This window comes from Nonomuraea sp. NPDC048882 (genome assembly GCF_040649755.1).
Classification (GTDB): Bacteria; Actinomycetota; Actinomycetes; order Streptosporangiales; family Streptosporangiaceae; genus Nonomuraea; species Nonomuraea maheshkhaliensis.
The window spans coordinates 292,769-350,042 of record NZ_JBEZGB010000009.1; the positions used below are offsets into that span (position 1 = coordinate 292,769).

53 protein-coding genes (2 of these 53 cut by a window edge) are annotated in these 57,274 nt (G+C 71.0%); 35 read left to right on the plus strand and 18 right to left on the minus strand.

What is annotated here, in order from left to right; translation table 11 throughout:
• A protein-coding gene (locus AB0C27_RS31280; protein ID WP_357851042.1) for an oxygenase MpaB family protein crosses the window boundary here: on the minus strand, window positions 1–980 show its 5' portion. It extends 304 nt beyond the left edge of the window; 980 of the gene's 1,284 nt are visible here — the first part of the coding sequence; it begins with the start codon at window positions 978–980; its stop codon lies off the left edge, out of view.
• Window positions 981–1,002: 22 nt separating this feature from the next.
• Entirely contained in the window at window positions 1,003–1,713 is a 711-nt protein-coding gene (locus AB0C27_RS31285) for a Crp/Fnr family transcriptional regulator (RefSeq protein WP_346112694.1), read from the minus strand.
• Between the two features lie 179 nt (window positions 1,714–1,892).
• On the opposite strand from AB0C27_RS31285, the gene AB0C27_RS31290 reads away from it, so the two are divergent.
• On the plus strand, window positions 1,893–2,465 hold the full coding sequence (locus tag AB0C27_RS31290) for a sigma-70 family RNA polymerase sigma factor (protein ID WP_346112695.1): 573 nt from the start codon (window positions 1,893–1,895) through the stop codon (window positions 2,463–2,465).
• Window positions 2,466–2,504: 39 nt separating this feature from the next.
• Here AB0C27_RS31290 and AB0C27_RS31295 read toward each other — a convergent pair whose 3' ends face one another.
• The 6 genes from AB0C27_RS31295 to AB0C27_RS31320 form a co-directional block, all read right to left on the minus strand.
• Window positions 2,505–3,782 carry a hypothetical protein gene (locus AB0C27_RS31295; protein WP_357851045.1) on the minus strand — a complete coding sequence of 426 codons (1,278 nt, stop codon included), beginning with the start codon at window positions 3,780–3,782 and terminating at the stop codon, window positions 2,505–2,507.
• A gap of 189 nt (window positions 3,783–3,971) precedes the next feature.
• Window positions 3,972–4,391: a hypothetical protein gene (locus AB0C27_RS31300; RefSeq protein ID WP_346112697.1), complete on the minus strand. Its 420-nt coding sequence runs from the start codon at window positions 4,389–4,391 to the stop codon at window positions 3,972–3,974.
• A 107-nt stretch (window positions 4,392–4,498) separates the two neighbouring features.
• A complete protein-coding gene (locus AB0C27_RS31305; protein WP_357851048.1) occupies window positions 4,499–6,484 on the minus strand; it encodes a beta-galactosidase in 1,986 nt (661 codons plus the stop codon).
• A 26-nt stretch (window positions 6,485–6,510) separates the two neighbouring features.
• Window positions 6,511–7,344, minus strand: coding sequence for a carbohydrate ABC transporter permease (locus AB0C27_RS31310; RefSeq protein ID WP_357851051.1), 834 nt, complete (start codon window positions 7,342–7,344; stop codon window positions 6,511–6,513).
• Window positions 7,341–8,303, minus strand: a complete 963-nt coding sequence (locus tag AB0C27_RS31315; RefSeq protein ID WP_357851054.1) for a sugar ABC transporter permease — start codon at window positions 8,301–8,303, stop codon at window positions 7,341–7,343. The genes AB0C27_RS31310 and AB0C27_RS31315 overlap by 4 nt, the downstream gene beginning before the upstream one ends.
• Window position 8,304: 1 nt before the next feature.
• Window positions 8,305–9,519, minus strand: coding sequence for an ABC transporter substrate-binding protein (locus tag AB0C27_RS31320; RefSeq protein ID WP_357851057.1), 1,215 nt, complete (start codon window positions 9,517–9,519; stop codon window positions 8,305–8,307).
• A gap of 161 nt (window positions 9,520–9,680) precedes the next feature.
• Between AB0C27_RS31320 and AB0C27_RS31325 the strand changes: the two genes are divergently transcribed.
• Window positions 9,681–10,883 carry an ROK family protein gene (locus tag AB0C27_RS31325; RefSeq protein ID WP_357851059.1) on the plus strand — a complete coding sequence of 401 codons (1,203 nt, stop codon included), beginning with the start codon at window positions 9,681–9,683 and terminating at the stop codon, window positions 10,881–10,883.
• 99 nt (window positions 10,884–10,982) lie between these two features.
• A complete protein-coding gene (locus AB0C27_RS31330; protein ID WP_357851062.1) occupies window positions 10,983–13,208 on the plus strand; it encodes a discoidin domain-containing protein in 2,226 nt (741 codons plus the stop codon).
• Here AB0C27_RS31330 and AB0C27_RS31335 read toward each other — a convergent pair.
• Complete coding sequence (locus AB0C27_RS31335; protein WP_357851065.1) at window positions 13,195–14,361, minus strand: alpha-hydroxy acid oxidase; 1,167 nt, start codon at window positions 14,359–14,361, stop codon at window positions 13,195–13,197. The two genes, AB0C27_RS31330 and AB0C27_RS31335, sit on opposite strands and share 14 nt — an antisense overlap.
• A gap of 98 nt (window positions 14,362–14,459) precedes the next feature.
• Here AB0C27_RS31335 and AB0C27_RS31340 point away from each other — a divergent pair, with 98 nt between their 5' ends.
• Entirely contained in the window at window positions 14,460–15,188 is a 729-nt protein-coding gene (locus tag AB0C27_RS31340; RefSeq protein WP_357851067.1) for a metal-dependent phosphohydrolase, read from the plus strand.
• 85 nt (window positions 15,189–15,273) lie between these two features.
• On the opposite strand, the gene AB0C27_RS31345 is transcribed toward AB0C27_RS31340, so the two are convergent.
• From AB0C27_RS31345 to AB0C27_RS31360, 4 genes are all read right to left on the minus strand, one after another.
• Complete coding sequence (locus tag AB0C27_RS31345; protein ID WP_346107973.1) at window positions 15,274–15,561, minus strand: DUF4031 domain-containing protein; 288 nt, start codon at window positions 15,559–15,561, stop codon at window positions 15,274–15,276.
• Window positions 15,558–16,340 carry an HAD family hydrolase gene (locus tag AB0C27_RS31350; RefSeq protein ID WP_357851070.1) on the minus strand — a complete coding sequence of 261 codons (783 nt, stop codon included), beginning with the start codon at window positions 16,338–16,340 and terminating at the stop codon, window positions 15,558–15,560. Before AB0C27_RS31350 ends, AB0C27_RS31345 begins: the two co-directional genes overlap by 4 nt.
• A gap of 18 nt (window positions 16,341–16,358) precedes the next feature.
• Window positions 16,359–17,543, minus strand: coding sequence for a cytochrome P450 (locus AB0C27_RS31355; RefSeq protein ID WP_357851073.1), 1,185 nt, complete (start codon window positions 17,541–17,543; stop codon window positions 16,359–16,361).
• Between the two features lie 129 nt (window positions 17,544–17,672).
• Window positions 17,673–17,933 carry a hypothetical protein gene (locus AB0C27_RS31360; RefSeq protein WP_357851076.1) on the minus strand — a complete coding sequence of 87 codons (261 nt, stop codon included), beginning with the start codon at window positions 17,931–17,933 and terminating at the stop codon, window positions 17,673–17,675.
• Window positions 17,934–18,296: 363 nt separating this feature from the next.
• On the opposite strand from AB0C27_RS31360, the gene AB0C27_RS31365 reads away from it, so the two are divergent.
• From AB0C27_RS31365 to AB0C27_RS31385, 5 genes are all read left to right on the plus strand, one after another.
• Window positions 18,297–19,538: a hypothetical protein gene (locus AB0C27_RS31365; protein ID WP_357851078.1), complete on the plus strand. Its 1,242-nt coding sequence runs from the start codon at window positions 18,297–18,299 to the stop codon at window positions 19,536–19,538.
• A gap of 22 nt (window positions 19,539–19,560) precedes the next feature.
• Complete coding sequence (locus AB0C27_RS31370) at window positions 19,561–20,253, plus strand: DUF2786 domain-containing protein (protein WP_357851081.1); 693 nt, start codon at window positions 19,561–19,563, stop codon at window positions 20,251–20,253.
• An 83-nt stretch (window positions 20,254–20,336) separates the two neighbouring features.
• Window positions 20,337–21,449, plus strand: coding sequence for an Ldh family oxidoreductase (locus AB0C27_RS31375; protein ID WP_357851084.1), 1,113 nt, complete (start codon window positions 20,337–20,339; stop codon window positions 21,447–21,449).
• A 31-nt stretch (window positions 21,450–21,480) separates the two neighbouring features.
• Window positions 21,481–22,800 (plus strand): MFS transporter, encoded by a 1,320-nt coding sequence (locus tag AB0C27_RS31380; RefSeq protein ID WP_357851087.1) that lies wholly within the window; start codon window positions 21,481–21,483, stop codon window positions 22,798–22,800.
• Window positions 22,801–22,804: 4 nt separating this feature from the next.
• Window positions 22,805–23,569, plus strand: a complete 765-nt coding sequence (locus AB0C27_RS31385) for an SDR family oxidoreductase (RefSeq protein ID WP_357851090.1) — start codon at window positions 22,805–22,807, stop codon at window positions 23,567–23,569.
• Window positions 23,570–23,662: 93 nt separating this feature from the next.
• On the opposite strand, the gene pgm is transcribed toward AB0C27_RS31385, so the two are convergent.
• Window positions 23,663–25,294, minus strand: a complete 1,632-nt coding sequence (pgm, locus tag AB0C27_RS31390) for a phosphoglucomutase (alpha-D-glucose-1,6-bisphosphate-dependent) (RefSeq protein ID WP_357851093.1) — start codon at window positions 25,292–25,294, stop codon at window positions 23,663–23,665.
• A gap of 97 nt (window positions 25,295–25,391) precedes the next feature.
• Here pgm and AB0C27_RS31395 point away from each other — a divergent pair, with 97 nt between their 5' ends.
• From AB0C27_RS31395 to thrS, 3 genes are read left to right on the plus strand one after another with little or no spacing between them, the layout of a single operon-like run.
• Complete coding sequence (locus tag AB0C27_RS31395; protein ID WP_357851096.1) at window positions 25,392–26,291, plus strand: TIGR03564 family F420-dependent LLM class oxidoreductase; 900 nt, start codon at window positions 25,392–25,394, stop codon at window positions 26,289–26,291.
• A gap of 30 nt (window positions 26,292–26,321) precedes the next feature.
• Window positions 26,322–26,927 (plus strand): GH25 family lysozyme, encoded by a 606-nt coding sequence (locus AB0C27_RS31400; RefSeq protein WP_357851099.1) that lies wholly within the window; start codon window positions 26,322–26,324, stop codon window positions 26,925–26,927.
• Between the two features lie 38 nt (window positions 26,928–26,965).
• On the plus strand, window positions 26,966–28,957 hold the full coding sequence (thrS, locus tag AB0C27_RS31405) for a threonine--tRNA ligase (RefSeq protein ID WP_357851410.1): 1,992 nt from the start codon (window positions 26,966–26,968) through the stop codon (window positions 28,955–28,957).
• A 196-nt stretch (window positions 28,958–29,153) separates the two neighbouring features.
• Here thrS and AB0C27_RS31410 read toward each other — a convergent pair whose 3' ends face one another.
• Entirely contained in the window at window positions 29,154–29,876 is a 723-nt protein-coding gene (locus tag AB0C27_RS31410; RefSeq protein ID WP_357851102.1) for a PIG-L family deacetylase, read from the minus strand.
• Between the two features lie 54 nt (window positions 29,877–29,930).
• Between AB0C27_RS31410 and AB0C27_RS31415 the strand changes: the two genes are divergently transcribed.
• Window positions 29,931–31,001: an RNA polymerase subunit sigma-70 gene (locus AB0C27_RS31415; protein WP_357851105.1), complete on the plus strand. Its 1,071-nt coding sequence runs from the start codon at window positions 29,931–29,933 to the stop codon at window positions 30,999–31,001.
• Window positions 31,002–31,094: 93 nt separating this feature from the next.
• Window positions 31,095–31,520 carry a hypothetical protein gene (locus tag AB0C27_RS31420; protein WP_357851107.1) on the plus strand — a complete coding sequence of 142 codons (426 nt, stop codon included), beginning with the start codon at window positions 31,095–31,097 and terminating at the stop codon, window positions 31,518–31,520.
• Window positions 31,521–31,540: 20 nt separating this feature from the next.
• On the opposite strand, the gene AB0C27_RS31425 is transcribed toward AB0C27_RS31420, so the two are convergent.
• Window positions 31,541–32,065 carry an Asp23/Gls24 family envelope stress response protein gene (locus AB0C27_RS31425; protein ID WP_357851110.1) on the minus strand — a complete coding sequence of 175 codons (525 nt, stop codon included), beginning with the start codon at window positions 32,063–32,065 and terminating at the stop codon, window positions 31,541–31,543.
• Window positions 32,066–32,141: 76 nt separating this feature from the next.
• Between AB0C27_RS31425 and AB0C27_RS31430 the strand changes: the two genes are divergently transcribed.
• The gene (locus AB0C27_RS31430) at window positions 32,142–32,672 is read left to right on the plus strand and encodes an HIT domain-containing protein (RefSeq protein ID WP_357851113.1); all 531 of its coding nucleotides are present in this window, start codon (window positions 32,142–32,144) and stop codon (window positions 32,670–32,672) included.
• A 63-nt stretch (window positions 32,673–32,735) separates the two neighbouring features.
• On the opposite strand, the gene AB0C27_RS31435 is transcribed toward AB0C27_RS31430, so the two are convergent.
• A complete protein-coding gene (locus tag AB0C27_RS31435; protein WP_357851116.1) occupies window positions 32,736–34,250 on the minus strand; it encodes a family 10 glycosylhydrolase in 1,515 nt (504 codons plus the stop codon).
• Between the two features lie 176 nt (window positions 34,251–34,426).
• Window positions 34,427–36,565, minus strand: a complete 2,139-nt coding sequence (locus AB0C27_RS31440; protein WP_357851119.1) for an elongation factor G-like protein EF-G2 — start codon at window positions 36,563–36,565, stop codon at window positions 34,427–34,429.
• A 146-nt stretch (window positions 36,566–36,711) separates the two neighbouring features.
• On the opposite strand from AB0C27_RS31440, the gene pgsA reads away from it, so the two are divergent.
• The 20 genes from pgsA to AB0C27_RS31540 all read left to right on the plus strand — a co-directional run.
• Window positions 36,712–37,395: a phosphatidylinositol phosphate synthase gene (gene pgsA / locus AB0C27_RS31445; RefSeq protein ID WP_357851121.1), complete on the plus strand. Its 684-nt coding sequence runs from the start codon at window positions 36,712–36,714 to the stop codon at window positions 37,393–37,395.
• Window positions 37,392–38,315 carry a phosphatidylinositol mannoside acyltransferase gene (locus tag AB0C27_RS31450; RefSeq protein WP_357851124.1) on the plus strand — a complete coding sequence of 308 codons (924 nt, stop codon included), beginning with the start codon at window positions 37,392–37,394 and terminating at the stop codon, window positions 38,313–38,315. Before pgsA ends, AB0C27_RS31450 begins: the two co-directional genes overlap by 4 nt.
• Window positions 38,312–39,442, plus strand: a complete 1,131-nt coding sequence (locus tag AB0C27_RS31455) for a glycosyltransferase family 4 protein (RefSeq protein WP_357851127.1) — start codon at window positions 38,312–38,314, stop codon at window positions 39,440–39,442. The genes AB0C27_RS31450 and AB0C27_RS31455 overlap by 4 nt, the downstream gene beginning before the upstream one ends.
• Window positions 39,439–39,981, plus strand: coding sequence for a hypothetical protein (locus AB0C27_RS31460; protein WP_346108004.1), 543 nt, complete (start codon window positions 39,439–39,441; stop codon window positions 39,979–39,981). Before AB0C27_RS31455 ends, AB0C27_RS31460 begins: the two co-directional genes overlap by 4 nt.
• A 62-nt stretch (window positions 39,982–40,043) precedes the next feature.
• Entirely contained in the window at window positions 40,044–41,060 is a 1,017-nt protein-coding gene (locus AB0C27_RS31465; protein ID WP_357851130.1) for a DUF3048 domain-containing protein, read from the plus strand.
• 117 nt (window positions 41,061–41,177) lie between these two features.
• Entirely contained in the window at window positions 41,178–42,116 is a 939-nt protein-coding gene (pdxS, locus tag AB0C27_RS31470) for a pyridoxal 5'-phosphate synthase lyase subunit PdxS (protein ID WP_357851414.1), read from the plus strand.
• Between the two features lie 241 nt (window positions 42,117–42,357).
• Window positions 42,358–44,037, plus strand: coding sequence for an alkaline phosphatase D family protein (locus tag AB0C27_RS31475; protein ID WP_357851133.1), 1,680 nt, complete (start codon window positions 42,358–42,360; stop codon window positions 44,035–44,037).
• Between the two features lie 73 nt (window positions 44,038–44,110).
• Window positions 44,111–44,548: a MarR family transcriptional regulator gene (locus AB0C27_RS31480; RefSeq protein ID WP_357851136.1), complete on the plus strand. Its 438-nt coding sequence runs from the start codon at window positions 44,111–44,113 to the stop codon at window positions 44,546–44,548.
• A 124-nt stretch (window positions 44,549–44,672) separates the two neighbouring features.
• Window positions 44,673–45,251: a pyridoxal 5'-phosphate synthase glutaminase subunit PdxT gene (gene pdxT / locus AB0C27_RS31485; protein ID WP_346108012.1), complete on the plus strand. Its 579-nt coding sequence runs from the start codon at window positions 44,673–44,675 to the stop codon at window positions 45,249–45,251.
• Between the two features lie 3 nt (window positions 45,252–45,254).
• On the plus strand, window positions 45,255–46,007 hold the full coding sequence (locus AB0C27_RS31490) for a YebC/PmpR family DNA-binding transcriptional regulator (protein ID WP_357851139.1): 753 nt from the start codon (window positions 45,255–45,257) through the stop codon (window positions 46,005–46,007).
• A 148-nt stretch (window positions 46,008–46,155) separates the two neighbouring features.
• On the plus strand, window positions 46,156–48,027 hold the full coding sequence (locus AB0C27_RS31495; RefSeq protein WP_357851142.1) for a hypothetical protein: 1,872 nt from the start codon (window positions 46,156–46,158) through the stop codon (window positions 48,025–48,027).
• A gap of 11 nt (window positions 48,028–48,038) precedes the next feature.
• Window positions 48,039–49,181, plus strand: a complete 1,143-nt coding sequence (locus AB0C27_RS31500) for a GNAT family N-acetyltransferase (RefSeq protein WP_357851145.1) — start codon at window positions 48,039–48,041, stop codon at window positions 49,179–49,181.
• 84 nt (window positions 49,182–49,265) lie between these two features.
• Entirely contained in the window at window positions 49,266–49,796 is a 531-nt protein-coding gene (gene ruvC / locus AB0C27_RS31505; RefSeq protein WP_357851417.1) for a crossover junction endodeoxyribonuclease RuvC, read from the plus strand.
• A 645-nt stretch (window positions 49,797–50,441) separates the two neighbouring features.
• Complete coding sequence (gene ruvA, locus AB0C27_RS31510; protein ID WP_346108019.1) at window positions 50,442–51,062, plus strand: Holliday junction branch migration protein RuvA; 621 nt, start codon at window positions 50,442–50,444, stop codon at window positions 51,060–51,062.
• Window positions 51,063–51,320: 258 nt separating this feature from the next.
• On the plus strand, window positions 51,321–52,352 hold the full coding sequence (gene ruvB, locus AB0C27_RS31515) for a Holliday junction branch migration DNA helicase RuvB (protein WP_357851149.1): 1,032 nt from the start codon (window positions 51,321–51,323) through the stop codon (window positions 52,350–52,352).
• A 211-nt stretch (window positions 52,353–52,563) separates the two neighbouring features.
• On the plus strand, window positions 52,564–52,956 hold the full coding sequence (gene yajC / locus AB0C27_RS31520; protein WP_357851152.1) for a preprotein translocase subunit YajC: 393 nt from the start codon (window positions 52,564–52,566) through the stop codon (window positions 52,954–52,956).
• Window positions 52,957–52,999: 43 nt separating this feature from the next.
• Window positions 53,000–54,847, plus strand: coding sequence for a protein translocase subunit SecD (gene secD, locus AB0C27_RS31525; RefSeq protein ID WP_357851155.1), 1,848 nt, complete (start codon window positions 53,000–53,002; stop codon window positions 54,845–54,847).
• Window position 54,848: 1 nt separating this feature from the next.
• A complete protein-coding gene (gene secF, locus AB0C27_RS31530) occupies window positions 54,849–55,844 on the plus strand; it encodes a protein translocase subunit SecF (protein ID WP_357851158.1) in 996 nt (331 codons plus the stop codon).
• Between the two features lie 334 nt (window positions 55,845–56,178).
• Complete coding sequence (locus AB0C27_RS31535) at window positions 56,179–56,697, plus strand: adenine phosphoribosyltransferase (protein WP_357851160.1); 519 nt, start codon at window positions 56,179–56,181, stop codon at window positions 56,695–56,697.
• Between the two features lie 188 nt (window positions 56,698–56,885).
• Window positions 56,886–57,274, plus strand: partial view of a bifunctional (p)ppGpp synthetase/guanosine-3',5'-bis(diphosphate) 3'-pyrophosphohydrolase gene (locus AB0C27_RS31540; protein WP_357851420.1) — the 5' end (the start) only. 1,804 nt of this gene lie beyond the right edge of the window; 389 of the gene's 2,193 nt are visible here — the first part of the coding sequence; its start codon is at window positions 56,886–56,888; its stop codon lies off the right edge, out of view.

Sequence of the window (57,274 nt, forward strand, 5' to 3'; positions counted from 1 at the left end):
ACGTCGAGCAGCTCGGGCACCCGGTCGGCGCCGTGGGCGGCGTCGCGGAAGATCCAGTGCACCAGGCTGCGCGGCAGCTTGCGCCAGCCCAGTGGCATGAACGCCTCCATCTCCTTCAGCAGCACGGTCATCAGCCTGACGCCCTCGTCGCTGGGTTCGAGCAGCCGGCCCAGGCGCGCGCTGATCGGCTCGACGTCGTCGAGCGTGAGGGGGCCGTCGCGGCAGACCTCGATGCCCATGAGGTGGCCGAAGACGCTCCAGGTGTAGAGGTTGGCGGCGCGCTCCTCGTCGCTGAGCGTCACCCCCATGGTCTCCATCGCCTTCCACGTCACCACGGAGAAGTCGAACAGTGTGGCCAGCAGGAGCTCCTGGTTCACCGGCGGGCCGTGCCGCTCGATGTCCCACCGGTCGGCGTAGCGCTCCTCGACCAGAGCCCGGACGAACGAGTGCAGGATGCGCAGCCCGATCGCCGTCGTGTGGCCGGGCCGGCCCGGTTGCAGGCTGTCGGTGGACTTCAGCCCCATCACGTCCACCAGCATCTGGCCGGTCTCCGCCACCCGGCGGGTCATGTGGTGCGTGGCCAGGTTGGAGACGCCGGCCAGCACCCTGGCGCTGGACGTCTCCGCGTACGCCATCGGCAGGCAGGCGAAGAACAGCGCGGCCGACTGGTAGAGCCCGTAGTCGGAGAACACGGCCTGCCCCTTGGCCAGCGACTCCCGGTCGTCCCCCCACTCCGGCAGGTCCCTGGCGAAGCCGAGCGCGTCGAAGATCTCGTGGGCGGGCGACTCGCCGGACGGCTCCCTGGCCTCCCGCTTGGCCTCGGCCAGCTCGGCGACGACGGCTTTCACCAGGTCGAGCGCGCTCTTCCCGGCCGGCTGCGCCGCCAGGTATTCGGCCACGACCTTGTCGATGTCAGGGTCGGCCTGCCGGCGAAGCTGCCGGAACCTCTCCTCGGGCCAGCGCTCGTCGTGATCGTTCATGTGCCCCGTACTCCAGATTCGGTCAGAGGCCGCCCCGTTTCCGCAGGGCGGCGACATTCAGCAGCGTGATCGTCCGCCCCTTGACGGCGATGAGGTTGCGCGACACGAGCGACTGCAGGGCCCGGTTGACCGCGGGCCGCGAGGCGCCGATCAGGGCGGCGAGGTCGGACTGGGTCAGGCCGGGCAGGTCGACCACCCCGTCGGACTGGCCGTGCTTGTCGGCCAGTTGCAGCAGCAGCTTGGCCAGCCGCCCGCCCAGATCGAGGAAGGCGAGGTCGGCCGCCTGGTCGGTGAGCCGGCGGACCATGCGGCCGAGCAGCCGCAGGAACTCGTCGGCCAGCCCGGGATGCTCGCGCATCAGCTCCAGCAGCCGGGCCCGCGGCAGCGCGAACACCCAGGCGGGCCGCACGGTCGTGATCGAGGCCGACCGCGGCGAGCCGTCGAGCAGCGCCATCTCGCCGAAGGTGTCGCCCCGGCTGAGCATGTTGAGCACGATCTCGTCGCCGTGCTCGGTGGTGAACACCACCTTCACCAGCCCGTCCAGCAGGACGAAGAGCGACTCTCCAGGATCGCCCTGGTGGAAGATGATCTGCCCCGCCCGGTAGCGCCGCGACACCCCCGCCTGGGCCGTGCTCCGGATGCCCTTCTCCCCCAGAACGCGGAACAACGGGATCTCCGCCAGCACGGCGGCGACCGGCTCGACGTCGTGGGGAAGCCCGCTGCGCGCGTTCATGCAAGAACTTTAGGACGCATTCCACGGGCGAACAGCCTCCCGTTGCCGATCTCCGGAATGTGACGAGGACCACACGCGCACTGTCACTTCCGAGACAGTCTTTTCGGATCATCCGGCGCACGGTGAGGTAGCCGGCCGGAATTGGCCCCCCGAGAAACCGGACCGGCGGGGAGAAAGTCATGCAGTTGGACACCATCGAACGCCTCGACACCGCCGCCCTCGTGTCCGCCGCCCAGGAGGGCGACACCGTGGCCTGGGAACGGCTGGTCGAGGAGTTCAGCCCGATGCTGCGCGCGCGCATCCGCCGCTTCCGGCTCAGCCACGAGGACGCCCAGGACGTGCTGCAGACCACGTGGCTGCTGGCCTGGCAGAACCTGCGCAGCGTCGAGGACGGCCAGCGGATGGCCGGCTGGCTGGCCACGATCGCCTTCCGCGAGTGCCTCAAGCTCACCAGGCGGACAAAGGAGATCTGCACACCCGACCTCGACTCGCTCGGCAGCACCGACGACGTCGACAGGGAGCTGGCCAGGATCTGGCTGGCCGGCACGCTGGCCGAGCTGGTCGAGGAGCTGCCGGCGGCGCAGCGGGTGCTGTTCAGGGCGCTCACGGAAACCTCCGAGCCGCACTACGTGGACGTGGCGCGCAGGCTGGGCAGGCCGGTCGGGAGCATCGGGCCCACCCGTGCCCGCTGTTTCGCGAAGCTGCGCGGGCTGCTCCAGGCCCGCGAGATCACGCGCGACTTCCTGGACTGATCTCTTCTCGGTCGGTCATGTCTGGTTGATCGGGTCGGGTCAGGCCTCTTCGGTGACGGCGTCGAGCGGGATCGCCTCAAGGAACGGCTCGAAGTCGAAGTGGGCCATCTCGTGCGCGTCCGGGTCGGTGGTCTCCGCCGGATAGGCGTAGAACCGGCGCCGGCGCCGCAGACCGGGCAAGCTGTCGAACATCACGCTGACGGCCTCGGGCACGAGCCCCCGCGTCATCTCCTCGGCCAGCCCCTCGGCGATCTTCCCGTCGAACGGCACCCGGTAGAGGGCCTCCACGTTCTGGTAGACGCGGAAGTAGCTGACGATGAAGCGCATCCGGTCGGGGTAGGACACCCAGTCGCGCACCCCGGCCGTGGCGGCCTCGCGGTCCTCGGTGATGAACTCCTCGGCCAGCTTGCGTACCTTCTCGTTCTGGATCGGCGCCCACGCCCGGTCGATGTCCACACCGGCCGGCGCCGTCAGCGGCTTGCCGACCTTGATGTCGCTGAGCGGCGTGGCGACGGCGAACAGGTGGCGGGTGTAGAGCGAGGACCACAGGTCCTCCAGCTTGCGGGTCGGCCAGGGCTGGTCGGCGTGGCTCGCCGCGTACAGCTTGAACCGCTGGAACGGCTTGCGGGTGACCAGTGAACGCAGCGAACGCCACGACACCCGGGTCAGCCAGCGGACCGGCCGGTAGAGCACCAGCTCCAGCGCCGCCTGCGCGCGAGCCTGCTCGTACGCCGACAGCGCGATGTTGGCGCCGAACAGCAGCTCGCCCCTGGCCGCCGGATCCTCGGTCCGCGCGGCCTCGACCATGAGCTGCGCCGCGTCCTTCAGATAACGCGGGTCGGCGGGCGACAGCAGGCCGGTCAGGAACTCGGGCGGCTCGGGCGTCAGCTCGGATTCCGGGCTGACCTTGAGGTAGCGGTCGGGGGTGTCGTTCCACAGGTTGACCGCGAGGCTGGCCGTCTCCAGGAAGATGGCCCGGTTGGCCAGCGCCAGCCCGAGCTGGTAGCTGGGCCCGAGCAAGGTGAGCAGCGTGGCCCGGAACAGCCGCTTGAAGCGCTGCGGCACGCGCAGGCGGCGGCCGAAGTCCTCGATGAACGGCGAGTCAGGACCCAGATCGAGGCTCTCCCCGATGGCCTTCGAGGTCCAGGTGGCGTAGCAGTACCAGTTGTTGGCCGCGCGGCCCAGGCGTACGGCGAGGTCGGTGGCCACACGGTGATAGCTGTAGGCGATGACCATCGCTTCGAGTGCCGCGTCGCGGTCCTTGTAGGCCGCGATGCGCAGTACGTCGTCCGCGGTCACCGCGGTCGGCTCGGACATGAGGTCTCCCAATCGGCTGGTCCCGTCGCCCCCGTGGCGCGCTCATGGGGATAAGAGCGCCTTCGGGTGGCGTCAGATACAGTCCGGCGGCCTCGAAGCCCCGTGACCGCCGGGCAGGAGCGTAGGAGCGCCCGCTTGCGACAAGCTTGCAGCGCGCCGCCCCGGGCGCCCGGCCCGGAGCGGCGCCGCTCATTCCTTAACCATGATCTTGCTGATCACCACGAATCCGCCGAGCGCCCCCGCGGTGCCGGCGGCCGTCGTCGTGGTGAGGTTGACCACCAGGTCGTACGTGCCCGGGGCGAGCTGGCCGCGCATGGGGATCGAAGCGGTGTAGCGGCCCGAGCCAGGGGTGAAGGTCATCTCCACGGGAGGCGACGGATGCCGCGACTCACCACCGCCCAGCAGATCCGCGATGATCTCCAACTGCCAGCGTCCCGTCAGCCAGTCCACCAGCTCACCGGTGACCTCCCAGCTCACGTCCACGGTCCAGCCCTCGCCCCGGTGAACGACGTTCGTGGGTTGAGCTCCGGGATCGACAACCTGGCCGTGAAGAATGCCGGCCAGTTGCTCGGCCGGCACTTTCATCACCTGGAACTCTCCGGTCGCCATTTTTTCCGATCTCCTCTCCGTGCGGGACGGGTCCCCCGCGTGAGGAGCAGAGCGACGACGGCGGCGGCGAAATACGCGTCGTTTCCCCGGGATATGACGGACTTTCGTCAGCCGGTGAAACCACCGATCCTGACCAGATCGCCGGGGCCGGCGGCGCCGGTGCGTACGCCGTCCAGCCGCACGCTGGCCTCGACGGCGCAGTCCAGGTAGGCGTTGACGCCCTTGACCACCACGTCGCCGATCTCGCCGCCGGCCAGGCGCAGCACCGCGCCGCCGCCCTCGGCGGCGACGACCTCCACGGTCCCGTACGGGGTGCGCAGGCCGATCGGCCCCTCGTTGCCCGTCTGGACGAGCACGACGAGGTAGTGCACGTCCCCGTCGGGGTGGCTGCGCAGGTACGCGTCCGCCTCCCCGTACAGGACGAGGCTCTCCCCATCCGGCGGTGCGGGGGCGGCGGGCAGGGGAGTGACGAAGGGGGCGAGCAGCGCGTACGGCTCCAGCCGCTCGTCCAGCTCCGGCACCGGCCCGTCCACCAGCACCACGCCGCCCGCCTTCGCGTACCCGGCCAGCAGCTCCTGCACCCGCCGGTGCAGGAAAGGACCGCCCGGCACGGTGAGCGACCGGTAGGCGGCCAGCTCCTCCTGCGTCGCGCTCTCCAGCTCGACCAGCCCGTAGTCCAGCCCCCGCGCCCGCATCCGCTCGTGGAAGGCCAGCAGCGCCCGCCCACACCCGGGCCCCTCGGAGCCTCCCGAGAGCGCGGCGATCCCGGCATAGGGGAGGTACAGCCCGAACGCCTCACTCCGCTGCGGGACGCACTCCAGGAACTCGGCCCCGTGCGCGGCGAAGAAGTCCGCCAGCGCCCGCACCACCGGCGCCTTCCCGGTCGCCGCGCCGCCCGCGTCCACGGGCGCGCAGTCCGGGTAGGCCCCCGTGTGCGCCGCGTCGAGCTCAGGCCCCCACCCCGACGTGGCCACCCCCGTGTAGACGTTGAACCCGGTCGCCCCCGCCGCCAGCGCCAGCAGCGACTGGTGGAAGCTGGTGGCGCCGTCGATGTAGGCGGGGTCGTACAGCTCGGCGAAGCCCCAGTTCTCCTCCAGGTTCGGCCCGGGGGCGCGCTTGGCCGCGATCACGTAGCGGGCCTGCGCGGCGGGGTCGGCGGACACGACGCCCATCCAGTTGGTGAAGCCGTAGGAGATCTCGCCCCACAGCTCCGGCCTGACCCTGGCCAGCCAGTCGTCCAGCTCGGGCATGGTCGGCGGGTTCAGATTGACCAGGACCGGCAGGTCCGAGCCGACCGCCCGCGCCCAGACGCGGTAGACGCGCGCCAGGTACTCGGCGTGCGCGCGCCCCCAGTCGGCCTGGGCGAGCGGGCCGGCGGCCGGTCCCGGCGGCTCGATCTCCGCCCAGTCGGCGTGGCCGGTGCCGTGCAGTGCGTTGTACTCCTCGGGCGTGCCGTACCAGGACCGCAGCCGGTCCCGGTAGAACGCGATCCCGGAGGGGCTGTAGTCGTAGGCCGTCAGCGGCAGCGCCCCGCTGGTGTAGACGCCCTCGTTCGCGATCTGCAGCGCCACCACCGCGTCGGCGCCGGGCAGCACCTCCTTGCCCACGCTCGCCAGCCAGCGCGTCGTCATGGCCAGGAACGCCGTCCCGAACGGCGCAGGCAGCGGGCGCTTGGCCGCGCCGTCGTCCCAGCATGCGGGCACGCCGCCCGCGTCGAGCAGCGGCTCGATCGACGGGTCGGCGTCCGGGCAGACCCAGTCGGGCAGCCCGCCGTAGCTCAGCTCGGCGTGCACGAACGGACCCGGCTTGGCGATCACCCGCAGCCCCAGCTCGTGGCAGAGCGCCAGGAAGCCGACGACGTTCCTGGCCGGATGGGTGCGGCCGGTGAAGTCGGGGGCCGCGCCCGCCTCCGGCTGATGGTGCCGCCAGGGCAGGTAACAGGTGATCACCTCGATCCCGAGCTCGTCCCGTACCGCACGCAGCCGATCGGCCCACACGGCCGGATCGTCGCGATAGTACGGATAGTCGGCGGTGACGAGCACCCGCGGCACGCCGTCGACGACGGCGACCCCGTCGCGGACCTCGATGACCACAGTGATTTCCTCCTGGTTCCTGAGATTCAGCCCTTGAGGCCGGTGAAGGCGATGCCCTGAAGGATGCGGCGCTGGAAGACCAGCAGCACGCCGATCACGGGCAGGACGGCGAGCGTGGCGCCCGCCATGATGTAGTACGCGCGACCGCCGTCAGGACTGGCCACGAGCTGCTGCAACGCCAGCGGCAGCGTGTAGAGCTCGGGGTCGTTGGTGACCAGCAGCGGCCAGACGAGGTCGTTCCAGTGGTAGAGGAAGCTCGTGATGGTCACGACCGCCAGCACGGGCTTCGACAGCGGCAGCACGATCGTCCAGAAGATCCGCATCCGGCCCGCGCCGTCGATCAGCGCGGCCTCCTCCAGCTCCGCAGGCAGCGACAGGAAGAACTGCCGCATCAGGAAGATGTCCAGCACCGAGGCGATGTTCGGGACGATCAGCCCCCATCCGGTGTCGAACATGCCCAGCGACTGGGTGACGTGGATGCGCGGCACCAGCAGCGTGATCGCGGGCACCATCATGCCGCCCAGCATGATCACGAACAGCCGGTCGCGGCCTGGAAAGGGGATCCGCGCGAACGCGTACGCGGCCAGCGCGTCGATCAGCAGTTTGGCCGGCACCAGCACCGCGCACACCCAGACGCTGTTGACGAAGGCGCCGCCCAGCCCGCCGACGTTGAGCACGTAGTCGTAGTTGCCCAGCGTGGCCGCCCACTCGCCGGTCTTCCTGTCCAGCGGCAGCAGGTTGGGCACCTTGGTGTAGATGTCCTGCCCGTGCTTGAACGAGGTGGCCAGCATCCACAGGAACGGCACCACCGACACGGCCGCGAGCAGCACCAGCGCCGCGTACATGGACGCCTTCCTCACGACGCCTCCTGCCTGACGAACCGGAACTGCAGCGCCGTCACGATCACGATGAAGACCAGCAGGATGAACGACATCGCGCAGGCCGCCCCCATCGCGTCGTAGCGGAAGGCGAACAGGTAGAGGTGCAGCACGTAGGTCAGGCCCGACTGCTCGGGGCCGCCGGTGACGCTGCGCCCGTTGCCGGAGAAGATCACGTACACCAGCCCGAACACCTGCAGCGCCGCGATCACCCCCGTCACCAGCAGGTAGAACGTGGTCGGCCTGAGCATCGGGAACGTCACCCGCCAGAACCGCTGCCACGGCCCGGCCCCGTCGATGACCGCCGCCTCCTGGATCGTGCCGGGGATGCCCTTGAGCCCCGCCAGATAGATGATCATCGAGATGCCGCACTGCCAGGCCGCGATGAACGCCAGCGCCGGGATGACCAGCTCGGGGGTGTTGAGCCAGTTCTGCCCGGGGATGCCGACCAGGCCGAGCAGCGTGTTGATCAGCCCGTACTGGGGGTCGTACAGCCAGCGCCAGATCGCGCCCACCGCCGCCTCGGCCGTGACGACCGGCAGGAACAGCAGCAGCCGGAACAGGTTGGCGCCGCGCCTGATCGCGTTCAGCAGCAGCGCCTGCGCCAGCGCGGCCACCAGCGTCAGCGGCACCGCGATCAGCGTGTACTGCAGCGTGACCCGCACCGATGTCCAGAAGTGCGGATACTTCACGTCGTCGAAGAGCAGGTCCGCGTAGTTCGCCAGGCCGACCCAGTTCGCGTCGGAGCGCAGGTTCCAGTCGGTGAAGCTGTAGTAGAGCGCCGACAGGGCCGGATAGAGCAGGAAGACCACGAAGTAGACGAGCGCGGGCGTCACCAGCAGCACGCCCACGAGATGGTCGCGGCGGCGGCCGGGCCCGCGGCGGGCCCGCCCGCCGGAGCCCGCCGCCACCCGCTCGTCCGCCAGGGCGGGTGCGGCCACGTCAGCCGTTCCAGCCGAGCAGGGAGCGCGTCTTGCCCGCCGCGTCACTCAGCGCCTGCTGCGCGGTGGCCTTGCCGGTCAGCGCCGACTCGATCGCCGGGGCGATGATCTCGTCGTTGACCTGGATCCACTGCGGCACCGCCGGCCGCGCGTGCGCCACCTTGAGCTGGTCGAGGAAGGCCGCCTGCTCGGGCCCGCCCGCGACCACCTGCGCCTTGAGGTGGACCGGGAAGCCGCCGAACGCGTCGGCGACCGCGCCGTTGTGCTCCGCGCTCGCCAGGAACGCCAGCCACTTCCAGGCCAGGTCGGCGTTCGGGCTGGCGGAGAAGACGACGGAGTCCTCGCCGCCGATGTTGCCGGCCGGCTCGCTCTTGTACGGCAGCGGCGCCACGCCGAAGTCCAGGTCGGGGAACTGCTCGCGGATCGTCGGCACGTCCCACGGCCCCGAGATCGTCATGGCGGCCAGGCCGTTCTCGAAGGGCTTGTCGGAGTCGGTGATCTTGCGGGGCGACGACTGCTGCAGGTCCACCCACAGTTGCAGCGCCTCCACGGCGGGCTGCTGGTCGAACAGCACCTTCTTGCCGGCGTCGTCCACCATCTCGCCGCCCGCGCCGTGCACGATGCCGGGGAACATCCAGGCGCCGTAGCCGTCGCCCTTCGGGACGTTCATGCCGGCCACGTTCGCGTCGGCGGCGTGCACCTGGGCGGCGATCCGCTTGAGCTCGTCCCACGTCTTGGGCGGCGCCGGCACCAGCTTCTTGTTGTAGAACAGCGCCACGGTCGTCTGGTCCTGCGGCAGGCCGTAGAGCTTGCCGCCCGCCCGGTTGGTGTCGAGGGCGCCCTTGTAGTAGTCGGCCTCGTTGACGAGCCCGGCCGGGACCTCCTTGATCGTGCCGTCGAGGGCGTACTTGGAGACCAGCGGCTGGTCGAGGATGCCGGCGTCGGGGGTGCTCTTGGCGGCCACGGCGCTGCCGAGCTTGGTGTTGTAGTCGTCCTTCGGAATCTTGACGATCTTGACCGTGACGCCCGGGTTGGCCTTCTCGAAGTCCTGGCGCACCTTCTCGATGACCTGCCCCGCCTGCGGGGTGCGGTCCTGGTACATCCAGAACGTCAGCTCTTTACCATCGCCCTGCCCGCCGCCGCCACCGCCGCCACATGCCGCCACCGCGGTCGCGAGCATCGCCACGACGGCGCCACGCACAAGTCCTCGGCCCATTGTCGTACTCCTCATCGGGGGGATGGTCGGACCATAATCTAAGACTCGAAGAAAGTCAGGAAACGAATCGGTAACATCCATCCGGCCTCGCCGCCCCCTGCGAGGACGTTTGAACCGTGAACTAACATGGCGGCGGGTTCGCCGGAGAGGACGGGACGAGGATGGGCACGTCAGGGCGCAGGACCGTACGCGATCTCCGCCGGGGCAACCGGGCGATGCTGCTGCGCGCGCTCTATTTCGGCGGGCCCGCCAGCCGCAACGAACTGTCGGCCGCGACCGGCCTCAGCGCGGCGACCGTCAGCACCATGACGGCCGGCCTGTTGGAGTCGGGGGTCGTCGTGGAGGCCGGCCAGGTCGACTCCGACGGCGGGCGGCCCCGGGTGCTGCTGAAGGTGAATCCCGGCTACGGCTACGCGGTCGGCGTGGACGTGGGCGAGACCCAGGTCAAGGTGGAGCTGTTCGACCTGGAGATGAACGTACGGGCCGGGGCCCACTACGCCGTCCGCTCGGCCAAGCACGACCCCGAACTGGTCGCCCGCCACATCCTGACCGGCGTGGACGCGGTCATCGCCGAGAGCGAGGTGCCGCCCGAGCGGGTGCTCGGGGTGGGCGTCGGCGTGCCGGGCATCGTCGAGCCGGGCCCCGACGCGCTGGTGCGGGCCAAGACGTTCGGCTGGGAGGCGGTGCCGCTCGGCACGCTGCTGCGGGCCGGCACCGGGCTCGGCACTGGGCTGCCGCTGTACGTGGACAACGGCGCCAAGACGATGGGGCAGGCCGAGCTCTGGTTCGGCTCGGGCCAGGGCACCCGCGACGCGATCATCCTCCTGGTCGGCTCGGGCGTCGGCGGCACGGTGGTCACGGACGGCCGGATCTACCGGGGCGCGGGCATGGCCGCCGGCGAGGTCGGCCATCTGAAGATCGTCGCCGGTGGGCGGGCCTGCCGGTGCGGGGCGCGCGGCTGCCTGGAGGCGTACCTGGGGGCCGAGGCGATCCTCGACCGCGCGGGCGTCGTGGCCGACTCGGCCGACGAGGAGAGCGCGCTGGCCCGGCTGCTGGAGGAGGGCTCCCCGGTGATCGGCGAGAGCGTCGAGCTGCTCGGCGTGGGCCTGTCGAGCCTGGTCCACCTGTTCAACCCCGAGCGCGTCGTGATCGGCGGCTGGGCGGGCCTGATGCTGGGCGGGCGGCTGCTGGCCGAGATCCGCGCGGCCACCGCCGCGAACACGCAGGCGCAGCCGTTCCAGCCGGAGACGGTGGTGCTCGGGCGGCTCGGGCCCGACGCGGTGGCGCTGGGGGCGGCCACGCTGGTCGTCGAGCCGTTCCTGGGCGGGGCGGCGTATCCCGAGTCCGTCCCGACTATTGCCTAGAAGTTAAATCAAGGCTTGACAGAAGTCCGGGCCGCGGTCACTCTCGGCCGAGAGAGCGCTCTCCCACTACCCCCTGCTTGTTCCCGTGAGGAGTCCGCAGTGCACCCCCGCCGCCGTACCTCCCTCGTCGTGGCCGCACTGGCCGCCCTGCTGCTGCCCTTACCGGTCGCGGCCCCCGCCCACGCGGCCGGCCCGCTCATGTCCCAGAGCGGGGCGGCGACTGCCGCGACCGCCGCCTCTAGTGCGAGTGCCGGCGGGTCCGGCGCCATGGCCGCGCCGAGCTGCGGCAGCGCCAACGCCGCGCTCGGCCGCCCCGCCACCGCCTCCTCCGTCGAGAACGCCGGCCTGCCCGCCTCGGCCGCCGTGGACGGCGACGCGGGAACCCGCTGGTCCAGCACGTTCAGCGACCCGCAGTGGCTCCAGGTCGATCTGGGCGCGTCCCGCCAGATCTGCCAGGTGGTGCTCCAGTGGGAGGCCGCGTACGCCTCCGCGTTCCGCGTCCAGGTCTCCGGCGACGGCTCCGCCTGGACCGACGTCCACTCGACGACCACCGGCACGGGTGGCACGCAGACGCTCGACGTGTCCGGGACCGGCCGCTACGTCCGCGTGCACGGCACCGCCCGCGCCACCCCGTACGGCTACTCGCTGTGGGAGCTCACCGTGCGGACCATCACCGACACGCCGGGCGGCGGCGGAGACCTCGGACCCAACGTGCACGTCTTCGACCCGTCCATGCCGGCGGCGAGCATCCAGTCCACCCTCGACTCGATCTTCACCCAGATGGAGTCGAACCAGTTCGGCCTCCAGCGCCACGCCCTGCTGTTCAAGCCCGGCAGCTACAACGTCAACGCCGACATCGGCTTCTACACCTCGATCATGGGCCTGGGGCGCAACCCCGACGACGTCACGATCAACGGCCAGGTGCGGGTGGACGCGGGCTGGTTCGGCGGCAACGCCACCCAGAACTTCTGGCGCTCGGCCGAGAACCTGTCCATCACGCCCAGCGGCGGCACCAACCAGTGGGCGGTCTCGCAGGCGGCACCGTTCCGGCGGATGCACGTCAGGGGCAACCTCAACCTCGCGCCCTCCGGCTACGGCTGGGCCAGCGGCGGCTACATCGCCGACAGCAGGATCGACGGGACCGTGCAGCCGTACTCGCAGCAGCAGTGGTTCACCCGTGACAGCAACATCGGCGGCTGGCTCAACGGCGTGTGGAACATGGTCTTCTCCGGCGTCGCGGGCGCGCCCGCCCAGTCGTTCCCAGAACCGCCGTACACGACGCTCGACACCAGCCCCGTGACCAGGGAGAAGCCCTTCCTGTACGTGGACGGCGCGGGCGCCTACCAGGTCTTCGTGCCGGCCCTGCGGCGTAACTCGCGCGGCGCGAACTGGCCGGGAACCGGCTCCTCGATCCCGCTCAGCCAGTTCTACGTGGCCAAGCCCGGCGACACCGCGGCCACCATCAACGCCGCCCTCGCCTCCGGCCTCAACCTGCTCTTCACGCCCGGCATCTACCACGTGAGCCAGAGCATCAACGTCACCAGGCCGGGCACCGTCGTGCTCGGGCTCGGCTACGCCACCGTCATCCCCGACAACGGCGCCGTGCCCATGCGGATCGCCGACGTGGACGGCGTCAAGGTGGCCGGCCTGCTCTTCGACGCCGGCCCGGTCAACTCGCCCATCCTGATGGAGGTCGGCCCGTCCGGCTCCTCCGCCACGCACGCGGCCGACCCGATCTCCATCCAGGACGTCTTCTTCCGCATCGGCGGCGCTCACGCGGGCAAGGCCACGACCAGCCTCGTCGTCAACAGCGACCACACGATCATCGACCACATCTGGGCCTGGCGCGGCGACCACGGCACCGGCATCGGCTGGACCGTCAACACCGCCGACACCGGGCTGATCGTCAACGGCGACGACGTCACCGCGTACGGACTGTTCGTCGAGCACTACCAGAAGTACCAGGTCATCTGGAACGGGCAGCGCGGCAAGACGATCTTCTTCCAGAACGAGATGCCGTACGACCCGCCCAACCAGGCCGCCTGGATGAACGGCTCCACCCGCGGCTACGCCGCCTACAAGGTGGCCGACTCGGTCACCTCGCACGAGGCGTGGGGGCTGGGGGCGTACTGCTACTTCAACGTGAACCCGAGCGTCGTGGCCGAGCGCGGCTTCGAGACACCCGTCACCCCCGGCGTGCGCTTCCACGACCTGCTCACCGTCTCCCTGGGAGGCAACGGCACCATCGCCCACGTCGTCAACGACACGGGAGGCCCCGCCCAGGGCACCGACACCATCCCGGTGAAGGTCGTCACCTTCCCCTGAGCCGCGCGACGCCGGGGCCCAGGCCCTGGACGCCGCCCACCCCCAGCAGTTGCAGCGTACGGACGAGCTCGGCGCGCAGCAGGTCAAGCACCCGCGTGACGCCGGGCTCGCCCCCCGCCATCAGGCCGTAGAGGTAGGCGCGGCCGACGAAGCAGGCCCTGGCGCCCAGCGCGACCGCGGCGGCGACGTCGGCCCCGCTGCGCACGCCGCCGTCGAGGAACACCTCCGTGCGCTCGCCCACCGCCTGCGCGACCTCGGGCAGCAGCTCCAGCGGCGTGGGGGAGCGGTCGAGCTGACGCCCGCCGTGGTTGGACACCACGATCCCGTCCACGCCCACCTCGGCCAGCTCCTTGGCGTCGTCGACCCGCTGCACCCCCTTGACCAGCAGCTTGCCCTGCCACATCGACCGGATCCACTCCAGGTCGGCGATCGTCACCGACGGGTCGAACAGCAGGTTCGTCAGGCCCGCGAGATCGTCGGGCGCGCCCTCCGCGGTGGCGAACCGCAGCGGCTCGCTGGTCAGGAAGTCGAACCACCACGCCGGATGCCGCAGCGTCTCCAGCGCCCCGCTCCAGCGCAGCGAGGGCGGCACCGTCAGCCCGCGCCGCACGTCACGCAGCCGCGCCCCCGCCACCGGCACGTCCACGGTCACCACCAGCACGTCCATCCCGGCGTCCGCGGCCAGAGCCAGCGTCTCGGCGTTGCGGCCGCGGTCACGGACCACGTACAGCTGGAACCAGTTCCAGCCGCCGGGCGCGGCGGCGGCCACGTCACCGGCCGTCGTGGTGCCCATCGTGGACAGTGTGTAGGGGACGCCCGCCTTCTCCGCGGCCCGCGCCACGGCCCGCTCACCCGCTCGGTGCATCATCCGGGTGAACCCGGTCGGAGCGAGCACGACCGGCATCGCGATCCGCCGGCCCAGGATCTCGACCTCGGTGGGTGCCTCGGAGACGTCACGCAGCACGCGCGGGCTGAACTCCACCCGGTCGAACGCCTCCACCGCCCTGGCCATCGACCGCTCGCCCTCGGCCGCGCCGTCCACGTAGTCGAACACCATGCGCGGGGCCCGCTTCCTGGCCAGCCGCCGCAGGTCGGCCACGTCGGCCGCCGCCTGCACCCTGGCCGCCCTGGACAGCCGGGGCCGGCGGGGCATGACACCGCGCAGCTCCCGCCAGCGGGGCAGGCGCCGTGGGTCGTCCGATGAGGTGCCGATGCTCAGGACGTTACCTCGCGACGGCGTACGGTGAGAAGATGATCGACGATCGAACCCCGCCCGACGACCCTCCCGACGACCGGACCGCCGGGGAGACGGCGGTGGGGGAGACGGCGGTGGGGGAGACGGCGGCGGTCGGTGACTGGACCGGGTGCGGGCGGTGGGTGGCGCTCGCGGGCGGTTCCGCCGCCTCGCTCGCCGTGCGCGCCGAGCTGCTCGCCCGCTGGGCCGAGCCGCACCGCCGCTACCACACCCGCACCCACCTGGCCGCCGTCCTCGCCGCCGTCGAGCCGCTGGCCGCCGAGGCGCGGGACGCGGCGGCGGTACGGCTGGCGGCCTGGTTCCACGACGCGGTCTACGACGGCCGGCCCGGCTGGGACGAGGAACGCAGCGCCCAGCTCGCCCAGTCGCGCCTGCCCCGGTGCGGCGTGCCCGCCGGCCGCGTCGCCGAGACCGCCCGTCTGGTCCGTCTCACGGCCGCGCACGACACCGTCGAACCGGGCGACAGCAACGGGGCCGTCCTGTGCGACGCCGACCTCGCCGTGCTCGCCGGGCCCGGCTACGCGGCCTACGCGCGGGCGATCCGCGAGGAGTACGCCCACGTCCCCGGCCCGCTGTTCGCCCACGGCCGCGCGGAGGTGCTGCGCCGCCTGCTCGCCACGCCCTCCCTCTACCGCACGGCCAGGGCCCGCGACCTGTGGGAGGAACGCGCCCGCGCCAACATGACGGCCGAACTGACCGCCCTCCTGGGACAGGACACCCGGTAGCCGGGAGTGCCGGACGTGTCGCCCTGACCCGCGAGGAACGGGACGTGGCGTTTTGCGCCGTTCTGGCCGGGTGGTGCGGCTGGCGTCAGCCCTGGGCGGGAGGTGCGGGGTGGTGCTTCTTGCGACGGCGCAGGCCGGAGGCGATCAGCCGGCGCAGCAGCTCCCGCGAGCTGACCGCCTCGGCCCCCAGCGCGACGGCCCGCGCGTGCACGGTCTCGGGGACGTCGTAGTGGTCCCGGTCGAACGCCCGTACCGGCACCCCCAGCCGCGCCGCGAAGTCGTGCAGTTCGTCCAGCGAGCGGTCGCTGACGAGATGCGACCACATCAGGCCCCGCGGCCCCGGCCAGTCGGGCGGATCGATCAGAACAGTCACGACGTCAAGGGTAGAACCCTCCCAGTGACCCCGAGCTCCCCCAGATCGGGCACCACGACGTGGGCCCCGGCCCCGTCGCCGCCGGTCGTCAGCGCGTCGGTCGTCATCGGGCCGGTCGTCACCGCGTCGGTTCTCACTGCGGCCACCAGCCCGAAGCCGCCCTTCCTGCCCGCCTCGATCCCCGGCAGCGCGGACACCACCACCGCCACCTTGACGGCGGGCAGGTCGAGGCGGCGCGCGGCCTCCAGGTAGCGGGCGGGGTCGGGCGGCCCGGGCAGGTTCATCAGGGCCGCGTCGTTGCCGTCCACCATGAGGTCGAACAGGTGCGTGACGCCCGCCGACCCGATCAGCTTGCGCGCGTGCAGGCTCGCCGAGACCGCCGCCGTGCGGGCGCCGCGCCGGCGCAGCTCGTGCAGCAGCGCCACCGTGGACGGGAACGCCGCCACCCCGTACTTGTCCACCTGCTCCATGAAGAGCCGGTCCTTGGCCAGGCCGAGCCCGTGCACGGTCGGCGCCCCCGGCTCGTCGTCAGGCGACCCCTCGGGCAGCTCGATGCCGCGCGAAGCCAGGAAGGTGCGGATGCCGTCGAGCCGCGGGCGCCCGTCCACGTGGCGCAGGTAGTCGTCGCGGATGTCGAACGGCGTCGAGCGGCCGCGCAGGAAGGCGTCGAAGACGTGTTTCCAGGCGGCCGCGTGTCCCCGAGCGGTGTCGGTGACCACGCCGTCGGTGTCGAACACGACGGCGCCGATCACGGTCAGATCGATGACGGGCTCGTTCACACAGCGAACGTAACCGCTCTACCAGGCGACGGGTAGCTCTTTGACGCCGTAGACGATGGCGAGTTCCCTGAACGGCACCTCACCGGCGACGTGCAGCCCGGGGAAGCGGCGCAGCAGCGCGGGGAAGGCGATGCGCATCTCCATCTGCGCCAGCGGCGCGCCGATGCAGCGGTGGATGCCGTGGCCGAACGCCAGGTGCGAGCCCGCCGTCTCGCGGCCGGGCCTGACCTCGTTCATGTCGTCGCCGAGGAAGGGGTCGCGGTTGGCGCCGGTCAGCGAGCACAGCACCATCTCGCCCTTCTTGATCGGCACCCCGTGCAGCTCCAGGTCGTCGCGGGCGAAGCGCGGGAAGGCGACCTGGACGACCGTCATGTAACGCAGCAGCTCCTCGACCACGTCCACGACGTAGCCGCCCACCTCGCGCACCTTGGCCGCCTGCTCGGGGTTGCGCAGCAGCCACAGGGTGCCGAGCGCGAGCATGCTGGTGCTGGTGTCGTGGCCGCCGGTCAGCAGCCCGTCGGCCATGCTGGCCAAGGTGCGGTCGTCGAGCTCGTCGCCGTGCTCGCGCAGCAGCTGCCCGAGCAGCCCGTCGCCCGGATCCAGCCGCTCCCTGGCCACCAGGTCCGTCAGGTACGTCATCGCGTCGTTGATGGCCTGCAGCGACGCCTCGGGCCCCGCGGTGAAGTCGAAGCGGTCCTTGCTGATCTTCACGAAGTCGGCCTGCTCGTCGTACGGGACGCCGAGCAGCTCGCACACGACCAGGGACGGGATCGGCAGCGCGAACTCCTCGACCAGGTCCACCGGCATCCCGTCGGCGGCGCCCTTGGCCTCGATGCGGTCGAGGTGCTCCTCGACCATGGCCTCGATCCGTGGCTCCAGCCTGCGCAGGCGGCGCATCGTGAACTCGGGCGTCAGGTACTTGCGCAGCCGGGTGTGCTCGGGCGGGTCGCGGAAGCCGAGCCCGCCCGGGTCCTCCTGGCTGGAGCCGAGCCCGATGACGCCGGCGAAGTCGTTGCTGAAGCGCTCATGGTCGCCGAGCACCCCGCGTACGTCCTCCCAGCGGGTGACGAGGTAGACGGTCTGGCCGCCCGGGATCTCCATCGGGAAGACCGGCTGCTCCGCCCGGATACGAGCGAGCTCGCCCACGGGGTCGAACCCGTCACGCATGAACTGGACGAGCGGGAACTCTTCTGTTGCTGACATCGATATCCGTCCTGCTGGGATACATCACACCATGTTGGGATAAATCCCTGCATAGATGGTCCCATCCGGAACGGCGGATGTTGCCCTCCGAAAGGACGATTTGCATCTCACCCCAGGCCCCATGGCGCCTCAGCCGCCGCCGCTCTCCAGGAGGAGTTCGCTGCGGTCACGGGTGTGCACGGGCGGCTCGGGCGGCGGCGCCTCGACCGACAGCGCGGGCGGTGCGGGCTTGGGCCTGCGCGGCTCGCGCACGCCGTCCTGACCGCCCCGCGGCCCGTCGGGCGGGGAGTCGTCGTCTCCACCCCAGTGGGGCTCGCCGGGGCCGAAGCCGGGTAACCAGGCGGGCGCGCCGCTGGGCAGGGCGCGGCGTCTGCGTGATCGCTTGCTCACGATCCCTCCTCCCGTCCTGTTCCGTCTCATTGTGCGCCCGCCCCCGGATCCCGGCCACCCCGAAATCCCGGCCGTCATCAGGAGCCCGCCCCGGTCGTGATCGAAGGGTCGCACCGGCTGTGATCGGGCGGCCGCCCCGGGGTGTGATCGGCGAGGTGCGTCCCCGGCCGTTCGCGGGCCGGAACCCCGTCACCACCGGGCTTGTGCGGGCGCGAGTGATGACACGCTCCGTCAAGAACCCTGAACTGCAGTGAAACCTGGGCAAAGTGGGGCAGCCGATGCCGTTTGGCGTACAAGATGGCGACATTCTGCGATGATCTCGTCGCATAGAGCCGGAGTTTGAGCCATCACGGATAGTGACTGATGCCGACATTTGAGGAAATAACAGCCTTCGTAACCGAGAAGCCGCTCGCCACCGCCGTCATCGCGCTGCTGAGCCTCGCCGGGCTGGTCCTGGCCTTCCTGGTGCTCAGGATCGCCTGGCGCGTCGTCTCCTGGTTGTTCACCAGGTACATCGCCCCCCGCCCCATCGAGGACGTGCTGACCGTCGTCGCCGCCTCCATCGCCACGGGCGTGTCCGCGCAGGGCATGTGGCGCTTCTCCGGCGACGTGCTGGGCCTCGACGGGCCGCTGCGGTTACTGCTGTTCGCGTTCATCGAGGTCGCGATCATCACCTCCGCCGTACGCGCCCGCCGCAACATGCGCGAGAACTTCTCGGCCGGCATCGACGGCATCGCCGTGTGGGCCCTGACCTGCCTGACCGCCGTGCTGTCCAGCATGGACGCGCGCAGCCTGCCCGAGGCGGTGTTCCGCCTGGCCGCCCCGCTGGTGGCCGCCTGGCTGTGGGAGCGCGGCATGGCCATCGAACGCCACCGCATCCGCGGCACCGGCCGGATCAACTGGCGCCTGACGCCCGAGCGGCTGATGGTCAGGATGGGCCTGGCCGAGGTCAGCGACCGTACGGCCAGCGAGGTCGACGCCCACCGCAGGCTGACCAGGGTCGCGCTGGCGGCCAAGAAGGCCAAGGCGCTGCGCGAGGGTGGCGCGCCCGAGCGCAAGATGCGCGCCGCGCTGGCCAAGCTCGACAAGGCGATGGACCAGGCCGTCGAGCACACCGGCCTGGCCGTGGACGCCTCGCGCCAGGAGGCGCTGCTGGCCCAGATCGCCGCCCTCTACAACACCTCCGCGCTCATCGACGCCGACCCGCGCGTGCCCTGGGAGCCCACGGCCGACCACCACCCCGTCCCCGCCCGCCCGGCGCTGCCGCCCGCGCTGGCCGAGCTCGTCTCCGACGAGGACGAGGACATCGAGGTGTTCGACACCACCCCGCAGGTCCTCAGCACGGCCGAGCGGGCCGCGCGCATGCGCTCCGCCCGTGAGTACTGGGACCGGCAGATCGCCAAGGGCATCGTGCCGCGCACGGTGGACATCGCCCAGGAGATCGGCATCTCGCTGGCCACGGCACGCGAGTATCGTGCTCTGTGGAAGCTGGAGCCGCAGGCCCACGCCCTCATCGAGGCGCTGTACCAGCAGCACGGCATCGTCGACACCGGCGCGTTCCCGGCCATCGACGACCAGGGGCGGGTGCTGTCCGGCAAGTCCTGAGCGAGTCCTGGGGGTCACACGGTTGCGCGAACGCACGCTCGAACGGGTCAGGAAACTGCTGGCCAAGGCCGAGCGCACCGACAACGAGCACGAGCGGGCCACGTTCATGGCCGCCGCGTCGGCGCTCATGGCCAAGTACGGCATCGACTCGCTGCCGCCCGCGGGCACCCGCCAGACCCCCGGCGACCGCGTCGTCACCCTGCCGGCCCCCTGGGCCAGGGAGAAGGCCCGCCTCGTCAGCCTGGTCGCCCAGGCCGTGCGGTGCCGGCCGCTGCTGATCGGGCGGGGCGAGGGCGGGCAGCGGGTGCACGTGTTCGGGTTCGCGGCCGACCTGGAGCGGGCCGACCTGCTGGCCACCTCGCTGCTGTTGCAGATGGCCTCGGGCCTGGCCCGGGTGGAGCCGCCGAGCGACGTCCGCGCCGTGCGGGCCTACCGCAGGTCGTGGCTGCTGGGCTTCACCGACGAGGTCTACCGGCTGCTGTGCGCGGCCGAGTCACGCGCCGAGGGCGAGCCGGCGGCCATGGGGGCCGCGCTCGTCCTGGCCGACCGGCGGGCCGAGGTCGAGCGGGCGGTCGCCGCTCACTATCCCGACATCCGCAGGAGCGTGCCGAGGACCAGCGGCACCGGCTACCGCGACGGGGTCGCCGCAGGCCGCAGGGCCGATCTCGGGCGGACCGGGATGAGCACCGCCACGGCCGCCGAACTCGAAGGGTAAGCCCTTTCCGGACAGCCGTTTGACGGGGCGGGAAATGGGCATGGGGGCACTCGCGGAACGTAGTCCTGCTCGAAGCGAGACAGATGACCGTGAACGCCTCCGTACACGTCCTCGCCGCCGGCCGCATCCGAGACCTCGCCCATGACCTGCTGACCGCCGCCGGTGTGCCCGGCGACACGGCGGCCGTCGTCGCCGAGTCCCTGGTGGAGGCCGACCTGGCCGGGCACGGCTCCCACGGCGTGCGGCGGATCAAGCCCTACCTCGACCGGATCGCCGAGGGCGCCATCGTGCCGGGAGCCCGGCCCGAGGTCGTCTCACGCCGTGGCGCGAGCGCGGTCGTGTCGGGACGGCGCGGTTTCGGCCAGGCCGCCGCGCGCCTGGCCGCGGCCGAGGCCGCAGACCTGGCCGAAGCGCACGGGGTCGGCGTCGTCGCCGTCCGCGAGTGCAACCACGTCGGCAGGCTCGGCGAGTACGCGCAGACGCTCGCGGGCCGGGGACTGATCGCGCAGGTCGTCGGCAACGCCGACCCGACCGTGGCCCCGTACGGCGGCCGGCGCAGGATGCTCGGCACCAACCCCATGGCCTGGGCCGTGCCTCGGGCCGGTGGCGCCGCCGTGGTCATGGACTGGGCCACCGCCGCCATGGCCGAGGGCAAGCTGGGCCTGCTCCGCGCCGCCGGCTCGCCCGCCCCCGAAGGGGTGCTGGTCGATCCCGAGGGCCGCCCGTCCACCGATCCGGCCGACTTCTACCGGGGCGGGGCGCTGCTGCCGTTCGGCGGCCACAAGGGATATGGGCTGAGCGTCCTCATCGAGTTGGTCGGCGGCCTGCTCACGGGCACGGGCACCGCCTGCTCGCCGGGCTACGACGGCACGTTCGGCACGGTGATCACCGCGGTGGACATCACCGCGTTCGTCCCCCTCGACGATTACGTCGCCGAGGTCGAATCCTTCTGCGAGGCCCTGCGCGCGTCCGGCCCCGGCGTGGTGGTGCCCGGCGAGCCCGAGGCCGCGGCGCGCGCGGAGCGGCTGAGGGACGGGATCCCGGTGCCCTTACCGGTCTGGGAGGAGCTCTGCGGTCTCGCCGCACGGCTCGGCGTACCCACAGGGAAGACCACAGAGAAGATCACAGAGAAGGCCCCTGAACACGACACAGCGCACGACCCGGAGCACACCGCACGGCCGCCGACAGGCCGCTGAAAGGCGGCCGGACACGCCCTCTGGAGGTCAGATGCCCGCCAACCCGCCCGCCACCCCCGAGTTACGGCGCGTCGTCCTGGGCGCCCTCGTCGGCACCGCCCTGGAGTGGTACGACTTCTTCATCTACGGCACCGCCGCCGCCCTCGTCTTCAACCGCCTGTTCTTCACCCAGGCCGACCCGGCCACCGGCACCATCGTCGCCTTCGCCACGTTCGGCGTGGGGTTCGTGGTCCGGCCGTTCGGCGGCATCCTGTTCGGCCACCTGGGCGACAGGATCGGCCGCCGCTCCACCCTGATCATCACCACCATGATCATGGGCGTGTCGACCGGCCTGATCGGCCTGCTGCCCACCTACCCCTCCATCGGCGTGTGGGCGCCCATCCTGCTCACGGTGCTGCGCGTCTGCCAGGGCCTCGGCGCGGGCGCCGAGTTCGGCGGCGCGGCGACCCTGCTGGCCGAGCACGCCCCGCCGGGCCGGCGCGGCTACTACGCCTCCTTCGCCCAGACCGGCGTGCAGATCGGGCTCGTGCTGGGCACGTCGGCGTTCCTGCTGGTCCAGCTCCTGCCGGCGCAGGACGTGCTCGCGTGGGGCTGGCGGGTGCCGTTCCTGGTGAGCTTCGCGCTCATCGGCGTGGCCCTGTACGTACGGCTGCGCGTCGCCGAGTCGCCGGTCTTCCAGGAGATGGCGCGCACGCGCGGGATCGTCAAGCTGCCGATCAGGGACGCGCTGGCCCGCCACCCGCGCAACTTCCTCGTCGGCGTCGGCGCGCACATCTGCGACACCGCCGTGGTCTACACGCTGGCCACCTTCAGCGTCGCCTACGCCACCACTCAGCTCGGCCTGACCAGCCAGACGGCCCTGCTCGGGGTGATCCTCTTCGGGCTGACCGTCATCGCGCTCCAGCCGTTCTACGGGGACCTGTCGGACCGGATCGGGCGGCGCCCGCTCAACCTGTTCAGCGTGGTGTTCGTGGCGGTCTACGTCTTTCCGTACTTCCTGCTGGTCGGCACCGGCGTCCCCTGGGTGGTGTGGCTGGCCATGATGCTCATGGGCGCCTTCGGCTTCGCGCCGCAGGTGGCCGTGCAGCCGGTCTTCTATGCCGAGTTGTTCGGGGCCCGCGTGCGCTACACCGGCTTCGCCGCCTCACGCGAGCTCGGGGCCGCGCTGGCCGGCTTCTCCCCGCTGATCGGCGCGGCGCTGGCGGCCCGGCTGGGCGGGGCGCCGTGGCTGGTCGCGGCGTTCCTGATCGGCACGGCGGTGATCTCGTTCGCGGCCTTCTACGCCGCCCGCGAGAACAAGGACATCGACATCGCGGCCATGGACACGCTGCGCGACCCCATGAAGGAGTGAGCTTATGGACCTCGACGGCGCGGTGGCCGTGATCACCGGCGGCGGCACCGGCATCGGCGCCGCCGTCGCGGAGAGCCTGGCCAGGAAGGGGGCGGCCGCCGTGATCGTGAACTACTCACGCTCGGCCGACGAGGCCAGGGCCACGGTCGAGCGGCTGGAGGACCTGGGCTGCAAGGCCGAGGCGATGGCCGCCGACGTGTCCGACGACGCCGCCGTACGCAGGATGGCCGAACGGGTGCGGGCCGCCCACGGCCGGGTGGACGCGCTCGTGTGCAACGCGGGCACGACCAGGTGGGTGCCGTTCCCCGACCTGGAGGGGCTCACCGACGAGGTGTGGCGGCAGCTCATGGGCGTCAACCTCATGGGCCCGTTCTACTGCGCCCGTGCCTTCGCGCCCGACCTGCGCGCGGCACGCGGCGCGATCGTCAACGTGGCCTCCATCGCGGGGCTGCAGGCCACGGGCTCCTCCATCGCGTACGGGGTCAGCAAGGCCGCCCTGCTCCACCTCACCCGCGACCTGGCGGTGGCCCTCGCGCCCGAGGTCAGGGTGAACGCGGTCGCGCCCGGCATCGTGGCCACCCGCTGGCACATCGACCGGGTGGGGGAGCAGGTGTTCTCCGAGATGGCGGCGAAGGAGGAGCTGAAGGCGCCGCTGCGGCGTACGGCGCGGCCCGAGCACGTGGCGCAGCTGGTCACCTCGCTGCTGGAGTCGGACCTGGTCACGGGCGAGACGCTGATCGGCGACGGCGGCCGCCACCTCGGCTACTGACCCGGCCCCGGCCAGACCCGCCGACTCGTGGCGCAGCGGTCGGCGTGTGCTGACGCGACGCCGGCCCGCGGCGAGCGGGCCGGGCGCCGTCGTTCAGCTCAGGGCCGCCGACACCAGGGAGCGGGCCTCCTCCTGCACCTTGGCCAGGTGGTCAGGCCCCTTGAAGGACTCGGCGTAGATCTTGTACACGTCCTCGGTCCCCGACGGCCTGGCCGCGAACCAGGCACTGGCGGTCGAGACCTTCACCCCGCCCAGCGCGGCCCCGTTGCCGGGCGCCGCCGTCTGGACCGACGTGATCGGCTCGCCGGCCAGCGAGGAGGCCGTCACCTGCTCGGCCGACAGCTTGCCCAGCACGGCCTTCTCCTCGCGGGTGGCGGGCGCGTCGACCCGCGCGTAGGCCGGCTCGCCGAACCGCTCGACCAGCCCGCGGTAGCGCGCGCTCGGCGACTCGCCGGTCACGGCCAGGATCTCGGAGGCGAGCAGGGCCAGGATGAGGCCGTCCTTGTCGGTGGACCAGACAGACCCGTCACGCCGCAGGAACGACGCCCCCGCGCTCTCCTCGCCGCCGAACCCGAGCGACCCCTCCAGCAGCCCCGGCACGAACCACTTGAACCCCACGGGCACCTCGTACAGCGGCCGGCCCAGCGACTCGGCCACCTTGTCGATGATCGTGCTGCTGACCATCGTCTTGCCCACCCCGGCCCCGGCGGGCCAGCCGGTGCGGTGACCGTAGAGGTAGTCGATCGCCACCGCGAGGTAGTGGTTGGGGTTCATCAGCCCGCCGTCGGGCGTGACGATGCCGTGCCGGTCGGCGTCGGCGTCGTTTCCGGTGGAGACGTCGTACGTGTCGCGCCCGGCGATCAGCGAGGCCATCGCGTACGGTGACGAGCAGTCCATCCGGATCTTGCCGTCCCAGTCGAGCGTCATGAACCGCCACGTCGGATCGACCAGCGGATTGACCACGGTCAGGTCCAGCCGGTGCCGCTCGGCGATCTCGCCCCAGTAGGCCACGCTCGCCCCGCCGAGCGGGTCGGCCCCGATCCGCACCCCGGCCGACCTGATCGCGTCGAGGTCCACCACCGAGGGCAGGTCGTCGGCGTAGGCGCCGAGGAAGTCGTAGCGCCCGGCCCGCCCCAGCGCCGCCGGGTACGGCACCCGGCGCACGCCCTTGAGCCCGTCGCGCAGCAACTGGTTGGCGCGGTCCTGGATCCACGTGGTGGCCTCGGTATCGGCCGGGCCGCCGTGCGGCGGGTTGTACTTGAACCCGCCGTCGGACGGCGGGTTGTGCGACGGCGTGACCACGATGCCGTCGGCCAGTCCGGTCGTGCGGCCGCGGTTGTGGCGCAGGATCGCGTGGGAGACGGCGGGCGTGGGCGTGTAGCCGTCACGGGTGTCGACGAGCACCTCGACGTCGTTGGCCGCCAGCACCTCCAGCGCCGAGACCCGGGCCGGCTCCGACAGCGCGTGCGTGTCGATGCCCAGGAACAGCGGCCCGTCGGTGCCCTGCGCGCGCCGGTATTCGCAGATGGCCTGGCTCGTGGCCAGGATGTGGTCCTCGTTGAACGCGGTCTTCAGCGACGATCCGCGATGCCCCGAGGTGCCGAACGCGACCCGCTGGCCGACCTCGTCGGGGTCGGGGTGCAGGGCGTAGTAGGACGTCACCAGCCTGGCGACGTCGACCAGGTCGGAAGGCCCGGCGGGCTGTCCCGCGCGTTCGTGCGTCATGAAGGCCACTTTACAAATCACGACCGGCCCGGCGGGTGAGCGCGGGGCGGCGCGGGGGGATACATTCGCCTCAGTCACCAGAATGGAGTTCTGTTTCATGCGTTACGGATACTTCCTGTCCGAGCCCCGGGGCGACGACGCCATCGGCGGCCTGCGCGACCAGATCGCCCAGGCGGCCGGCATGGGCTTCAGCTCGGCCTGGCTCTCCCACATCTTCGGCCTCGACGCCATCACCGCCCTGACCGCGGCCGGCGTGCAGGCGCCGCCGATCGAGCTCGGCACCGCCGTGGTGCCCACCTACCCGCGCCACCCGGCCGCGCTGGCGCAGCAGGCCATGACCGCCAACGCCGCGCTCGGCGGCCGGTTCGCGCTGGGCGTCGGGCTGTCGCACAAGATGGTCATCGAGGACATGTTCGGCTACAGCTTCGAGCGCCCCGGCCGGCACATGAAGGAATACCTCGACATCCTCATCCCGGCCTCGCGCGGCGAGAAGGTGGCGTACGCCGGCGAGACGCTCAAGGCCGACATCAAGCTCACCACGCCGGGCGCGGGCTTCCCCGTGCTGGTGGCCGCCCTGGGCCCGCGCCTGCTCAAGCTGGCCGGCACCGTCGCCGACGGCACCGTGCTCTGGATGACCGGCCCGAAGACCATCGCCGGCCACATCGCCCCGACGATCACGGCGGCCGCCGCCGAGGCGGGCCGCCCCGCGCCCAGGATCGTCTGCGCGCTGCCCGTCAGCGTCACCGACGACCCCGCCGGCGCCGTCGCCCGCGCCAACGAGATCTTCTCCGTGTACGGGCGGCTGCCCTCCTACCGTGCCATGCTCGACAGGGAAGGCGCGGACAGCCCCGGCGACGTCGCGATCGTCGGCGACGAGGACACCGTGCTGGCCAAGCTCGACGAGCTGAGGAGGGCGGGCGTGACCGACTTCGTCGGCTCGGCGTTCGCCAACCGCGACCGTACGCTCAGCCTGCTGGTCGGCGCGGCGAAGGGCTGAACAGGGGACACCTCCATAGACTCCGACAGGGTGAAACGCGTGCTACATGGCATCGATGTGTCGAACTGGCAGGGCACGGTCGACTGGGCCGGCCATGCCGAGGCCGGCGTCGCCTTCGCCTTCGCCAAGGCCACCGAGGGCGGCGACTACACCGACAAGTGGTTCGCGCGCAACTGGAACGGCATGCGCGAGAGCTGGATCGTCTGCGGCGCGTACCACTTCGCCAGGCCGAAGGGCGACCCCGTCGAGCAGGCACGCCACTTCCTGAACGTGATCAGGTCGGCCGGCGGGCTGCGCCGCGGCGACCTGATCGCGCTCGACCTGGAGGACGACGACGGCCTGCGCCCGGAACGGGTGGCCCGGCACGCCCGCCGCTGGTGCCACCACGTCGAGCGGCACACCGGCGTGCGGCCGTTCATCTACACCTTCCAGTCGTTCGCGCACGGCGGCAACTGCGCCGGCCTGGCCGAATACCCGCTCTGGATCGCCAGCCCGCACAGCCCGCGCGGCCGTCCGCCCGTGCCCAGGCCCTGGAGCGACTGGACCATTCACCAGTACGCCGGCAGCCCCATCGACCGCAACGTCTTCCACGGGACGCGGCAGGAGCTGACCAGGCTGGGGTTCGACCCGCGATAGCATCGGGATTCACCATCGAACCAGCCTCGGTGCCGGGCATCGAGCGCGATCCACGAGGAGTCACCGTGTCAGCCGAGCTACGCATCACCCTCGCCGGAGCCGAGCGTGTGGTCGCGGCCGGCACGACGGCCGGAGAGGCACTGGAGGCTGACGGCCGCACCGTCGTCGCCGCCAGGGTCGGCGGCGAGCCGCGCGACCTGGCCCACGTGCTGGCCGACGGCGACGTGGTCGAGCCGATCGAGGTCTCCAGCGAAGAGGGCCGCGCGATCGTGCGCCACTCCACCGCCCACGTCATGGCGCAGGCGGTGCAGGAGCTGTTCCCCGAGGCCAAGCTGGGCATCGGGCCGCCGGTCGACAACGGGTTCTACTACGACTTCGACGTCGAGCAGGCGTTCAACCCCGACGACCTCAAGCGCATCGAGAAGCGCATGCGCGAGATCGTCAAGCAGGGGCAGCTGTTCTCGCGTCGGCCCGTCAGCGACGACGAGGCGCGCGAAGAGCTGGCGGCGGAGCCGTACAAGCTGGAGCTGATCGGGCTCAAGGGCGGCGCGGCCGACGAGGAGTCGGTCGAGGTGGGCGCAGGACAGCTCACCATCTACGACAACCTCGACCCCAAGACCGGCGAGCTGTGCTGGAAGGACCTGTGCCGGGGGCCGCACGTGCCCTCCACCCGGTCCATCCCCGCGTTCAAGATTATGCGCTCCGGCGGCGCCTACTGGCGAGGCAGCGAGAAGAACCCGCAGCTCCAGCGCATCTACGGCACCGCGTGGGAGTCCCGCGACAAGCAGGACGAATACCTCAAGCTGCTGGAGGAGGCCGAGAAGCGCGACCACCGCAAGCTCGGCGCCGAGCTCGACCTGTTCAGCTTCCCACCTGAGCTGGGCAGCGGCCTGCCGATCTTCCATCCCAAGGGCGGGATCATCCGCAAGGAGATGGAAGACTACATGCGCAGGCGGCAGGCGGAGGCGGGCTACGAGTTCGTCAACACGCCCCACATCACCAAGTCCTCGCTCTTCGAGACCTCCGGCCACCTGCCCTGGTATGCCGACGACATGTTCCCGGCCTTCGAGCTGGAGGGCATCGAATACCGCGTCAAGCCGATGAACTGCCCGATGCACAACCTGATCTACCGGGCGCGCGGGCGCTCCTACCGCGAGCTGCCGCTGCGGCTGTGCGAGTTCGGCTCGGTCTACCGCTACGAGAAGTCGGGCGTGGTCCACGGGCTGACCCGGGTGCGCGGCATGACGCAGGACGACGCGCACATCTACACCACCCGCGAGCAGATGGCCGACGAGATCAAGTCGCTGCTGCGGTTCGTGCTCAGCGTGCTGCGCGACTTCGGCCTTGAAGACTTCTACCTGGAGCTGTCCACCCGCGACGACTCCGAGAAGTTCATCGGCGACCCGGCCGAGTGGGAGGAGGCCACCGAGGCCCTGCGCCAGGTGGCCACCGAGTCGGGGCTGGAGCTCGTCGACGACCCGGGCGGCGCGGCCTTCTACGGGCCGAAGATCTCGGTGCAGGCCAAGGACGCCATCGGCCGCACCTGGCAGCTGTCCACCATCCAGCTCGACCTCAACCAGCCCAAGCGCTTCGGGCTCGAATACCAGGCGGCCGACGGCTCACGCCAGACGCCCGTCATGATCCACCGGGCCCTGTTCGGCTCCGTCGAGCGCTTCCTCGGCGTGCTCACCGAGCACTACGCGGGCGCCTTCCCGCCCTGGCTGGCGCCGGTGCAGGTGGTGGGCATCCCGATCGCCGAGGCGCACGTGCCCTACCTCCAGGACGTGGCCAAGAAGCTGCGCGCCGGCGGCGTCCGGGTCGAGGTCGACGCGGCCGACGACCGCATGCAGAAGAAGATCCGCAACGCGCAGAAGGCCAAGGTGCCCTTCATGCTGCTGGCCGGTGACGACGACATCGCCAACGGCGCGGTCTCCTTCCGCTACCGCAGCGGGGAGCAGCGAAACGGTATCCCGGTCGAGGAGGCCATCGCCGAGATCGTCAACGCGGTCGAGCGGCGCGTCCAGGTCTGAGCCGCGCCCATCAGCAGGGCCCATCAGCAGGGCCCATCAGCAGGGCCCATCAGGTGTGCCCATCCGGCGGAGCGGCCCCGCGCCGTTCCGCCGGATGCGTCACTTCGCCGGCGGCCGGCCTTGCTCGCCGGTGGCCAGCCCTGCTCGTCGGTGAACTGCCGGCCAGAGTCATGATGAGGTCGATCGGCGCCCTGGCTCAACGGGGATAAAGGCGGAAGGTCACCGCGGGGCGGCCACCGAAGCGGGCCGCCTCCTGGCGGGCGAAGCCTTCGATCTGGTCGCGGGCGTACTTCTCCGGGTCCTCGTCGGTGAGGGCGCCGATGTAGGCGCGGTGCTCCATGAGGGAGCGCACGCCGCGTTCAAGGCCGCTGGTGACGTCCACCGCGTGGGTAGGGTTGTCGACGCCGGCGACGGCGATCCAGCGGACGCCGTTCCAGGGCGCGGCCACAGTGTCCGGAAATATCCATCGATTTCCGGCGTCACCGGCGGCGTCCAGCACCGCCCGCCCCACCGCGCGATGGTCGGGCGTGTTCCAGTGGGTGCCGCCCCAGGTGTCGTCGAAGTTCAGCGTGATCAGCAGCTCGGGGCGGTGCCGCCGGATCGCCGCGGCCAGGTCGCGGCGCAGTGCGGTCCCGTACTCGATCACCCCGTCGGCGTGGTCGAGGAACTCCACGCTCGTGACCCCGACCAGGGCCGCGCTGGCTAGTTCCTCGCGCTCGCGCACCGGCCCCGCCGTACTCGGATCGAGCGTGTCGATGCCCGCCTCGCCCCGGGTGGCCATCAGGTAGACGACCTCACGGCCCGCGTCCGTCCAGGTGGCGACGGCGGAGGCGCACCCGTACTCCAGATCGTCGGGATGAGCGACGATGGCCAGCGCGCGCTGCCAGTCGTCCGGCATGGGCTCAAGCTGAAGGGTCATGGCTATCATCCTGACAGGCCCCGCCGGGACGATTCGAGAGGAATGGTGCGGCTCATGCGCCAAGCCGGCGACCCCACGGAAGACACCCGCCCCAGCAGCGGGGATGGCGGCGGGGATGGCGGCGGTTTCACCGGGGACGGTTTCGCCGGGGACGGTTTCGCCGGGGACGGGTTCGGCGAGGCGGTCGAGGTGTACCGGCACGAGTTGCAGGTGCACTGCTACCGGATGCTGGGCTCGTTCACCGATGCCGAGGACATGGTGCAGGAGACGCTGCTGCGGGCCTGGCGGCGGCGGGAGACGTTCGAAGGGCGGTCGACGCTGCGGGCCTGGCTCTACCGCATCGCCACCAACGCCTGCCTCGATCTGCTGGCCGGCCCGGCGCGCAAGCGCGAGGTGACGGCCGGCGTGGGCGAGGAGCCGCGCTCGCCGTTCACCGAGGTGGCCTGGCTGCAGCCGTACCCCGACCGTCTGCTCGACCTGGCCGGCGCCGGGCAGGGGCGGCCCGACGCGGTGGCGGTCGAGCGCGAGACGATCGAGCTGGCCTACCTGGCCGCCATCCAGCACCTGCCGCCCCGCCAGCGCGCGGTGCTGATCCTGCGCGACGTGGCGGGCTGGCCGGCCGAGGAGACCGCCGCGGCGCTGGAACTGAGCGTGCCTGCCGTCAAGAGCGCGTTGCAGCGGGCCCGCGCCACGCTGCGCCTGCACCTGCCCGCCCGCCGCTCGCAATGGGGCCCCGTCACGGCCCCCACCGAGGAGGAGCGCGCGGTGCTGCGCCGTTACATGGACGCCTCCGTGGCGGGCGACCTGTCCGCACTCGCCGCGCTGCTGCGGGAGGACGCGCGGCAGACGATGCCACCTGCGTCCCTGCTGTACGACGGGCGGACGGCCATCCTGGAGATGTGGCGGCCGGTCATGACCGGGCCCGAGGCGTGGGGCGAGTGGAAGGCGCTGGCGACGACGGCCAACCGGCGGCCCGCCGTGGCCAACTACGTCCGCCGCCCCGGCGAGTCCGTCTACACCGCCGTCAACCTGGACGTGCTGCGCGTCGAGGACGGCCTGATCGCCGAGATCACCACGTTCGGCCCCGAGTTGAACGCCGCCTTCGGCCTGCCCGCGGAACTTTGAGAAATCCCGCTCGCGACCGATTCCTTTTCCCGCGCCGCGCCGTCATACAGGCGTTCATCATCTACGACAGCGCAGGAAAGCGAAGGAATGGGCATGAGCGAGCACGTGGACACCAAGTTGCAGGCCCTCGACCGCCTCGTCGGCACCTGGAAGGTCACCGGCGGGGCCGAGGGCACCGTGACCTACCGGTGGATGGAGGGCCGGCGCTTCCTCATCCAGGACGTGGACCTGGAGCATGAGGGCATGCCGGTGAAGGGCACGGAGTTCATCGGCAGGAAGCAGCCGTTCGGGGCGGAGCGGCCGAGCGAGGACGTGCACTCCTGGTACTTCGACAGCCAGGGCGCCACGCTGGCCTACGTGTACGAGATCGAGGGCGACACCCTGACGATCTGGGGGCACGAGAAGGGCTCGGAGGCCTACTTCCGTGGCACCTTCGACGCCGACGGCACGAGCGTGGCCGGCGCGTGGGTGTATCCCGGGGGCGGCGGCTACGAGTCGACCATGACCCGGATCTCCTGACGCCCCCGGCACACCACGGATCAGGACGGTACGTCGTCCTCGGCGGGCTCGCGCGGCGCCGGCCGGGCCTCGCCGGGGAGGCGGACGTCGTCCACGGTCACGTTGACCTCGATGACGCGCATCCCGAGCATGCGGCTGACGCTCTTGGCCACGTTCGTCTTGACCTCGGCGGCGACGTCCATGACGACGTGGCCGTACTCCACCACGATCGTCAGGCTCACTCCCACCTGGCGGTCCTGGATCTGCGCGCTGACGCCCTGGGTGCCCCGGCGCGAGCCGATGCCGATGCGGTCGCGTACGGACTCGAAGGCCCGCGCCAGGTCGCCGCCCATGTCGGCGACGCCGGGCACTTCGAGCGCGGCCAGTGAGGCGACCTTCTCGACGACCTCGTCGGCCACCTTGATCCGGCCCTTCACGGTGGCGCCGGACACGGACGCCTCGATGTAGGACGGAGCCGGCGAGCCGGAGGGCGCGTCGGAGAGCTGGGCGGGTGTGTCCGAGGACTCGGCGGGCTGAGTGGACTGTTCGGCTAAGGCTTCGGTCATCGCGGCCTCCTGTTGGGGGTGCTCAGGATTGTGCCGGAAGGACCCCTCGTTTGTCCGGGGTCCTATGCTGCTAGTTATGCACGATCAGGCAGGGGCAGGGTCCCCCGACAACTTCCAGCGTCTGTGGACCCCGCATCGCATGGCCTACATCAAGGGCGAGAACAAGCCGACCGGCACCGGGCCCGGCGACGGCTGCCCGTTCGACGCGATCCCCAAGATGAGCGACGAGGACGGCCTGATCGTCAAGCGGGGCGAGTCCGTCTACGCCGTGCTCAACCTCTATCCGTACAACTCGGGTCATCTGATGGTCGTGCCCTACCGGCACGTGTCCGGCTACGACGAGCTGAACGCGGCGGAGGTGGCCGAGCTGGGGGCCTTCACCCAGGAGTCGGTGCGGGCGCTGCGCAAGGCCAGCGGCGCGCAGGGCTTCAACGTCGGGATGAACCTGGGCCAGGTCGCCGGCGCGGGCATCGCCGCCCACCTGCACCAGCACGTGGTGCCCAGGTGGGGCGGCGACACGAACTTCATGCCCGTCGTGGCCCAGACCAAGGTCCTGCCGCAACTGCTGCGCGACACCCGTCAGCTCCTCGCCGACGCCTGGGGCTGACGACGGCATGAAAAAGGGCCGGTCCGTCACGGACCGGCCCTTTTTCGCGTCGGCAGGCGGCCGTCAGACCGCGTCTACCTTCACCTTGACCGCCTTGCTCTCGTGGTGCAGCCGGTCGAGCGAGGTCACCAGGTAGGTCCCGGCCGACTTGACCGCGTACGACGGATCGCTCACCACGGCCACCAGGTTGCGCGCGTCGGTGGTGTGGCAGTCCTTGCCGGACTTGGGCACCTGGTAGACCGCGTAGGCACGCGCCCCCGCGGACGGCGTCCAGGACAGCCGGGCGCCTGACGCCTTGGCTCCGGCGGGAGCCGGAGGAGCCTGGCCGCCGAGGCTCTTGTTCAGCGGCTGCAGCGCCGGGCGGCTGTAGTGGGCCTTGGCGACCCGGTCCACCGCCTTGAGCGGGTTGGTCAGCAACTGCTTGGCGCTGAAGTAGACGGAGCCGTCGATCTGCTTGCCGGCGCGGTTGACGCCCACCTGGCCGGACAGCTCGCCCGGCTTGGTCCAGGTCTTGTCGTCCGTGGAGCCGACCCGGTAGAGGCCGTGGCCGATGTAGAGCTGCACGTCGGTGCCCTTGACCTCGCCGGACCACCAGCGTGCCAGCGTGGTGTAGTCGGCCAGCTTGTGGCCGCGCGGCCAGTAGAGCTGCGGCAGCACGTAGTCGACGGTACCCGACTTGATCCACTCGCGGGCGTCGGCGTAGATCGAGTCGTACGCGGACATCCCCGACGTGCTGGAGCCGGTCGGGTCGTTGGACTTGTTGCGCCAGATGCCGAACGGGCTGATGCCGAACTTGACGTGGCCCTTGGCCCGGTGCACCGCCTTGTCGACCTCGGCCACCAGCGTGTTGACGTTGCCGCGGCGCCATTCGGCGAGCTTGGCGCCCTTGCCGTACTTGCGGAACGCGGCGCCGTCGTCGAACTTCGCCCCCGCCACGGGGTAGGGGTAGAAGTAGTCGTCGAAGTGCACGCCGTCGACGTCGTAGCGGTCGACCACGTCGGTGATGACCTTGGTCACGTGCTCGCGCACGGCCGGCAGGCCCGGGTTGTAGTAGAGGCGGCCGCCGTACTTGATCGTCCAGTCGGGGTGCTTGCGCGCCGGGTGGCCGGCGGGCAGTTCGGCGGTGCTGGCGCCGTAGGAGGCGCGGTAGGGGTTGAACCAGGCGTGGAACTCCATGCCGCGCTTGTGCGCCTCGTCGATGAGGAACGGCAGCGGATCCCAGCCCGGGTCCTTGCCGGCCGTGCCGGTCAGGTACTGCGACCAGGGCTCCAGCGAGGACTTGTAGAGCGCGTCGGAGGCCGGTCGCACCTGGACGAACACCGCGTTGAGGTTGCGTCTGGCGGCGCTGTCGAGGATCTTGACGTACTCGGCCTTCTGCCGGTCCGCGCTGAGACCGGCCTTGGAGGGCCAGTCGATGTTCTGGGTGGTGGCGATCCACACCCCGCGCAGCTCGCGCTTGGGATGGTCGGCGTCGGCCGTGCAGGTCGCTGCGGGTGCGGCGGTGGCCGTCTTCTTCTCGCTCGCTGCGGGACTCGCCCCGGCACCGGGGCCGAAGTAGTAGGCGGCGGTGGTGGTCACCACCGCGAGTGCAGCAGCGGCTAGGAGTGGGCGTCCAGTTGGCATAGTGCCACCCAGTGTGACACCTGCTCAGGCGTGCTCGGGACGGAAAACCGAAATCAACTCGTGATGTTTTTGAGATATTTGGTGATTGGTGTGCCGGGAGGGACTAAGCCCTCCCGGCTCCTCCACGGGCCTCAATCCCCGGTGGCCACCTTGCTCGCGAGGTTCGGCGGCAGCGGTTCGTACCTCAGGAACGTCCGGTGGAACGTCCCGGTGCCGTGTGACATGGATCTCAGGTCGATCGCGTACCGCGTTATCTCCAGCTCGGGCACCTCGGCCTTGACGAGGGTACGGCCGGTGCCGACCGGCTCGGTGCCGAGCACGCGCCCGCGCCGCGAGGACAGATCGGACATCACCGACCCGACGTAGTCATCGGCCACCAGCACCGACAGCTCGTCCACCGGCTCGAGCAGCAGCGTCGAGACCTTGGACGCGGCCTCCTTGAGCGCGAGCTGGCCCGCGATCTGGAAGGCCATGTCGGAGGAGTCGACCGAGTGGGCCTTGCCGTCGTAGAGGGTGACGCGCACGTCCACCATCGGATAGCCGGCGACGACGCCGCGCTCCATCTGGGCCCGCACGCCCTTCTCCACCGACGGGATGAACTGCCGGGGCACCACGCCGCCGACGATCTTGTCCACGAACTCGAAGCCCCCGCCGGACGGCAGCGGCTCGACCTCCAGGTGGCAGATGGCGTACTGGCCGTGGCCGCCGGTCTGCTTGACGTTGCGGCCCATCGCCTGGCACTTGCCGCCGAACGTCTCACGCAGCGGCACCCGCAGGTCGATCCGCTCGACCTCGACGCCGTGCCGCTTGGCCAGGCGGTCGAGCAGCACGTCGGTGTGCGCCTCGCCCATGCACCACAGGACGAGCTGGCGCGTCTCGGCGTTGTTCTCCAGCCGCAGCGTCGGGTCCTCGGCCACCAGCCGGCCGAGGGCCTGCGACAGCTTGTCCTCGTCGGCCTTGGACTTGGCCCTGATCGCGACGGGCAGGAGCGGGTCGGGCATGTCCCACGACGTCATGAGCAGCGGGCGCTCCACCTCGGAGAGCGTGTCGCCGGTCTCGGCCCGCGACAGCTTGGCCACGGCCACGATGTCGCCGGCCATGCCCTTGGCCGCGCCGCGCTGCTGCTTGCCCAGCGGGCAGGTCAGGGTGCCGATGCGCTCGTCCACGTCGTGGTCCTCGTGGCCGCGCTCGGCCAGGCCGTGGCCGGACACGTGCACGGTCATGTCGGGGCGCAGGGTGCCGGAGAAGACGCGTACGAGGCTGATGCGGCCCACGTACGGGTCGCTGGTGGTCTTGACGACCTCCGCCACGAGCGGGCCGTCGGGGTCGCACGTGATGCCCTTGACCGGCTTGCCGGACAGATCGGTGATCTCCGGCATGGGATGTTCGAGGGGGGAGGGGAAGCCCTGCGTCATGAGTTCGAGCACTTCCTGTGCGCCCACGCCGAGCCCGCAGCAGAGCACCGGGTAGAAGCTGCCGCGTGCGACGGCCTTCTCCAGGTCCTCGATGAGGACCTTGGTGTCGATGGGCTCACCTTCGAGGTATCGCTCCATGAGCGATTCGTCCTCGCTCTCCTGGATGATCCCTTCGATCAGCGAGCCTCGGTACGCCTCGATCTGGGCCTCGTACTCCGAGCCCGGGTCTTTCACCGTGCGTTCGCCGGTGGCGTAGTTGTAGAACTTCTGCGTCAGCAGCCCGATCAGCCCGTTGACGTGACCGTTGGTGATCACCGGGAGATAGAGCGGCGCGACGCCGTCGCCGAAAACGTCCTGGCAGGTGGTCAGCACCTCGTCGAAGTCGGCCCGCTGGTGGTCGATCTTGGTGATCACGACCGCGCGCGGCATGCCGACCTGGGCGCACTCCTCCCACAACATCTGGGTGAGCCCGTCGACCCCGTCGGAGGCCGACACGATGAACAGCGCGGCGTCGGCCGCGCGCAGCCCGGCCCGCAGGTCGCCGACGAAGTCCGCGTACCCCGGCGTGTCCAGGAGATTGATCTTGATGCCGTTGTGCACGAGGGGCGCCACGGCCAGGTTGACCGAGCGCTGCTGCCGGACCTCGACCTCGTCGAAGTCGCTGACCGTGTTGCCGTCCTCCACGCGTCCCGGGCGCTGAACGGTGCCCGTCGCGGCCAGCAGCTGCTCGACGAGGGTCGTCTTGCCCGCTCCTGAGTGGCCGACCAGCACGACATTGCGTATCGCATCCGCCCTGTCGGCCGCGGGTGCCCTGCCCGCGGCTCCCACGGCCCCGCCTGAGTGTCTTTCCGCCACCATCGCCTCCCGCGTCGTCGGACCGTAAGCCAACGCCGCGCCCGCGCGGAGGGTGAACGAAACCGCATGGACGCGGTGTGTTCACCAAATACCCGTGTGGCGGATATCACAAGGGGGGCGAGGCAAAGAAAGTCCTCAGGCGAGTCATGGCCTACGATCGGACCGCGATGCTCAAACTCCTGCGCCCGGTCATGACCCGGATACTCACCCCGCTGGGCAGGGCCCTCGTGGGCCGCGGGATCGGCCCCAACGCCGTCACGGCGGTCGGCACCCTCGGCACCGTCGTGTCGGCCCTGCTCTTCTTCCCTTTGGGCCTGCTCACCGCAGGGGCCCTCGTCATCACCGTCTTCGTGCTGTTCGACCTGCTCGACGGCGTGGTGGCCCGGCTCGGCGGCAAGGGCGGCAGCACCTGGGGAGCCTTCCTCGACTCCACCTTCGACCGGGTCGCCGACGCGGCCATCTTCGCCGGCTTGATCCTCTACTTCATCGGGGCCGGCGACGTCCTGATGGCCGCGGTGGGGCTGCTGTGCCTGATCGCGGGGGCCATCGTCTCCTACGCCAAGGCCAGGGCCGAGGGGCTCGGGCTCACGGCCGACGTCGGGCTGGCCGAGCGGCCTGAGCGGCTGGTGGTGGTGCTGGTGGCGGCCTTCCTCGCCGGCTTGGGGGTCCCGTACGTGCTGCCGGTCGGCATGTGGCTGCTCGCGGCGGCCAGCGTGATCACCGTGGGGCAGCGCGTGCTGGAAGTCCACCGGCAGACGCGCGACACGCCCGGACGCGACGCCGGCGAGGAGAATCAAGACACGGCGCGCGACGAGATGGGGGAGAGATGAGCGAACGGGTGTCCTTCGGCGACCGGGTGGTGGCCGCCGGGTTCGCGGCCGGATGGAAGCTCGTGCCGCTGCTGCCCGAGCGCCCGACCGCCGCCGTCTTCCGCTTCCTGGCCGACCGCGTCTGGGCCCGGCAGGGCAAGTCGGTGCGCAGGCTGGAGTCCAACCTGAGCCGGGTGACCGGCCTCGATCCCGGCAGCCGGGAGCTGCGCGAGCTGGGCCGGGCGGGCATGCGCTCCTACTTCCGCTACTTCCACGAGATCTTCCGGCTGCCGTCGATGCCGCGCGAGGAGGTCGTGCGCCGCACCCACGTCATCGGGGCCGAGCACGTCCACGACAACGTGGCCGCCGGGCGCGGGGTGGTCTTAGCGCTGCCGCACATGGGCAACTGGGACCAGGCGGGGGCGTGGCTGGTGGGCGTGGGCCATCCGTTCACCACCGTGGCCGAGCGGCTCAAGCCCGAGTCGCTGTTCAAGCGTTACGTGGCCTTCCGCGAGGGCCTCGGCATGGAGGTGCTGCCGCTCACCGGCGGCGACGGGCACAACTTCGGCACCCTGGCCACGCGGGTGCGCAAGGGCGGCGTGGTCTGCCTGCCGGCCGAGCGCGACCTGACCAAGAGCGGCGTGGAGGTGCGCTTCTTCGGCGCGGCCACCAAGATGCCCGCGGGGCCGCCGCTGCTGGCCGTGCAGACGGGCGCGGCGCTGCTGCCCGCCACCGTCTACTTCGTCGGCGCCGACTGGGGCATCCACATCCACGAGGAGGTGCCCGTCCCCGAGGAGGGCGCCAGGCAGGAGAAGGTCGCGGCGGTGGCCCAGCACCTGGCCGACGTGTTCGAGAAGGGCATCTCCGAGCACCCAGAAGACTGGCACATGCTGCAGCGCCTCTGGCTCGACGACCTGCCACCCGGCCGGGATCCGCGATGAGGGTCGGCATCGTCTGCCCTTATTCGTGGGACATGCCGGGCGGGGTCAAGCAGCACATCGACGACCTGGCCCAGGCGCTCATCGCGCAGGGCCACGAGGTGTCGGTGATCGCGCCGGCGGCCGACGACGACGAGCTGCCCCCTTATGTGACGGGCGCGGGACGGGCGATCCCGGTCCCGTACAACGGGTCGGTGGCCAGGATGTCGTTCGGCTTCCTGTCGGCGGCGCGGGTGCGGCGCTGGGTCCGCACAGGCGAGTTCGACGTGCTGCACATCCACGAGCCGCTGATCCCGAGCCTGGGCGTGCTGGCCTGCTGGGCGGCCAAGGGGCCGATCGTGGCCACGTTCCACGCCTCGTTCACCCGCTCGCGGGCCATCGCGGTGGCCGAGCCGCTGCTGCGCAGCGCCCTGGAGAAGCTCAGCGGGCGCATCGCGGTCTCCGACGCGGCCCGCAAGAGCCTGGTCGAGCAGTTCGGCGGCGACACCGTGCTCATCCCCAACGGCGTCACCGTCTCCCGCTACACCGAGGCCGAGCCGCTCGACGGCTGGGGCCCCGACGGCACCACGCTGGGCTTCCTCGGCCGCATGGACGAGGAGCGCAAGGGCCTGCCGATCCTGCTCGACGCGTTCAACACGCTGGCGGAGGAACACCCGGAGGTGAAGCTGCTGATCGCCGGGCCCGGCGACGCGAAGGACGTCTACGACCGGGTGCGCAAGCCCTTCCACGACCGGGTGACGGTGCTGGGCATGGTGAGCGAGGCCGACAAGATCCGCGCCTACCACTCCGTGGACGTGTTCTGCGCGCCCAACACGCGCGGTGAGAGCTTCGGCATCGTGCTGGCCGAGGCCATGGCGTCGGGGGCGACGGTGCTGGCCAGCGACATCCCCGCCTTCCGCCGGGTGCTGGGGGAGGGGCAGGCGGGCGCGCTGTTCACCAACGGCGATCCCGGCTCGCTGGCCCGCGAGGCCGCCGCGCTGCTCGGCGCGCCCGAACGCCGGGCCAAGCTGGCGGCCGAGGCGCTGGTGGCGGTCAGGAAGTACGACTGGTCCACGGTGGCGCGCGACGTCGTACGCGTCTACGAGACCGTCACCATGAGCGGCGCGGGACGGGTGGAGGAGGACCTGTGACGTCCACCATGGTCGTGCTGATCGTGGGCATCGTCGTCGTGCTCACGGCCGTCTACATCTCCTGGCGGGCGGGCCGGCTCGACCGCCTGCACATCCGGCTTGAGCTGGCCCAGGAGTCGCTGGACGCCGCGCTGATGCGGCGCCGGGCGGTGGTGCTGGAGCTGGCCGGCTCGCGCCTGCTCGACCCCGCCACCTCCCTGGTCCTGGCCGCGGCCGCGCACGAGGCCAGGACGGCCGGCCCCGAGGAGCGCGAGCACGCCGAGAGCGACCTGTCGCGGGCCCTGCGCGCGGCGGTGGACCAGGAGCGGTTCAGGGAGAAGCTCTCCGAGGCGCCAGGCGGCCCCGACCTGCTGGAAGAGCTCGACGCGGCGGTGGCCAAGGTGGTCTACTCACGCCGCTTCTACAACAACGCCGTCGGTGTCACGCGGACGGCGCAGCGCCGCTGGCTCGCCAGGACGCTCCGCCTGGCCGGCCACACCGAATACCCACAATTCTTCGAGATTGATGACAATCCGCCTGCGACCATGGCAACTGAATGACCTAATTTGGGGAAGCCAGTAAGCTTCAGACCGATTTCGGGCTGAAGCGAGGAGTGTTACAGGTGCGGCTACCCCGGGTGATCACGTTCTGGCTGGCCGGAGCGGCCGTGCTGCTGCCCGTCTCGGCCTGCTCCTCCGACGAGCCCGCCGCGGGTCAGGCGCCACAGGCCGCCGCCTCCGCCGCGCCCAGCGAGGAGCCGGAGGAGGTCAACGCCCACCCGTTCACCGGCAAGCCGTACGAGAGGCTCAGGCCGGTCCTCGCGGTGAAGATCGAGAACACCGCGGCGGGCAAGCCGCAGCTCGGGCTCAAGAGCGCGGACATCGTCTACATCGAGCAGGTCGAGGCGGGGCTGACCCGGCTCATGGCGATCTTCTCCTCGAAGCTGCCCGCCAAGGTGGGCCCCGTACGCAGCGCCCGCATCTCCGACCTGCACATCGCGCCCCAGTTCGGCAAGCCGGCCTTCTCCTACTCCGGCGCGCAGACCAAGATGCTGCCGTTCATCGCCGAGGCGTCGCTGTTCGACGTGGGCGACACCCGCAACCCGGGCGCGTACTTCCGCCAGCCCGGCCGCTTCGCCCCCTACAACCTCTTCGCCAACACCAAGCAGCTGCTGGCCAAGGCGCCCAAGGCGACCAAGGCCAAGGACATCGGCTTCACCTTCGGCGACGCGCCGGCCGAGGGCGGGGTCGAGCGCAAGTCGTACAGCGTCAAGTGGCCCGCCGCGCGCTTCACCTTCGCCTGGTCGGCGGAGAAGAAGCAGTGGCTGATCTGGCAGGACGGGAAGAAGGACATGGCCGCCGAGGGCGGTCAGCTCGGCGCGCCGACGATCGTGGTGCAGTACACCAAGACCGAGCGCTCGGAGTTCCACGACAAGAACCAGAGCTACACGCCGCTCGTGCACACCACGGGCAAGGGCTCGGCGATCGTGCTGCGCGACGGCAAAGCTTACAAGGCGAGGTGGGAACGGGAATCCGAGGACGGGGGGACGACGTTCACCACACCGAGCGGCGAGCCGATGAACTTCGCGCCCGGCCAGGTCTGGGTGGCGCTCGCCAGCCGCAAGCCCGTCATCCCCTAGCGCCTACCTGTATAGGTACGGCGATAAAACCTGACATCTTGGCATGTCGGGGGAGGGGTCCTCCAGGACCTACGATGGGGTTGATAACTTACCGAATCGCCGTGAGAGCCCGTGAGGATGACCGTGTCCAGCAGCACGCCAGAAAGCACCCCAGCCACCGGAACTGTCACCGGAACCGTCACCGGGACCGCGCGCGTCAAGCGCGGCATGGCCGAGATGCTCAAGGGCGGCGTCATCATGGACGTCGTCACGCCTGAGCAGGCCAAGATCGCCGAGGACGCCGGCGCGGTCGCCGTCATGGCCCTGGAGCGCGTGCCCGCCGACATCCGGGCGCAGGGCGGCGTGTCCAGGATGAGCGACCCCGACATGATCGACGGCATCATCGCCGCCGTGTCGATCCCCGTCATGGCCAAGGCCCGCATCGGCCACTTCGTCGAGGCCAGGGTGCTGCAGGCGCTCGGCGTCGACTACGTGGACGAGTCCGAGGTGCTGACCCCGGCCGACTACGCCAACCACATCGACAAGTGGCAGTTCACCGTGCCCTTCGTCTGTGGTGCCACCAACCTGGGCGAGGCGCTGCGCCGCATCACCGAGGGCGCGGCCATGATCCGCTCCAAGGGCGAGGCCGGCACCGGCGACGTCTCCAACGCCGTCACCCACATGCGCACGATCCGCGCCGAGATCAAGCGCCTGACCTCGCTGCCGGAGGACGAGCTCTACGTCGCCGCCAAGGAGCTGCAGGCCCCCTACGAGCTGGTCGCCGAGGTCGCCAAGACCGGCAAGCTCCCGGTCGTGCTGTTCACCGCCGGCGGCATCGCCACCCCGGCCGACGCGGCGATGATGATGCAGCTCGGCGCCGAGGGCGTCTTCGTGGGCTCGGGCATCTTCAAGTCGGGCGACCCGGCCAAGCGCGCGGCGGCCATTGTCAAGGCCACCACGTTCTACGACGACCCCGACGTCATCGCCAAGGTCTCCCGCGGCCTCGGCGAGGCCATGGTCGGCATCAACGTCGACGAGATCCCGCAGCCGCACCGCCTGGCCGAGCGCGGCTGGTGACATCAGGCGCGTCGTTGCAGGTCACAGGCTTGCGCGCGTGAGACGATCATCCTCGGCAGGCCGGGAGCACGATGGCCCGGCCTTTCGGGGGCGCCACAGCTGACGGCGATTTTCGCCGGAGAAGGCGGCATCCGCGAAGGATGTCGTCTTTTTCGTGTTGTGTGGTGTTCACCACGTAGTCATGATCTTCAGTAAAGCTACGGGACGTCCCCTCACCCGAAGATCGTCACAGGAGCGCCGCATGTCACTCAACCGCCGGCATTTCCTCGTCACCGGTTTAGCGGCCGGCGCCGCCGTGGCCGTTCCGGCCACCGCCGCGCACGCCGAACCCGACCCCGCCGCCGAGACGGCCCAGAGCCTGGCCTCGCGCGGGCTGCGTACCGACCCGTTCACCCTCGGCGTCGCCTGCGGAGACCCCGACCACGAGGGCTTCGTGCTGTGGACTAGGCTCGCCCAGCAGCCGATGGCCGAGGACGGGCTCGGCGGCATGCCCGGGCGGCCCTTCCCCGTGCAGTGGCAGGTGTACGCCGACGAGCGCGCCCGCCGCGTCGTGCGCGCCGGGGTGAGCGTCGCCACGCCCGAATGGGGCCACAGCGTCCACGTCGAGGTCTCGGGGCTGAGCTCCGACCGCGAGTACTGGTACCGCTTCCGCGTCGGCCCGTACGTCTCGCCGCTCGGCCGCGCCCGCACCGCCCCGCACCCGCTCTCGTACGGCGGCGCCCTGAGCATGGCCTTCGTCTCCTGCGCCCAGTACGAGCACGGCTACTTCACCAGCTACCGCCACCTGGCCGCCGAGCGCCCCGACGTGATCCTGCACCTGGGCGACTACCAGTACGAGTACACCCGCGACACCTACAACAGTCCCGGCGGCAACGTCCGCCACCACGAGGGCCCCGAGACCGAGACCCTGGCGAACTACCGCCAGCGCCACGCCCAGTACAAGTCCGACCCCGACCTCCAGGCCGCCCACGCCGCGTCGCCGTGGCTGGTTGTGTGGGACGACCACGAGGTGGACAACAACTGGGCCGACGAGGTGCCGGAGAAGCCCGAGGTCCCCCAGCCGAACTTCCTGAGCAGGCGCGAGGCCGCCTTCCGCGCGTACTACGAGAACATGCCGCTGCGCCGCACCTCGATCCCGCGCGGCATCGACATGCAGCTCTACCGGCGGGTCAGGTGGGGCAGGATGGCCACGTTCCACATGCTCGACACCCGCCAGTACCGCGACGACCAGGGCTGCGGAGACGGCTACCGCGACTGCCCCGCCGCCGTCGACCCGGCCCGCTCGATCACCGGCGCGGAGCAGGAGGAGTGGCTGCTGGACGGCTTCCGCGCCTCCCGCGCCCAGTGGGACATCCTGGGCCAGCAGGTCTTCTTCGCCCAGCGCGACAACAACGCCGGCCCCGCCAAGGTCACCTCGATGGACGCCTGGGACGGCTACGTCGCCTCCCGGCAGCGCATCACCCAGGGCTGGGTGGACGCGCAGGTGCGCAACCCGGTCGTGCTCACCGGCGACGTGCACGCGCACTGGGCCAGCGACCTCAAGCTCGACTACGACGACCCGACCGGGCCGTCGGTGGGCTCGGAGCTGGTGGCCACCTCGATCTCGACGGGCGGCGACGGGGCCGACTCCGACCCGGCGACGCACCCGTTCCTGGCCATCAACCCGCACCTGAAGTTCTACAACAACCAGCGCGGGTACGTGCTGACGACGATCGAGCGCGACCAGATGGCGGCCGACTTCAAGGTCGTGCCGCAGGTCCGCACGCCGGGCGCCGACGTCTACACCCGGGCCACGTTCGTCATCGAGGACCGGGTGCCCGGGGTCCAGCAGACGTACCTGCGTCCGCTCGACCCGGCGCTGCGGCTCGGCCGGCAGATCACGGCGGAGGAGACGGTCCGGCTGGAGACCGAGCGGCCGTAACGCTCTGCGTGGATCATGGGAGCCCGGCCTGGCGCCGGGCTCCTTCCCGTTCAGGAAGATCTAGGTTGGTGGCATGAGCGACGACGTCACCCGGCTGGCCGGCCACGTCTCCGCGGTGCTGCGCCACCTGGTCCTCCTGCTCAGGCGCACCGTCGCCGGCCAGCCCGTCACCAGCCAGCAGTACGGCGTCATGGGCTCGCTCGAACCCGGCCCGCGCCGCATGACCGGGCTGGCCGAGGAGCACGGTGTGCAGCTGCCGACCATGACCGTCCAGATCAACCGGCTGGAGGAGGCCGGCCTGGTCAGCAGGAGCGCCGACCCCGCCGACGCGCGCGTCAGGACGGTCGAGCTCACCGCCGAGGGCCGCGAGCGGCTGCACGCCGTCCGCCAGGCCAGGATCGCGCGCCTCGCCCGTGAGCTGGAGGCGCTCACGGAGGAGGAGCGCGCCACCCTCGCGGCCGCCCTGCCCGTCCTGGCCAAACTCGGTCGCAGGGACGAACCCCGCTTGTGACCGGCCCAATGATCGGCCCAGTGAATTGCGCTGCGGTGGGCCTGTGTGACCGGCCCTGGCGGAAGACGTCGGCCCGTCCTGGTGTTGAATTGTCGGAACCCGTACCCGGACGAAAGGATCGACTGTGCCCACGATCGGTGTACTCGCCCTCCAGGGGGACGTGCGCGAGCATGCGCGCATGCTCCAGGAGGCCGGCGCGACGGCCGTGGCCGTGCGCCGCCCCGCCGAGCTGGACGCGGTCGACGGGCTGGTCATCCCCGGCGGCGAGTCGACCACGATGTGGAAGCTCGCCGAGACGTTCGACCTGCTCGACCCGCTGCGCATGCGCATCAAGGAGGGCCTGCCCGCCTACGGCTCCTGCGCCGGCATGATCATGCTGGCCGACAGGATCGAGGACGGCGTCGCGGGCCAGCAGACCATCGGCGGCATCGACATGGTGGTCAGACGCAACGCGTTCGGCCGCCAGGTCGACTCCTTCGAGTCCGACCTGACCTTCGCCGGGCAGCGCGTGCACGCCGTCTTCATTCGCGCGCCCTGGGTCGAATCCGTCGGCGCGGACGTCGATGTGCTGGGCAGGGCCGAGCCTGGGGATAGGATCGTCGCGGTCCGTCAAGGGCCGTTGCTCGCGACGTCGTTCCATCCCGAGCTCACCGGGGACGTCCGCGTGCACCGTTACTTCGTAGACATGGTGAGGGAGCTCTAGGTAATGTCCGGCCACTCCAAATGGGCGACGACGAAGCACAAGAAGGCCGCGCTCGACGCCAAGCGCGGCAAGCTGTTCGCCAAGCTCATCAAGAACATCGAAGTGGCGGCCCGGACCGGTGGCCCTGACCCGGACGCCAACCCCACCCTCTTCGACGCCATCTTCAAGGCGAAGAAGAACTCCGTGCCCAACGACAACATCGAGCGGGCGCGCAAGCGCGGTGGCGGCCTGGAGGCCGGCGGCGCCGACTGGCAGACCATCATGTACGAGGGCTACGCGCCCGGCGGCGTCGCGGTGCTCATCGAGTGCCTCACCGACAACCGCAACCGCGCGGCCTCCGAGGTCCGCGTCGCGCTCACCCGCAACGGCGGCTCGCTGGCCGACCCCGGGTCCGTCTCCTACATGTTCAACCGCAAGGGCGTCGTGATCGTGCCCAAGGAGGGCGGGCTCGACGAGGACACCGTGCTGATGGCCGTGCTGGAGGCGGGCGCCGAGGAGGTCAACGACCTCGGCGACAGTTTCGAGGTCGTCTCCGAGGCCGGCGACCTGGTGCCGGTCCGCAAGGCCCTCCAGGACGCCGGGATCGACTACGACTCGGCCGAGTCCAGCTTCCTGCCGACGATGAGCGTGCCGCTCGACGAGGAGGGCGCCAAGAAGGTGTTCCGCCTCATCGACGCGCTGGAGGACAGCGACGACGTGCAGAACGTCTTCGCCAACTTCGACGTCTCGGACGAGGTGCTGGCGGCGCTCGACTGACCGCTCCGGGGCGCCTGCGTCCGTACGTTCGCGCTCGGACGTGCAGGTGCGCTCGGACGCGTTCGCGCGGGCCTGTTTCCGAGACTCCCGTTGAGTACCGGTCTGTCGGGCGTGCGTGCGGGGCCGGGGCGAAGTAGGGTCGGGCGACGTGACTTCCCCCAACCCGCCTCGGCCGAACCTGTCGGCGCTCGGCTGGCTTCTGGCCGTGCCCGCGCTGTTCGGCGCCCTCATCACGCTGGTCCTGCCGACCGTCCAGACGCTCTGGCTCAGTTTCCAGAGCGGCGGTTTCATGCGGGAGAGCGCCTACGCGGGGACGGCCAACTACGCGGATCTGCTCGGCGACGGCGCGTTCTGGCGGGCGCTGAGCTTCACGCTCTCGCTGACCCTGCTCCCGCTGCTGGTCGCCGTGGTGGTGGCGCCGCTGCTGGCGCTGGCGCTCGACCGGGCCGGCGCCTGGCCGAGGCGGGCGGGGCGGATCGTGCTCTCGCTGGCCGTGGTCACGTTCTCGCCGGTCGCCGTCGCGGGCGCGTGGACGCGCGGGCTGTCGCCCGAGTCTTCCGGCCTGGCCGCGCTGGCCCAGGGGCTGCGCGAGCCTGAGAGCGCGCCGTGGACGCTGCGGCTCATCGTCGCCGCCGCCACGTTCGGCGTCGTGTGCGCGCTGGCCGTGCTCGCCTACCTGCCCGCTCTGCGCGGCGGCTCCGCCGTGCCGGCGACGCTCGCCGTCGGCGCGCTCGTCGCGCTCGCCACCGTCGCCACCGGCATCCAGACGTTCTCCATCGGCATGGTGCTCACGCACGGAGGCCCTCAGCACGCCACAGAGACGCTGGCGGGCCTGCAGTACGACTACGCCTTCAGAATGGCCCGGTTCGGCCCTGGCGCGTCCGTGGCGGCCCTCTCAGGGGTGATCCTCGGCGTGCTGGGCATCGTCGCCACGCTCGTCGTGGTCCTCGCGCGGCTGCGCATCACGGTGACGCCGCGCGTCACGCCGGACGGACCGGCCAGGAAGGCCTACGCCTCGGGCGTACCGGCACCCCAGGGCGACCCCGTACCCCATGGCGAGGCCACAGCCCACGGCGGCGCGTACGCACCGCACGGCCAATCCGCCGTCCCCCACGGCGGCGCGTACCGACCCCACAATCCCCACGGTCCCCACGGCGAGGCGGCACCCCACGGAGGCGCATACGACGCACCGCCCGGCGTGCCCACGTCTCACGGATCGCCGGGTGCTCCTGGTGGCGGGGCGTACGGTGCGGCCCTCGCCGGGCGGCGTGCATCCGGGCCCGGATGGGTGGCGGCCGGCGCGGTCGCCCTGCTGATCTTCGCCGCCGCCTGGGTGCTGCTGTCCTGGCCGTGGATCGACGGCGTGCTCGCCACCCCGTCCGCTCCGGCCTCGACCTGGGCTACCCACGTCAACACCTGGGTGCCGGCCCTGGCGGGAGCCGTCGTGTCCGTGGGCGTGGCCTACCTCGCGGCGCTCGGCATCGGCGGCCTGCGCCCGCTCGGCCGGGGCAGCGAGTGGCTGCTGCTGGCGTTCGCCCCCTGGCTGTTCGTCGGCCCCGGCCCGCTCGGCGTCGCCAACTGGCAGAACGCCCGCAACCTCGGCCTCATCGACTCCTTCCCCGCCCTGATCCCGCCGCTGCTGGTGAGCGTGCCCGCCCTGCTCGTGCTGACCCTCCTGTGCAAGGGGCTGTCCGAACGTTCCGGCGGCGACTTCTTCGGCGGCGTGCTGCTGCCCTCGCTCCCCATGGCGGGCATCCTGGCCGGCGGCGTCACCCTCGTGAACGCCCACGACCTCAGCTGGCCGCTGCTCGTCGCGCAGCGGGCCGACCTGTTCACCACGCCGGTCAGCCAGGTGAACCGGCTCGGCTCCTTCGCCGGGGGCACCCCCGACCTCGGCGCCGCCACGCCGCTGCTCGTGGTCGCCGTCGCGCTGGCCGCCCTCGTGGCCGCGCAGCTCCTCTACCTCGACAGGCTCGCCATCACGACAAACAGTTCGCCGGTACGTACGGACGCTGCGTAGGTTTGCTGATTGTGGAAATTCGCGACATAACACCCGAAGACCTCGACGACGTCCTCGACGTCCGCAGGCGGTCGTTCGGCCCCCTGCCCGCCGCCGACAGGGAGAAGTGGCGCCAGGCCACGCTGCCGATCCTGGCCGAGGGCCGCTATCTGGGCGCGTTCGACGGCCCGCGGCTGGCCGCCGCGGCACGGCTGCGCCAGTTCACGCAGTGGTGGCACGGCAGGCCGCAGCCGATGGCCGGGATCGCGGGGGTGACCGTCAACCCCGAGGACCGCGGGCGCGGCGTCGGCACCCGGATCATGCGGGCCGTCATGGACCGGGCGACCGAGCTGGGCGACGCGATCTCCGCGCTCTACCCGGCCACCACGCCCATCTACCGGGGGGTCGGCTACGAGCACGCTGGAGCCATGCGGACCGTCAGGCTCCCCGCCGAGTCGCTGCGCAGGATCCGCCCGTCAGCCCCGGTCAAGCTGCGCAGGATGGGGCCGGGCGACGGCGGCCACGTCGTCTCCGTACTGCACCGCGCGCACGCCGCCGCCCGCTCCAGCGGGCCCATCTCGTACGACGAGCGGACGTGGGACCTGTGGCTGGCCGACGAGGACGACTTCCTCTACCTCGCCGACGACGGTTACGTGATCTACCGCTGGAAGGGTGACGACATCGAGGTCGAGAACCTCGTCGCCGCCTCGCCCGACACCCTGCGGGCCCTGTGGTCCATGGTCGGCAGCGCGTCCTCCATCGCCCGTGACGTCGTCGCCACCGTGGCGCCGGACGACCCGGTGCTGTGGCTGCTGCCCGACCGGACGAAGGAGAAGATCACGGAGACGCGGTGGATGTTCAGGGTGCTGGACGTGGCCGCGGCGGTCGAGCGTAGGGGCTACCCGGCGCAGGCGGCCTGCGACGCCGTCGTCACCGTGGACGACCCGACGAGGGGCGGGGGCACGTGGCGGCTGGACATCTCCGGCGGATCCGGCACGGCCACGCCGGCCGAGGGCACCGGCGTCACGCTCTCAGTGAACGGATTCTCCGCCCTGTACGCCGGTGTGCCGCCCTACACGCTGCGTCTCAGCGGTCTCATGTCCGGAGATGACCGCTATGACCAGGCACTTGAAGCGGCCTTCGCCGCCCGGCCGTACATGCTCGACTACTTCTGACGCGCGTTTCCCGATGCGCCCGCGCCCACGCCGGAGTAAAGTCTCCTGCCGAACAGGTGTTCTGGTCTTTCTGGAGGCATGCCGGTGCGGGTGATGGGCGTCGACCCGGGGCTGACCCGGTGCGGTCTCGGGGCCGTCGAAGGGCGCCCTGGCGCGCCCCTGGCCCTGGTGGCCGTCGGGGTGGTCCGCACCGGGGCCGACGAGGACCTCGGCTCCAGACTCGTCGGCATCGAGGCGGGGATCGAGCGGTGGCTCGACGACGTACGCCCCGACGCGGTGGCGGTCGAGCGCGTCTTCAGCCAGCACAACGTCCGCACCGTGATGGGCACCGCCCAGGCAGCCGGCATCGCGGTCCTCTGCGCGGCCCGGCGCGGCCTGCCCGTGGCGCTGCACACGCCGTCCGAGGTCAAGGCGGCCATCACGGGCAGCGGCACGGCCGACAAGAAACAGATCGGCGCCATGGTCACCCGGCTGCTGCGGCTCACCGAGATCCCCAAGCCCGCCGACGCCGCCGACGCCCTCGCCCTGGCCATCTGCCACGTCTGGCGCGGCGGCGCCCAACACCGCCTCGCCGAAGCCGTCGCCCGCGCCACCCGCAAGGACACCCGCCGATGACCGGCTTCCTGGGCCGCCCGCAACGGCCTTCGCCTATGACCGGCTACCTGTGCCGCCAGCGAAGAGGCCGGCTGATGATCCGCCGCCCGGAGGCCGAGCGGGCCGCCTGCCGCAGCGCCGTCGCGAGCCCCGTCCCGCCGTGCGCGCGGCCGTCGCGCCCGTCTTGTGGCACCGGCGCACACGTACCGGCCGGGCCCGTCTCGTGAACGGCCCCGGGCACCTCGCAAGCCGCCACTTGTTCCCGCCGCGTCCCGCGCCACGAGACCGATGCCACCTACACACCAGCCACAATCCCGAGCCACACACCAAGCTGGGCCCCGAGCCACACACCGGGCTTCACCTGGGGCCTCGCGCCGTCCGTTCTTCGCCCTGGCCCTCGCCTCCGTGTCGGCCCTCGCATCGGGCTTCACCAGTCACAACGTCGCCTCAGCCCGCTCAGCTCTCAGCGATCCACCGGGGGATGTGGCGTGCCGGGAGCGCGATCCGTGGTGAGATGTGGGAACCGGTCGTGGAGGCCCACGGGCCGAGGCGGCGGCGTGCTGCCACTCGAGCCGGGGGCGCGGCGTGCGCTCAGGCGCGAGCCGGTGACGAAACCGCCGGTGACGGGAGTCGTTTCGTGGCGGCGTGGGTGACGGGAGGCAAGGCGTGATCGCGTCAGTGGCGGGCAAGGTGACGGCGATAGCGCCCGACGGAGCCGTGATCGAGGTGGGCGGTGTCGGCATCCTGACCCACTGCACCCCGGGCACGCTCGCCACGCTCCGCATGGGCGAGGAGGCGCGCCTGGCCACGTCGCTGGTGGTGCGCGAGGAGTCACTCACCCTTTACGGCTTCGCCACCGACGATGAGCGGGCCGTGTTCGAGCTGCTGCAGACGGCCAGCGGCGTGGGGCCCAAGCTGGCCCTGGCCATGCTCGCCGTCCACACGCCCAACGCGCTGCGCGTCGCCGTGGCCAGCGCCGACCTCAAGGCGCTCACCCAGGTGCCAGGAATCGGGCAGAAGGGGGCGCAGCGGATCGTACTGGAGCTCAAAGACCGGCTCGGCACGCCCGAGGAGGCCGTCAACGCCGCCATCAACGGAGAGCGCAAGGTGGCACTCTGGCGCGAGCAGGTCCACTCCGGCCTGGTGGGGCTGGGCTACTCCAGCAAGGACGCCGACGAGGCCATCGCGGCCGTGGAGCCCGACGCCGACGCCGACCTGGCCGCCGGCCGCCAACCCCAGATAGCCGCCCTCCTGAAGTCCGCCCTCCGCTCCTTGAGCATCCGATGACCCCCACCCCACAAGCCCCCGCCACCGGGCAGGTCCCCACCCCAGACCAGGTCCCCGCCACCGGGCAAGCCGCCATCACCCGGCGACCAGTCGCGAGCGGGCGAGTCGCATGTGCCGACCCAGCCCCTGTAAGCACCGCTTGCCACCGCGCCGCCCACTCCAGCGTCACGCCTGCCGCCCCACGGGTCGGCTGGGTTGCCGATCTGGGTGCCGTGGCGGCTGAGGGCCGGTCCGAGTGGAAGGGGAGGGTGGGGCGCGATGGACTTTGAGAGGGAGATTCTTTCGCCTGCGGCCGGAGGCGACGAGTTGCAGATCGAGGCCGCGCTGCGCCCCAAGCGGCTGAGTGAGTTCATCGGCCAGGGCCGGGTGCGTGAGCAGTTGTCCCTCGTGCTCGAAAGCGCCCTGCGCCGCGAGAGCCCGCCCGATCACGTGCTCATGAGCGGCGCCCCGGGCCTGGGCAAGACGACGCTGGCCATGATCATCGCGGCCGAGCTGAACGCGCCGCTGAGGATCACCTCGGGCCCCGCGCTCGAACGGGCGGGAGACCTCGCGGCGATCCTGTCCACGCTGACCGAGGGCGAGGTGCTGTTCATCGACGAGATCCACCGGATGGCCAGGCCCGCCGAGGAGATGCTCTACCTGGCCATGGAGGACTTCCGGGTCGACATCGTGGTCGGCAAGGGCCCGGGGGCGACCGCCATCCCGCTGGAGATCGCGACCTTCACGCTGGTCGGCGCCACGACCAGGGCCGGGCTGCTGCCGGCGCCGCTGCGCGACCGTTTCGGCTTCACCGCCCACATGGACTTCTACGAGGCGGCCGAGCTGGAGCAGGTGCTGCGCCGCTCGGCCAAGCTGCTCGGCGTCGTGCTCCCCGACGAGGCCGCCCACGAGATCGCCAGGCGTTCGCGCGGCACGCCCCGCATCGCCAACCGGCTGCTGCGCCGGGTGCGGGATTTCGCGGACGTGCGCGCGGACGGCGTCATCGACCGCGACGTGGCCTCGGCGGCGCTCAACTTGTACGAGGTCGACGCCGAAGGGCTTGACCGGCTCGACCGGGCGGTGCTCGGCGTGCTGCTGCGCAAGTTCGGCGGCGGCCCGGTGGGGCTCTCGACGCTGGCGGTGGCTGTGGGGGAGGAGCCGGAGACGGTCGAGGTGGTGGCCGAGCCGTTCCTCGTCCGGCAAGGTCTGCTGGCCAGGACGCCGCGCGGCCGGGTGGCCACCGCTGCGGCGTGGACTCATCTCGGGATGACACCCCCGCCGGATGCGTTCGGAGCTACGCTTTTCGACTGATTACAGAACGGTTGCAACCGTTTCAAATTGGGAACTTCCCCGCGCGCCGAAACGCTGCCTCGTTGCCGCGTTTCGCAACAAGCGCCTACACTCCGTGGCTTGGCTGGCTGTGTAGGCTGACGGGCTGAGCGGCGCGGCCCGACGCAACGCACGGAATTTCCGGCGCGAGGCCGGTGTCAACTTCTTGTACGACAATGGAAGGTCGCCCCTTATGGACATGGGACAACTCGGAAGCATCCTGCCGCTGATTCTTCTGGTGGTGGTGTTCTACTTCCTGCTGATCCGCCCTCAGCGCAAGCGGCAGCAAGAGGCGGTCCAGATGCAGAACTCGCTGGCTCCGGGTGCGCGGGTCATGACCACGACCGGGCTGTTCGCCACGGTCGTCGCGGTGGACAATGAGGATGTCATCCTCGAGGTCGCGCCGGGGATCGAGACCCGTTGGGTGAAGGCGGCCATCGGCCGCGTCGTCACTCCTGGCGACGCCCCGGCCAGCGATGACGAGCCGGTCGAGCAGGAGACCGCGCTCGACGAGGAGGGCAAGAAGGAGTCCGAGGCCACCGTGGAGCGCAACGGCGACCAGGACTCCAGTACCAAGCAGTCCTGACTAAGCTCTGCGACAAACCCCTATCTGAAAGAATCGACGACCAGTGGCCCGACCGACCAGCCGCCACAGCCGACCGGGGCGTACGCTCCTGGTGCTGCTGGCGCTCATCCTCGCCCTGGGCGGGACGATGTTCCTGCAGCAGGCGTTCACGCCCAAGCTGGGGCTCGACCTCGCCGGCGGTACGACGGTGACTCTGTCGCCCGTGACCTTGAACAACGCGTCGCCGCCCGAGGAGATCCTCGATCGTGCGGTCAACATCATTCGCGATCGGGTCAACGGCACCGGAATCTCCGACGCAGAGGTCGCCAAATCCGGCGACAACATCATCATCTCCATTCCGGGCGTGGGTCAGAACGAGGCCGTCAAACTGGTCGCGACCACCGCGGAGCTGCGCTTCCGTCAGGTGCTCGCCGTTGCGGCCACACAGGTTCCGCAGGAACTGGCCACCAACGCGCCGACGCCGAGCGCCTCGTCCTCCGCGAGCCCGTCGGCCAGCCCGTCCGCTGGGGCCACGGGCTCGCAGCCGGCCAGGAAGCCGTCCAGCTCGCAGTCCGCGTCGACACCCAGCGCCTCGCCCACGGGCAGGGCGCTGTCTTCGGCTCTGACCGCTCCTTCGCCCGCGACCTCGCCCCCGGCCCAGCCGTCCGCGCAGAGTTCCGCGCAGCCGTCGGCCGAGCCGACGGGCACGCAGAACGGGCAGAAGCAGGACAAGAAGGGCCAGGACAGCAAGCCGACGGCCAGCCCGACCGGTCAGACCGGCACGCCGCCGCCGCAAGACCCCAACGCCGCCGGAATCGACACCTCCGGGATCGACCCCGCGGTGCTGGCACAGTTCAACAAGCTCGACTGCGCCGACCCGAAGAACCGCGGCCAGGGCGTCCAGGACGACCCCAACAAGCAGTTCGCCGGCTGTGAGGCCGACGGCTCCTACAAGTACGTCCTCGACATCGCCAAGGTCGTCGGCACCGACATCGACACCGCCTCCGCGGGCGTCCGCCAGGGCACCACCGAGTGGGTCGTCCAGCTCGACTTCAAGAGCAAGGGCGCGGGCGAGTGGGGCAAGCTCACCACCACCGCGTTCAACTCGCCCGAGCCGCGCAACCAGGTCGCGGTCGTGCTCGACGGCGTCGTCATCACCGCGCCGGTCATCCAGGGCCCGATCCCCGGCGGCCGGGCCGAGATCACCGGCGGCTTCAACCAGGCCACCGCGACCACCCTGGCCGACCAGCTCAAGTACGGCGCGCTGCCGCTGAAGTTCAACCGCAGCTCGATCGACACGGTCTCCTCGACCCTCGGCCAGGACCAGCTCGAGGGCGGCCTGGTCGCGGGCCTCATCGGCCTCGGGCTCGTGGTCGTCTACTGCCTGCTCTACTACCGGGGCCTGGGCATCGTGGCGGTGCTGAGTCTCGTGGTCGCCACGGTCATCACGTACACGTCGGTGGTCGTGCTCGGGCACAACGCCGGATTCCGGCTCTCGCTGCCGCACATCATCGGCCTCGTGGTCTCGATCGGTATCACCGCCGACTCCTTCATCGTGTACTTCGAACGCATACGTGATGAGATGAAGGAGGGCAGGCGGACGCTCAGGGCGGCCGTCGAGGTGGCCTGGGTCCGCGCCCGGCGCACGATCCTGATCGCCGACGCCGTCATGTTCATCGCCGCGATCGTGCTGTACTTCCTGGCGGTGGGCGGTGTGGCCGGGTTCGCGTTCGCGATGGGCCTGACCACGCTGATCGACATCGTGGTGGTGTTCCTGTTCACCAAGCCGTTCATCGCCATGCTGGCCAAGGTGAAGTTCTTCGCCAAGGGGCACCCGCTGTCCGGGCTCGACGCCGAGCGCATGAGCGAGGCGGGCTCGACCGGCCGCACGACCACTCCGCAGGAGGCCTGAGATGGGACTGGGGCGTCGCCTCTACCGCGGCGAGATCGATGTCGACTTCGTCGGCAAGTGGAGGCTGTGGTACAGCCTCTCCGGCCTGCTGCTGGCCATCTCGCTGGCCGGAATCCTGATCAACGGGCTCAACCTGGGCGTCGAGTTCAGGGGCGGTTCGGTCTTCTCCTTCAAGGCGCCGACCGCGAACATCGAGCAGGTGCGCGAGACCTTCCAGGAGGAGGGCGTGCACCAGCCGATCGTGCAGACGGCCGGCGACCGGTGGCGGGTCACCACCGAGGCGCTGTCGGAAGGCACCATGAACCAGGTGCAGACCGCCATCGCGAAGGACTACAGCGTCCCCACCGACCAGGTCGACATCCAGTCGATCGGCGCGTCCTGGGGCGGTGAGGTCTCGGAGAAGGCCTGGATCGGCCTGGCCGTGTTCATGCTGGCGATCATCTTGTACCTGTCGATGGCGTTCGAGCCGAAGATGGCCCTGGCCGCCATCGTCGCGCTCGTCCACGACCTCGTCATCACGGCCGGCATCTACGCCTGGTCGGGCTTCGAGGTCACGCCCGCGACGCTGCTGGGCTTCCTGACCATCCTCGGTTATTCGCTCTACGACGCGGTCGTGGTGTTCGACATGATCAAGGAAGTCACGGCCAAGCTGGGACACACGTCCAAGCAGACGTACTCGATGGCGGCCAACAACGCGCTCAACCACACGCTGATCCGGTCGCTGAACACCTCGCTGGTCGCGATCCTGCCGGTGGCGGCGATCCTGTTCATCGGCACCACGCTGCTCGGCGCGGGCACGCTGAAGGACCTGTCGCTCGCCCTGTTCGTCGGCATGATCGTCGGTACGTACTCCTCGCTGTGCGTGGCGACGCCGCTGCTGGTGACGCTGAAGGAGCGCGAGCCGAAGTACCAGGCCATCGCCAGGAGGATCGCCTCCACGAGCGGCGGTGGCAAGGGGTCCAAAAGTTCCAAAAGCGCGGCCGTAGCCAAGGGATAGCCGCAGCTCCCGTACGACTCCCGTACGACGCCCTCACTCCGCGCCGGGGTGAGGGCGTCGTCGTGTCCCCGGCCGGTTCGAGCCGCGGGCCCGGGTGGCTCGTCTGCCAGGCTGGGTGCGCTGAGGGACGGGGCCCAGGTCCTCATCGGGCGCGCTGTGGTCCGTCACTCGTGTCGCGGGACTCCGAGTCCATGGCGCGCCTTCGGGGGCTCTCGCGGGCCGCTGAGGGCGTTCTGAGGGGTGCTCGGGTTCGGGGTGGGGTCCGGAATGCACCATCATGGTGCCCGGCTATGGTGCCCGGCACAGGGCCGGTTGAGAGAGGCGAAAGACGACGATGACCGAGCTGAGCGCGATGATCCTGGACCGCATCAGGGACGTGCCCGACTATCCCCAGCCGGGCGTGATGTTCAAGGACATCACCCCGCTGCTGGCCGACCCGGTCGTGATGGCGGCCGTCGTGGACGAGCTGGCGGGGCTGCACCAGGTCGACAAGATCGTGGGGATCGAGGCCCGCGGGTTCATCCTCGCCGCTCCGGTGGCCTACCGGGCGGGCGCCGGGTTCGTGCCGGTGCGCAAGAAGGGGAAACTGCCCGCCGCGACCCTGGAAGAGTCCTACGATCTGGAGTACGGCTCCGCGACCATCGAGGTCCACCGTGACGCCTTCACGCCCGGCGACCGGGTGCTCATCGTCGATGACGTGCTGGCCACGGGAGGCACCGCGAAGGCCGCCGTCGAGCTCGTGGAGAGGGCCGGAGCCACGGTCGCCGGCCTCGCCGTGCTGATGGAGCTCGCCTTCCTGAAAGGACGTGACCGGCTGACGGGAGTGGACCTGCACTCCCTCGTGATCGTCTGAGCCCGGCCCGAGGCGGCCCAGGTTCGTCACCTGGATACACTGGGGGGATCTGGACTCGAACGTGAGGAGTCACTGCGTGAGGAGTCTGTGTGCCCCGTGATGTGGTCGCGCCCGACGTGACCGACTCAGGCAACGCCGATTCGCCCGGCGTTCCGTCGGTGCGTCGCAGGCGGTTCGGGGGTGGGGCCATGAATCCGGTGCTGGAGCCGTTGTTCCGTACGGTCCGCGCCACCCACCCCAAGGCCGACCTGCGCCTGATCGAGCGCGCCTACGACGTCGCCGCCTATCATCACCGCGACCAGAAGCGGAAGTCCGGCGACCCCTACATCACCCATCCGCTCGCCGTGGCGACGATCCTGGCCGAGCTCGGCACCGACGACGAGACGCTGTGCGCGGCGCTGCTGCACGACACGGTGGAGGACACCGCCTACAGCCTCGACGAGCTGCGCGGCGACTTCGGCGACACCATCGGGTCCCTGGTCGACGGCGTCACCAAGCTCGACAAGGTGAAGTTCGGCGACGCGGCGCAGGCCGAGACCGTGCGCAAGATGGTCGTCGCGATGTCGCGCGACATCCG

Bases quoted from the DNA above. Each gene is read 5' to 3' on its own strand.
- AB0C27_RS31285 (WP_346112694.1), bottom strand. From the start codon at position 1,713: ATGAACGCGCGCAGCGGGCTTCCCCACGACGTCGAGCCGGTCGCCGCC.
- AB0C27_RS31290 (WP_346112695.1), top strand. From the start codon at position 1,893: ATGCAGTTGGACACCATCGAACGCCTCGACACCGCCGCCCTCGTGTCC.
- AB0C27_RS31295 (WP_357851045.1), bottom strand. From the start codon at position 3,782: ATGTCCGAGCCGACCGCGGTGACCGCGGACGACGTACTGCGCATCGCG.
- AB0C27_RS31300 (WP_346112697.1), bottom strand. From the start codon at position 4,391: ATGGCGACCGGAGAGTTCCAGGTGATGAAAGTGCCGGCCGAGCAACTG.
- AB0C27_RS31320 (WP_357851057.1), bottom strand. From the start codon at position 9,519: ATGGGCCGAGGACTTGTGCGTGGCGCCGTCGTGGCGATGCTCGCGACC.
- AB0C27_RS31325 (WP_357851059.1), top strand. From the start codon at position 9,681: ATGGGCACGTCAGGGCGCAGGACCGTACGCGATCTCCGCCGGGGCAAC.
- AB0C27_RS31335 (WP_357851065.1), bottom strand. From the start codon at position 14,361: ATGCCCCGCCGGCCCCGGCTGTCCAGGGCGGCCAGGGTGCAGGCGGCG.
- AB0C27_RS31340 (WP_357851067.1), top strand. From the start codon at position 14,460: ATGATCGACGATCGAACCCCGCCCGACGACCCTCCCGACGACCGGACC.
- AB0C27_RS31355 (WP_357851073.1), bottom strand. From the start codon at position 17,543: ATGTCAGCAACAGAAGAGTTCCCGCTCGTCCAGTTCATGCGTGACGGG.
- AB0C27_RS31365 (WP_357851078.1), top strand. From the start codon at position 18,297: ATGCCGACATTTGAGGAAATAACAGCCTTCGTAACCGAGAAGCCGCTC.
- AB0C27_RS31375 (WP_357851084.1), top strand. From the start codon at position 20,337: ATGACCGTGAACGCCTCCGTACACGTCCTCGCCGCCGGCCGCATCCGA.
- AB0C27_RS31380 (WP_357851087.1), top strand. From the start codon at position 21,481: ATGCCCGCCAACCCGCCCGCCACCCCCGAGTTACGGCGCGTCGTCCTG.
- AB0C27_RS31385 (WP_357851090.1), top strand. From the start codon at position 22,805: ATGGACCTCGACGGCGCGGTGGCCGTGATCACCGGCGGCGGCACCGGC.
- pgm (WP_357851093.1), bottom strand. From the start codon at position 25,294: ATGACGCACGAACGCGCGGGACAGCCCGCCGGGCCTTCCGACCTGGTC.
- AB0C27_RS31395 (WP_357851096.1), top strand. From the start codon at position 25,392: ATGCGTTACGGATACTTCCTGTCCGAGCCCCGGGGCGACGACGCCATC.
- AB0C27_RS31410 (WP_357851102.1), bottom strand. From the start codon at position 29,876: ATGACCCTTCAGCTTGAGCCCATGCCGGACGACTGGCAGCGCGCGCTG.
- AB0C27_RS31415 (WP_357851105.1), top strand. From the start codon at position 29,931: ATGCGCCAAGCCGGCGACCCCACGGAAGACACCCGCCCCAGCAGCGGG.
- AB0C27_RS31420 (WP_357851107.1), top strand. From the start codon at position 31,095: ATGAGCGAGCACGTGGACACCAAGTTGCAGGCCCTCGACCGCCTCGTC.
- AB0C27_RS31425 (WP_357851110.1), bottom strand. From the start codon at position 32,065: ATGACCGAAGCCTTAGCCGAACAGTCCACTCAGCCCGCCGAGTCCTCG.
- AB0C27_RS31430 (WP_357851113.1), top strand. From the start codon at position 32,142: ATGCACGATCAGGCAGGGGCAGGGTCCCCCGACAACTTCCAGCGTCTG.
- pgsA (WP_357851121.1), top strand. From the start codon at position 36,712: ATGGCCTACGATCGGACCGCGATGCTCAAACTCCTGCGCCCGGTCATG.
- AB0C27_RS31450 (WP_357851124.1), top strand. From the start codon at position 37,392: ATGAGCGAACGGGTGTCCTTCGGCGACCGGGTGGTGGCCGCCGGGTTC.
- AB0C27_RS31455 (WP_357851127.1), top strand. From the start codon at position 38,312: ATGAGGGTCGGCATCGTCTGCCCTTATTCGTGGGACATGCCGGGCGGG.
- pdxS (WP_357851414.1), top strand. From the start codon at position 41,178: ATGACCGTGTCCAGCAGCACGCCAGAAAGCACCCCAGCCACCGGAACT.
- AB0C27_RS31475 (WP_357851133.1), top strand. From the start codon at position 42,358: ATGTCACTCAACCGCCGGCATTTCCTCGTCACCGGTTTAGCGGCCGGC.
- AB0C27_RS31480 (WP_357851136.1), top strand. From the start codon at position 44,111: ATGAGCGACGACGTCACCCGGCTGGCCGGCCACGTCTCCGCGGTGCTG.
- AB0C27_RS31490 (WP_357851139.1), top strand. From the start codon at position 45,255: ATGTCCGGCCACTCCAAATGGGCGACGACGAAGCACAAGAAGGCCGCG.
- ruvB (WP_357851149.1), top strand. From the start codon at position 51,321: ATGGACTTTGAGAGGGAGATTCTTTCGCCTGCGGCCGGAGGCGACGAG.
- yajC (WP_357851152.1), top strand. From the start codon at position 52,564: ATGGACATGGGACAACTCGGAAGCATCCTGCCGCTGATTCTTCTGGTG.
- secF (WP_357851158.1), top strand. From the start codon at position 54,849: ATGGGACTGGGGCGTCGCCTCTACCGCGGCGAGATCGATGTCGACTTC.
- AB0C27_RS31535 (WP_357851160.1), top strand. From the start codon at position 56,179: ATGACCGAGCTGAGCGCGATGATCCTGGACCGCATCAGGGACGTGCCC.